General features: G+C 58.7%; 56 protein-coding genes, 1 tRNA gene and 4 pseudogenes (1 of these 61 running past the window's edge). 21 read left to right on the top strand and 40 right to left on the bottom strand.

The features are described 5' to 3' along the window. The 4 genes and pseudogenes from istB to G1E_RS09630 all read right to left on the bottom strand — a co-directional run. Positions 1-209, bottom strand: partial view of an IS21-like element ISPst3 family helper ATPase IstB gene (istB, locus tag G1E_RS09645; protein WP_009686136.1) — the beginning only. 595 nt of this gene lie to the left of the window's left edge; only the first 209 of its 804 coding nucleotides appear in the window; the start codon lies at positions 207-209; its stop codon lies off the left edge, out of view. Further along, a pseudogene (locus G1E_RS09640) lies at positions 202-468 on the bottom strand (IS21 family transposase); the annotation flags it as partial. The pseudogene G1E_RS09640 and the gene istB, both read right to left, overlap by 8 nt. A gap of 130 nt (positions 469-598) precedes the next feature. Continuing rightward, positions 599-1,975, bottom strand: coding sequence for a heavy metal sensor histidine kinase (locus G1E_RS09635; RefSeq protein ID WP_012018612.1), 1,377 nt, complete (start codon positions 1,973-1,975; stop codon positions 599-601). Positions 1,976-1,977: 2 nt separating this feature from the next. Further along, on the bottom strand, positions 1,978-2,655 hold the full coding sequence (locus tag G1E_RS09630; RefSeq protein ID WP_004577572.1) for a heavy metal response regulator transcription factor: 678 nt from the start codon (positions 2,653-2,655) through the stop codon (positions 1,978-1,980). A 207-nt stretch (positions 2,656-2,862) separates the two neighbouring features. On the opposite strand from G1E_RS09630, the gene G1E_RS09625 reads away from it, so the two are divergent. The 7 genes from G1E_RS09625 to G1E_RS09595 all read left to right on the top strand — a co-directional run bounded on the left by G1E_RS09625 (position 2,863) and on the right by G1E_RS09595 (position 10,263). Beyond that, positions 2,863-3,222 (top strand): co-regulatory protein PtrA N-terminal domain-containing protein, encoded by a 360-nt coding sequence (locus G1E_RS09625; protein WP_009686140.1) that lies wholly within the window; start codon positions 2,863-2,865, stop codon positions 3,220-3,222. A gap of 166 nt (positions 3,223-3,388) precedes the next feature. Then, entirely contained in the window at positions 3,389-3,931 is a 543-nt protein-coding gene (locus tag G1E_RS09620; RefSeq protein WP_009686141.1) for a plastocyanin/azurin family copper-binding protein, read from the top strand. A gap of 79 nt (positions 3,932-4,010) precedes the next feature. Continuing rightward, entirely contained in the window at positions 4,011-4,259 is a 249-nt protein-coding gene (locus G1E_RS09615) for a DUF2933 domain-containing protein (protein ID WP_009686142.1), read from the top strand. A 5-nt stretch (positions 4,260-4,264) separates the two neighbouring features. Beyond that, a complete protein-coding gene (locus G1E_RS09610; protein WP_082438042.1) occupies positions 4,265-6,634 on the top strand; it encodes a heavy metal translocating P-type ATPase in 2,370 nt (789 codons plus the stop codon). A gap of 186 nt (positions 6,635-6,820) precedes the next feature. Further along, positions 6,821-8,548 carry an ATP-dependent endonuclease gene (locus tag G1E_RS09605; protein WP_009686144.1) on the top strand — a complete coding sequence of 576 codons (1,728 nt, stop codon included), beginning with the start codon at positions 6,821-6,823 and terminating at the stop codon, positions 8,546-8,548. Further along, the gene (locus G1E_RS09600) at positions 8,538-9,965 is read left to right on the top strand and encodes a UvrD-helicase domain-containing protein (protein WP_009686145.1); all 1,428 of its coding nucleotides are present in this window, start codon (positions 8,538-8,540) and stop codon (positions 9,963-9,965) included. Before G1E_RS09605 ends, G1E_RS09600 begins: the two co-directional genes overlap by 11 nt. Before the next feature lie 97 nt (positions 9,966-10,062). Continuing rightward, positions 10,063-10,263 carry a heavy-metal-associated domain-containing protein gene (locus G1E_RS09595; protein ID WP_003246756.1) on the top strand — a complete coding sequence of 67 codons (201 nt, stop codon included), beginning with the start codon at positions 10,063-10,065 and terminating at the stop codon, positions 10,261-10,263. A gap of 19 nt (positions 10,264-10,282) precedes the next feature. Here the strand turns inward: G1E_RS09595 and G1E_RS09590 are convergent, their stop codons facing one another. The 4 genes from G1E_RS09590 to G1E_RS09575 form a co-directional block, all read right to left on the bottom strand. Next, positions 10,283-10,534: a hypothetical protein gene (locus G1E_RS09590; protein WP_009686146.1), complete on the bottom strand. Its 252-nt coding sequence runs from the start codon at positions 10,532-10,534 to the stop codon at positions 10,283-10,285. Positions 10,535-10,648: 114 nt separating this feature from the next. After that, the gene (locus tag G1E_RS09585) at positions 10,649-11,443 is read right to left on the bottom strand and encodes a DNA-binding domain-containing protein (RefSeq protein WP_009686147.1); all 795 of its coding nucleotides are present in this window, start codon (positions 11,441-11,443) and stop codon (positions 10,649-10,651) included. After that, on the bottom strand, positions 11,440-12,276 hold the full coding sequence (locus G1E_RS09580; RefSeq protein WP_009686148.1) for a DUF692 domain-containing protein: 837 nt from the start codon (positions 12,274-12,276) through the stop codon (positions 11,440-11,442). Before G1E_RS09580 ends, G1E_RS09585 begins: the two co-directional genes overlap by 4 nt. Before the next feature lie 44 nt (positions 12,277-12,320). Continuing rightward, positions 12,321-12,581 (bottom strand): membrane protein, encoded by a 261-nt coding sequence (locus G1E_RS09575; protein ID WP_004577564.1) that lies wholly within the window; start codon positions 12,579-12,581, stop codon positions 12,321-12,323. 290 nt (positions 12,582-12,871) lie between these two features. On the opposite strand from G1E_RS09575, the gene G1E_RS09570 reads away from it, so the two are divergent. The 6 genes from G1E_RS09570 to G1E_RS09545 all read left to right on the top strand — a co-directional run bounded on the left by G1E_RS09570 (position 12,872) and on the right by G1E_RS09545 (position 17,878). Beyond that, the gene (locus tag G1E_RS09570; RefSeq protein ID WP_003139535.1) at positions 12,872-13,078 is read left to right on the top strand and encodes a co-regulatory protein PtrA N-terminal domain-containing protein; all 207 of its coding nucleotides are present in this window, start codon (positions 12,872-12,874) and stop codon (positions 13,076-13,078) included. A gap of 193 nt (positions 13,079-13,271) precedes the next feature. Further along, the gene (locus G1E_RS09565) at positions 13,272-15,077 is read left to right on the top strand and encodes a copper resistance system multicopper oxidase (RefSeq protein WP_009686149.1); all 1,806 of its coding nucleotides are present in this window, start codon (positions 13,272-13,274) and stop codon (positions 15,075-15,077) included. Between the two features lie 12 nt (positions 15,078-15,089). Beyond that, positions 15,090-15,404, top strand: a complete 315-nt coding sequence (locus G1E_RS09560) for a hypothetical protein (RefSeq protein WP_009686150.1) — start codon at positions 15,090-15,092, stop codon at positions 15,402-15,404. Then, complete coding sequence (locus G1E_RS09555) at positions 15,394-16,593, top strand: copper resistance protein B (protein WP_047149788.1); 1,200 nt, start codon at positions 15,394-15,396, stop codon at positions 16,591-16,593. The genes G1E_RS09560 and G1E_RS09555 overlap by 11 nt, the downstream gene beginning before the upstream one ends. Positions 16,594-16,602: 9 nt before the next feature. Next, positions 16,603-17,445 (top strand): cytochrome c, encoded by an 843-nt coding sequence (locus tag G1E_RS09550; protein WP_003139525.1) that lies wholly within the window; start codon positions 16,603-16,605, stop codon positions 17,443-17,445. Next, positions 17,435-17,878: a DUF411 domain-containing protein gene (locus G1E_RS09545; RefSeq protein ID WP_009686151.1), complete on the top strand. Its 444-nt coding sequence runs from the start codon at positions 17,435-17,437 to the stop codon at positions 17,876-17,878. Before G1E_RS09550 ends, G1E_RS09545 begins: the two co-directional genes overlap by 11 nt. Positions 17,879-18,055: 177 nt before the next feature. Here the strand turns inward: G1E_RS09545 and G1E_RS09540 are convergent, their stop codons facing one another. From G1E_RS09540 to G1E_RS09465, 16 genes and pseudogenes are all read right to left on the bottom strand, one after another. After that, a complete protein-coding gene (locus tag G1E_RS09540; protein WP_033691058.1) occupies positions 18,056-19,381 on the bottom strand; it encodes an OprD family porin in 1,326 nt (441 codons plus the stop codon). Between the two features lie 156 nt (positions 19,382-19,537). Next, positions 19,538-19,870: a DUF2790 domain-containing protein gene (locus G1E_RS09535; protein ID WP_003452302.1), complete on the bottom strand. Its 333-nt coding sequence runs from the start codon at positions 19,868-19,870 to the stop codon at positions 19,538-19,540. A 145-nt stretch (positions 19,871-20,015) separates the two neighbouring features. Further along, positions 20,016-23,165, bottom strand: a complete 3,150-nt coding sequence (locus G1E_RS09530; RefSeq protein WP_003452300.1) for an efflux RND transporter permease subunit — start codon at positions 23,163-23,165, stop codon at positions 20,016-20,018. Continuing rightward, positions 23,162-24,622 (bottom strand): efflux RND transporter periplasmic adaptor subunit, encoded by a 1,461-nt coding sequence (locus G1E_RS09525; protein WP_003452298.1) that lies wholly within the window; start codon positions 24,620-24,622, stop codon positions 23,162-23,164. Before G1E_RS09525 ends, G1E_RS09530 begins: the two co-directional genes overlap by 4 nt. Next, positions 24,619-25,881 carry a TolC family protein gene (locus G1E_RS09520; RefSeq protein ID WP_003139513.1) on the bottom strand — a complete coding sequence of 421 codons (1,263 nt, stop codon included), beginning with the start codon at positions 25,879-25,881 and terminating at the stop codon, positions 24,619-24,621. The genes G1E_RS09525 and G1E_RS09520 overlap by 4 nt, the downstream gene beginning before the upstream one ends. A 696-nt stretch (positions 25,882-26,577) precedes the next feature. Further along, positions 26,578-27,195: pseudogene (locus tag G1E_RS09510) on the bottom strand (IS5-like element ISPpu18 family transposase); the annotation flags it as partial. A gap of 148 nt (positions 27,196-27,343) precedes the next feature. Continuing rightward, complete coding sequence (locus G1E_RS28655) at positions 27,344-27,517, bottom strand: hypothetical protein (protein WP_009686156.1); 174 nt, start codon at positions 27,515-27,517, stop codon at positions 27,344-27,346. 10 nt (positions 27,518-27,527) lie between these two features. Beyond that, entirely contained in the window at positions 27,528-28,025 is a 498-nt protein-coding gene (gene radC, locus G1E_RS09505) for a DNA repair protein RadC (protein WP_009686157.1), read from the bottom strand. Continuing rightward, positions 27,997-28,947 carry a hypothetical protein gene (locus tag G1E_RS09500; RefSeq protein WP_009686158.1) on the bottom strand — a complete coding sequence of 317 codons (951 nt, stop codon included), beginning with the start codon at positions 28,945-28,947 and terminating at the stop codon, positions 27,997-27,999. The genes radC and G1E_RS09500 overlap by 29 nt, the downstream gene beginning before the upstream one ends. A gap of 90 nt (positions 28,948-29,037) precedes the next feature. Further along, positions 29,038-30,042 carry a YqaJ viral recombinase family protein gene (locus G1E_RS09495; protein WP_009686159.1) on the bottom strand — a complete coding sequence of 335 codons (1,005 nt, stop codon included), beginning with the start codon at positions 30,040-30,042 and terminating at the stop codon, positions 29,038-29,040. Positions 30,043-30,116: 74 nt separating this feature from the next. Continuing rightward, positions 30,117-31,085 carry a DUF932 domain-containing protein gene (locus G1E_RS09490; protein ID WP_009686160.1) on the bottom strand — a complete coding sequence of 323 codons (969 nt, stop codon included), beginning with the start codon at positions 31,083-31,085 and terminating at the stop codon, positions 30,117-30,119. An 86-nt stretch (positions 31,086-31,171) separates the two neighbouring features. Then, a complete protein-coding gene (locus G1E_RS27465; RefSeq protein ID WP_082437898.1) occupies positions 31,172-31,501 on the bottom strand; it encodes a hypothetical protein in 330 nt (109 codons plus the stop codon). Between the two features lie 370 nt (positions 31,502-31,871). Beyond that, complete coding sequence (locus G1E_RS09480; protein ID WP_009686162.1) at positions 31,872-32,432, bottom strand: hypothetical protein; 561 nt, start codon at positions 32,430-32,432, stop codon at positions 31,872-31,874. 224 nt (positions 32,433-32,656) lie between these two features. Beyond that, positions 32,657-33,115, bottom strand: coding sequence for a hypothetical protein (locus G1E_RS09475; RefSeq protein WP_009686163.1), 459 nt, complete (start codon positions 33,113-33,115; stop codon positions 32,657-32,659). Positions 33,116-33,123: 8 nt separating this feature from the next. Next, entirely contained in the window at positions 33,124-33,486 is a 363-nt protein-coding gene (locus G1E_RS09470; RefSeq protein WP_009686164.1) for a DUF3703 domain-containing protein, read from the bottom strand. A 16-nt stretch (positions 33,487-33,502) separates the two neighbouring features. Beyond that, positions 33,503-35,785, bottom strand: coding sequence for a heavy metal translocating P-type ATPase (locus G1E_RS09465; protein WP_047149787.1), 2,283 nt, complete (start codon positions 35,783-35,785; stop codon positions 33,503-33,505). A 235-nt stretch (positions 35,786-36,020) separates the two neighbouring features. On the opposite strand from G1E_RS09465, the gene cadR (G1E_RS09460) reads away from it, so the two are divergent. Further along, a complete protein-coding gene (gene cadR / locus G1E_RS09460) occupies positions 36,021-36,473 on the top strand; it encodes a Cd(II)/Pb(II)-responsive transcriptional regulator (RefSeq protein WP_009686167.1) in 453 nt (150 codons plus the stop codon). An 81-nt stretch (positions 36,474-36,554) separates the two neighbouring features. Here the strand turns inward: cadR (G1E_RS09460) and G1E_RS09455 are convergent, their stop codons facing one another. From G1E_RS09455 to G1E_RS09445, 3 genes are read right to left on the bottom strand one after another with little or no spacing between them, the layout of a single operon-like run. After that, a complete protein-coding gene (locus tag G1E_RS09455) occupies positions 36,555-37,199 on the bottom strand; it encodes a thioredoxin domain-containing protein (protein WP_009686168.1) in 645 nt (214 codons plus the stop codon). Next, positions 37,196-37,639: a disulfide bond formation protein B gene (locus G1E_RS09450; RefSeq protein WP_081430179.1), complete on the bottom strand. Its 444-nt coding sequence runs from the start codon at positions 37,637-37,639 to the stop codon at positions 37,196-37,198. The genes G1E_RS09455 and G1E_RS09450 overlap by 4 nt, the downstream gene beginning before the upstream one ends. Continuing rightward, on the bottom strand, positions 37,636-37,833 hold the full coding sequence (locus G1E_RS09445; protein WP_009686170.1) for a hypothetical protein: 198 nt from the start codon (positions 37,831-37,833) through the stop codon (positions 37,636-37,638). The genes G1E_RS09450 and G1E_RS09445 overlap by 4 nt, the downstream gene beginning before the upstream one ends. 644 nt (positions 37,834-38,477) lie before the next feature. On the opposite strand from G1E_RS09445, the gene G1E_RS09430 reads away from it, so the two are divergent. After that, a protein-coding gene (locus G1E_RS09430) for an IS3 family transposase (RefSeq protein WP_132475516.1) occupies positions 38,478-39,640 on the top strand; the annotation gives its coding sequence in 2 pieces (ribosomal slippage) (positions 38,478-38,733 and positions 38,733-39,640; 1,164 coding nt in all). Between the two features lie 106 nt (positions 39,641-39,746). Here G1E_RS09430 and cadR (G1E_RS09425) read toward each other — a convergent pair. Next, positions 39,747-40,154 (bottom strand): Cd(II)/Pb(II)-responsive transcriptional regulator, encoded by a 408-nt coding sequence (gene cadR / locus G1E_RS09425; protein WP_009686174.1) that lies wholly within the window; start codon positions 40,152-40,154, stop codon positions 39,747-39,749. Positions 40,155-40,252: 98 nt separating this feature from the next. Between cadR (G1E_RS09425) and G1E_RS09420 the strand changes: the two genes are divergently transcribed. The 5 genes and pseudogenes from G1E_RS09420 to G1E_RS27460 all read left to right on the top strand — a co-directional run. After that, positions 40,253-41,149 carry a cation transporter gene (locus G1E_RS09420; protein WP_008928737.1) on the top strand — a complete coding sequence of 299 codons (897 nt, stop codon included), beginning with the start codon at positions 40,253-40,255 and terminating at the stop codon, positions 41,147-41,149. A 142-nt stretch (positions 41,150-41,291) separates the two neighbouring features. Next, positions 41,292-42,053 carry a ZIP family metal transporter gene (locus G1E_RS09415; protein ID WP_009686175.1) on the top strand — a complete coding sequence of 254 codons (762 nt, stop codon included), beginning with the start codon at positions 41,292-41,294 and terminating at the stop codon, positions 42,051-42,053. A 294-nt stretch (positions 42,054-42,347) separates the two neighbouring features. Continuing rightward, positions 42,348-43,787 carry an apolipoprotein N-acyltransferase gene (gene lnt, locus G1E_RS09410; protein ID WP_009686176.1) on the top strand — a complete coding sequence of 480 codons (1,440 nt, stop codon included), beginning with the start codon at positions 42,348-42,350 and terminating at the stop codon, positions 43,785-43,787. Between the two features lie 53 nt (positions 43,788-43,840). Beyond that, on the top strand, positions 43,841-44,362 hold the full coding sequence (lspA, locus tag G1E_RS09405; protein WP_008930575.1) for a signal peptidase II: 522 nt from the start codon (positions 43,841-43,843) through the stop codon (positions 44,360-44,362). Positions 44,363-44,490: 128 nt separating this feature from the next. Further along, positions 44,491-45,301 (top strand): annotated as a pseudogene (locus tag G1E_RS27460) (ISL3 family transposase); the annotation flags it as partial. Between the two features lie 97 nt (positions 45,302-45,398). On the opposite strand, the pseudogene G1E_RS29360 reads toward G1E_RS27460, so the two are convergent. After that, a pseudogene (locus G1E_RS29360) lies at positions 45,399-45,521 on the bottom strand (integrase); the annotation flags it as partial. A 58-nt stretch (positions 45,522-45,579) separates the two neighbouring features. Here G1E_RS29360 and G1E_RS09390 point away from each other — a divergent pair. After that, positions 45,580-45,870, top strand: coding sequence for a hypothetical protein (locus G1E_RS09390; RefSeq protein ID WP_009686180.1), 291 nt, complete (start codon positions 45,580-45,582; stop codon positions 45,868-45,870). Here G1E_RS09390 and G1E_RS09385 read toward each other — a convergent pair. From G1E_RS09385 to G1E_RS09335, 11 genes are all read right to left on the bottom strand, one after another. Beyond that, positions 45,867-47,111 (bottom strand): tyrosine-type recombinase/integrase, encoded by a 1,245-nt coding sequence (locus G1E_RS09385; RefSeq protein ID WP_009686181.1) that lies wholly within the window; start codon positions 47,109-47,111, stop codon positions 45,867-45,869. The genes G1E_RS09390 and G1E_RS09385 overlap by 4 nt on opposite strands. A 187-nt stretch (positions 47,112-47,298) precedes the next feature. Then, on the bottom strand, positions 47,299-48,399 hold the full coding sequence (ychF, locus tag G1E_RS09380; RefSeq protein ID WP_009686182.1) for a redox-regulated ATPase YchF: 1,101 nt from the start codon (positions 48,397-48,399) through the stop codon (positions 47,299-47,301). Between the two features lie 24 nt (positions 48,400-48,423). Continuing rightward, positions 48,424-49,008, bottom strand: coding sequence for an aminoacyl-tRNA hydrolase (gene pth, locus G1E_RS09375; protein WP_009686183.1), 585 nt, complete (start codon positions 49,006-49,008; stop codon positions 48,424-48,426). 79 nt (positions 49,009-49,087) lie between these two features. Beyond that, the gene (locus G1E_RS09370; protein WP_009686184.1) at positions 49,088-49,687 is read right to left on the bottom strand and encodes a 50S ribosomal protein L25/general stress protein Ctc; all 600 of its coding nucleotides are present in this window, start codon (positions 49,685-49,687) and stop codon (positions 49,088-49,090) included. A gap of 120 nt (positions 49,688-49,807) precedes the next feature. Further along, a complete protein-coding gene (locus G1E_RS09365; RefSeq protein ID WP_003247410.1) occupies positions 49,808-50,749 on the bottom strand; it encodes a ribose-phosphate pyrophosphokinase in 942 nt (313 codons plus the stop codon). 48 nt (positions 50,750-50,797) lie between these two features. Further along, positions 50,798-50,872, bottom strand: a tRNA-Gln gene (locus G1E_RS09360). A gap of 21 nt (positions 50,873-50,893) precedes the next feature. Next, the gene (gene ispE, locus G1E_RS09355) at positions 50,894-51,754 is read right to left on the bottom strand and encodes a 4-(cytidine 5'-diphospho)-2-C-methyl-D-erythritol kinase (RefSeq protein WP_047149786.1); all 861 of its coding nucleotides are present in this window, start codon (positions 51,752-51,754) and stop codon (positions 50,894-50,896) included. 4 nt (positions 51,755-51,758) lie between these two features. Further along, positions 51,759-52,376, bottom strand: a complete 618-nt coding sequence (lolB, locus tag G1E_RS09350) for a lipoprotein insertase outer membrane protein LolB (protein ID WP_047149785.1) — start codon at positions 52,374-52,376, stop codon at positions 51,759-51,761. 4 nt (positions 52,377-52,380) lie between these two features. Continuing rightward, the gene (locus G1E_RS09345; protein ID WP_009686189.1) at positions 52,381-54,102 is read right to left on the bottom strand and encodes a tetratricopeptide repeat protein; all 1,722 of its coding nucleotides are present in this window, start codon (positions 54,100-54,102) and stop codon (positions 52,381-52,383) included. Positions 54,103-54,387: 285 nt separating this feature from the next. Beyond that, positions 54,388-54,774 carry a hypothetical protein gene (locus G1E_RS09340; protein ID WP_009686190.1) on the bottom strand — a complete coding sequence of 129 codons (387 nt, stop codon included), beginning with the start codon at positions 54,772-54,774 and terminating at the stop codon, positions 54,388-54,390. A gap of 348 nt (positions 54,775-55,122) precedes the next feature. Beyond that, a complete protein-coding gene (locus tag G1E_RS09335) occupies positions 55,123-55,482 on the bottom strand; it encodes a hypothetical protein (RefSeq protein ID WP_009686191.1) in 360 nt (119 codons plus the stop codon). Between the last annotated feature and the right edge of the window lie 296 nt (positions 55,483-55,778).

Raw genomic sequence — 55,778 nt, 5'->3', positions numbered from 1 at the left:
GCCAGATCGCGGTGCATCGGCAGCTTGGCCATGTTCATCTGGTGGCTCACCGAGCGCATGGCGCGATCTGTGTGCTCTTGTTTCAGCAGGTGTTCGAGCAGCCACTTGGACGAGGCTGTGTTCGACTCACCCTGTGCAGTTAACTCCGCCCAGGCCGTGGCCATGCCGTGCAGGCGCAGCTCCTTGAGTTCCGCCATCAAATCACGCATGACCGACCCCCTCGGCCTGGCCACGCAGGCGGTCGTAGCGCGCCGTGTTAGCGACGGGGGCTTCCTCGAGCGACAAGTGGGTTTCGACGCTGGGTGGTGGTTCGGATGCTGTCAGCCGTGCCACGACATTGAGGATGTGTTCGGCGCTCAGGCTGCCGCTCTCCAGTACCAGCTCAACGGCTACCAGCACGGCATCGAGTCCGGCGACCGGTACGGCAGCCAGGACTTGCGCCATGATCCGGTCACCGCCGGCATGACGCTTTGTCAGCTCACCGCTCGTTACCTATCTGGATGGCGAATGCAATCTGCGCTCAGTCGAGTTGCACCTGCACCCACCCTGTCAAGTTGGGCTAGCGGTTAGCTGTAGCCTACTTACCGCCAGACCGGCATTATCTGGGATGGGGCAATTCGATGTGAAAGCCCGTGAGGCTAGCCGCTGAGGTGCACCAGATGCGGCCTTTGTGAGCCTCAATGATGGATCGGGTGATTGCAAGCCCGAGCCCGGCGTTGCTCGGGCTGCCCTCCCGCCGAGCGGGGTCAACCCGGTAAAAACGGTCGAAGAGCTTCTCTAGATGCTCTGAGCTGATTGTGTCCCCTGGGTTCTCGATACTGAAGGTAGTGGAGTCCTCTGTCTCGCGGATCAGAACCGAAATTGTCTGTCCCGCCGGCGTGTAGCGCAGCGCATTGGACAGCAAGTTGGATAGCGCGCGATCAAGCATCAGCCGATCTCCCAGCACTTGGCCTTTGCCTGTGAGCGATAGCTCAATGCCGCGCTCTTCGGCCAGAAGGTGGTAGTAGTCAAACAGCTTGAAGACTACGTCAGCCAGTTCGATCCTGGCCTGCTCGGGGATGATCAGGCCATTATCAGCCTTGGCCAAGAACAGCATGTCATCAATCATCCGAGACATGCGCTTCAAGTCCTCCAGGTTGGAGTACAGATTCTCCTCATAGGCATTGATATCGCGTTTTTTACTCAGCACGACCTCGGTGTGGGTCATCAGATTGCTGACTGGAGTTCGTAGCTCGTGGGCAATGTCGGCCGAAAAATTGGAGAGCCTAACGAAGGCATCCTCTAGCCGAGCCAACATCGCATTGAAGGAGAGAACCAGTTGCTGAAGTTCCCGCGGCACTGGTTCGAGAGGGATTCGCTCCTGTAACGAGCGAGCGGACATCCCGGAGGCCACATGAGTGACTTGCCGCAGAGGCCTAAGGCCGCTGCGAGCAACCACCCAGCCGAGTGCGGCACTGAACAGGGCGCTGATGACCAATCCAATCCAAAACCATCGTTGCAGCGTGTCGAAAAAGTGTGTGTGATTGGTGACGTCAAGAATCAGCAACGCAGTGAGCGGCTCAGCCTGATCGGCTACCGAGATTTGCTCCGTCATGCCACGGTACATGTGTTGGCCGTTCTGCCACTCCCACATGCTCTGCTCATTTGCACGTCTGAAACGCTCAGGTACTTCGACTGCTCTGGGGTCGGAAAACAGTACAGAACCGTCACTGGCCAGGATAGTGGCGGCCAGATCCTGATGGGCTCCCAGCAAAGCTCGCAACTGCGGTAATTCTTCCGAAAGGCTCGCTTCACCGCGAGCATTGTTGAGGATATGTTTGGCGGATTCGAGTTTCTCCACCAGGGCCTGCCGATCCAGCATCTTGAAGTGGTGCTGGCTGAGCATATTGAAACTCAGCCCTGCTACCGTCAGGACTGCAATTACCGCGGACATGAACATCAGGCTCATGCGTGCGGTCAGCGAAAGGTGCTTCATATTCACTCCGGAGCATCCATCATGTATCCCATGCCGCGGGCGGTATGAATCAGCTTGAGATCGAAATCGTCATCGATTTTTGCGCGTAGCCGGCGTACCGCAACCTCAATGACATTGGTGTCGCTGTCGAAATTCATGTCCCAAACCTGAGAGGCAATCAGCGACTTCGGGAGCACCTCGCCGCGCCGGCGCAGTAGCAGTTCCAGCAGTGAAAACTCCTTCGCGGTCAGGTCAATTCGTTTACCGCCGCGGATGGCGCGACGCTTCATCAGATCGACTTCCAAATCGGCAATTTTCATCGTTGTTTGCGTGGGTGAGCCATTGCCTCTACGCAGCAGCGTTCTGACCCTGGCCAGAAGTTCTGAGAAAGCAAATGGCTTGATCAGGTAGTCGTCCGCGCCCAGCTCCAACCCTTTAACGCGGTCCTCCACACCATCGCGTGCCGTCAAGAACAATACGGGGACGTCTTTTCCTGCGGCGCGCACCATGCGCAGCACTTCCCACCCGTCCAGCCCAGGCATCATCACATCCAGGATCAGGAGGTCATAGGACTCACTCAGAGCGTGCTGTAGAGCATCTGTACCGGTCATAACCCGGTCGACATTGAAGCCCGCTTCACTGAGGCCTTGCTGCAGGTATGCACCGGTTTTGGGTTCATCTTCAGCTACCAGTAGTTTCATGCGAGCAGACTCCAAATATCGGGTGGCCTGAGTTTGCAGGCAAACCGCGGCCCCAACCAGAAGCTTACGAAAATGTAATTCTGGCTTCAGCTCGCTGACAGGGTGGCTTGTCTAAGGTGCAAGCATGAGCACTAGGTTGTGCTCTCGGCCCTCGACAGACCAAAAGCAGAGGTGCCGGCCATAGTTTGCACTGATGGAGACTGTCCCATGAAATCGCTGAAACCTTTGCTTCTGGTTGGCTCGCTACTGCTCTCTTCTATGGCTTGGGCCGAGGGGGGCAGCGACCGTGTATTCGAGCGCATCCAGCAGATGCGCGACAAAGCAGAAGTCGTGCTGAACCAGGCGGAGAAGGCCCCGGTCGGCGAGCGGCATGTGCACATGAAGGCGCATATGAACATGCTCGAAGACATCATGAGCCAGCTGCACAACGAGCATCCCGCGCCGAACATGTCTGCCGAAGAGCATCTGGCCTGGATGGAAAAGCATGACAAGTTGGTAGACGACGTGCTGGGTCAAATGATTCGAGAGCACAAGTTGATGATGGCCGATAAGGAATGCCATCAGTAAAGATTTCCCCCATCTTCCAGGCCTTTCGTGATTGCTCCTTTGGCCTAGCGGCGCCTCTATGGCGCCGTGCTTTTTCCCAGCTGACGCAGTTGTAGATTTGGGGGCAGCGGCCTGGCAGCAAGCGAGTAATAGCATGAGATTTCCAGCATCCCAGCGAGGTCTAACCATGAAACGCCTACCCCTCAAATCCCTTTCTTTGATCACCACCGTGGGTTTGCTATTCAGCGCAGCCAACGCGATGGCCAGCCCGGGCCACAACAAAGACAGCATCGGCCAGTCGGGAGATAGTCAGGCAGTAGATCGCACCATCGAGGTACGGATGGGGGACATCTTCTTTGAACCCAAGGCAATGGAAATCAAGGCGGGCGAGACGGTTCGCTTCGTACTGCTGAACGAGGGAGCCCTGCTGCACGAGTTCAACCTTGGCAAAGCGGCATCCCATGCTGCGCATCAGAAAGAGATGGCTGCGATGTTTCAGAACGGCACGCTGTCCCCGACTGCAGCGCATGACATGAGCAAAATGGACCACGCCATGGGCGGCATGAAGATGGTCGGCATGGAGCACGACGATCCCAACAGCGTTCTGGTCGAGCCAGGTGCACGCGAAGAGCTGATCTGGACCTTCTCCGACGCTACTGATCTGGAGTTCGCCTGCAATGTTCCTGGACATTATCAGTCGGGAATGGTCGGTAAGGTGACCGTACGCTGAACTCCATTGATACGCGTCAACTCTGCCTGGCCAGAGCAACCTATGCTGATTCTATGGTCATTGAACCGAGGCTATTGTCATGGATCACACGCACCACACTGGCACTACGGAACCACCTTTTTGGAAGAGCAAGATTGGCATCGCACTGATCATGCTGGCCGTAATCGGCATCTTCTATGTCGCGCGCGAGCATTACGGTCATCTTTCGCAGGCTTTGCCATACCTCATCCTGCTGCTATGCCCGCTGATGCATCTGTTTGGCCACAATCATGGCGGGCACTCCCACTCCAGCGGAGCCGCAGTTTCCAAGGACGAGGATAGGAAGTAACTCGAATGCAAAAGACCTCCTGCCATCATGACCAGGGCCATGCACATCACTCGCACGGCCATCCAGAGAGCCCACGCGATCCGGTGTGTGGCATGGAGGTCAAATCTGATAGTCCTTACCAGGAGAACTTTGAGGGAAGGGCCTATCGGTTCTGCAGTACAAAATGCCAGGAGAAGTTCCAGGCAGCCCCTCATCAGTACATGAGCCATCAATCGCATGCCGGGCACCACCAGCATGCCGCTCCGCCAGAGTACTCAACTCAGGCAGGACTGGGGGCTGAATACACCTGCCCGATGCATCCCGAGATTCGCCAACCGAGCCCTGGCAACTGCCCGATCTGTGGGATGACGCTCGAACCCGTCATTCCAGAGCTGGAGGACGAAGAAAATCCGGAGCTGAAAGACTTTTCGCGACGGTTCTGGTGGACTCTGCCATTGACCGTCATCGTGACCGTGCTGGCGATGGCTGGTCATTCCTTGCAGCTGTTCCATGGAACATCCCAGAACTGGGTTGAGCTGGTTCTGGCAACGCCCGTGACGCTTTGGGGTGGCTGGGTATTTTTCACTCGCGGAATAGACTCCATCCGGCAACGCAGCCCTAATATGTGGACCCTGATCGGATTAGGAACTGCAGCCGCCTACCTCTACAGCGTGGCAGCCACCCTGGTGCCGCAGTGGTTCCCGGCGGCCTTCGTTCAGGATGGACGCATCGGCGTCTACTTCGAGGCCGCCGCGGTGATCATCTCGCTCACGCTGTTGGGCCAGATGCTCGAACTCAAAGCCCGCTCGCAGACCTCTGCCGCCATTAAGTCACTGCTGGGATTGGCCCCCAAGACTGCCCGGCGCATCAGGCCTGACGGCCAGGAAGAAGATATTCCGCTGACCCACGTCCATCTGGGTGACCACTTGCGTGTCCGGCCGGGCGAAAAAGTCCCGGTGGATGGCACCGTGCTGGAGGGCGAGAGCGCTGTCGACGAGTCGATGCTCACCGGCGAGCCGGTGCCCGTCACCAAGCGGGCAGGGGATACCCTCATCGGTGCCACCCTGAACACCCACGGCAGCCTGGTGATGGAAGCGCAGAAGGTGGGCGCCGAAACCATGTTGTCGCAGATCGTCCAGATGGTGGCTAAGGCCCAGCGTTCCAAGGCGCCCATGCAGCGTATGGCCGATGCCGTGGCAGGGTATTTCGTGGTGGGGGTGATCCTGATCGCGATCCTGACATTTTTTGGCTGGGGGGTGTTCGGGCCGGAATCAGGTTGGGTATTTGGCCTGATCAACGCTGTGGCCGTACTGATCATTGCCTGCCCATGCGCCCTGGGCTTGGCAACGCCGATGTCGGTCATGGTCGCGACCGGCAAGGCCGCCAGCAGCGGTGTGTTGTTCCGCGATGCCAGCGCTATCGAGAACCTCTGCAAAATCGACACCTTGATCGTCGACAAGACCGGGACACTGACGCAGGGGCGGCCGGCCTTTCATAGTGCAGAGGGAACCGGGCCGTTCGACTCGGTCAAGGTTCTGCGCTTGGCCGCAAGCCTCGACCAGGGCAGCGAGCATCCGCTGGCGCATGCCATTGTCGATCATGCGCGTGAACAGGGTCTTGCCCTGGTGAAACCGGAGACCTTCGAATCTGGCTCAGGTATTGGTGTACGCGGACAGGTCGATGGCCATCAACTGCAGCTTGGGAACACAGCGTTGATGGAGGAGGCGGGCGTCGATATTACTCCGCTGCGTAACCGTGCAGAGCAACTGCGCCTGGAGGGCATCAGCATCATCTATCTGGCCGTCGATGGTCGCCTGGCGGGTCTCCTGGCCGTTTCCGATCCAATCAAACCGACCTCCCAACAGGCTGTTGCTCAACTCCAGAACGCTGACGTGAAGGTCATCATGGCCACTGGCGATGGCCTCACCACAGCAAGAGCCGTGGCGAAGCAGTTAGGCATCGAGGAGGTGCATGGCGAGGTGAAACCGCAGGACAAGGAGAAATTAGTCGCCGAACTGCAGAGCTATGGCCGGCGTGTTGCCATGGCGGGCGACGGCATCAACGATGCGCCGGCCTTGGCCAGGGCCGACGTAGGCATCGCTATGGGCACGGGCACCGACGTGGCGATGAACAGCGCCCAAGTGACCCTGGTCAAGGGAGACCTGATGGGCATCCTGCGGGCGCGCACCTTGTCGGTGGCCACGGTGAAGAACATGAGGCAGAACCTTGCCTTTGCATTCCTCTACAACGCGATGGGAATCCCGCTAGCGGCCGGGCTGCTGTATCCGCTGACAGGACATCTTCTGTCGCCCTTGATCGCTGCTCTGGCAATGAGCGTCAGTTCAGCCTCGGTGGTTTTCAATGCGCTTAGGTTGAAAGCAACGGACGTTGGCTAGTCTGCTAGACAAGACGATGTGCCTACCTGCAGGGCGATTTTTTAAATGCGCATCTGACCGGAAAATACCGTACGGTAGCTTGCAACTTGACCTATCAGTCGCATCACCTGATGACGAGGGGACGTTCTATGGATCGTTCCCGCTGCGAGTAGGAGACTGACAGTCGTTACCCCATGAGGATTCTCCGTGGCCCGCATTCGCCGACTGCAAATTAGCAACTTCCGGTCTATCCAGGCGCTCGACTGGGTGCCGGCCCCCGGAATTAACTGCCTCATTGGTCCGGGTGACAGTGGGAAGTCCAGCATCCTGGACGCGATTGACCTTTGCGTCGGCGCCCGCCGAGGCGGCACGTTCGGCGACATGGACTTCTTCGCATTAAACGTCGATGTACCCATCACCATCAGCGTGGCGCTTGGCGATCTGCCGTTATCGCTGATGGATATCGATGTCTACGGCGAGTTCTTGCGTGGATTCCATCCCGGTACGGGGGAAGTCGAAGACGAACCGCGAGCGGGGCTGGAGACCGTCATCACCTTGCGTCTGCAAGTTGGTGCCGATTTGGAGCCTGTTTGGACACTTTTCTCCGAGCGCGCGGAGCAGCAGCAACTTGAACGCACTCTTCCCTGGAAAGAACGAGCGGCACTAGCGCCCGCCCGTATCGGCAGCTTTGCGAGCTCGAACCTGTCGTGGAGTCGTGGCTCAGTGCTCAATCGACTTACCGATGAGCGCGCCGAGCTTGGTGCTGAACTGGCGCGCGCCGCTAGGCAAGCAAGAGCGAACTTTGGCAATCAAGCAGCCGAACATCTGACCCAGACGCTTGAGGTCGTGCAACGCACAGCACAGCATCTTGGCGTTTCGGTCGGGGCTATGCCTCAGGCGCTCCTTGACGCACATTCTGTGTCGATTGGCGAGGGGGCGATCGCGCTGCACAGTGAAACAGGTATTCCGCTGCGCTCCCTTGGCACGGGCTCGTCACGCTTGCTAGTGGCAGGGCTTCAAAGGGCTGCGGCCAGCGCCGCGCCAATTGCCCTGGTTGATGAGGTGGAATACGGGCTTGAACCTCATCGGCTCATGCGATTCCTGGACTCGCTGGGTGCAAAGGACGCTGCCGCTCCGTTGCAAGTGTTCATGACGACGCACTCGCCGGTCGCGCTGCGCGAGCTGTCCGGCAGCCAGTTATTCGTTGTTCGGTCAGCACCTCAGCGCCACAGTGTTATGCCAGCTGGGGAAGCCAACGAGGTACAAAGTACCCTTCGGAAGGACCCCGAAGCATTCCTCGCCAAATCCATCATCGTTTGCGAGGGGGCCAGCGAGGTTGGCTTCGCGCGTGGCCTTGACCAATGGTGGGTCAGTCTTGGCGCTACCTCATTCCTGGCCCATGGCGGCGCGTATGTGGACGCCGGCGGGGGAAGCCCCGATAACAGTCTTATCCGGGGAACAGCACTTCTGAACTTGGGTTACCGCGTGATGGTTTTTGTAGATGCCGACAAGCCTTCGACCGCGGGGCTCGCTGAAGCATTCTTGGCCGCCGGCGGGCAAATTCTTACATGGCGACCAGGCCTCACGTTGGAGGACGAGATCTTCCGCCATCTCAGTGAGCAAGCACTCGATGCACTTCTGGCGAAAGCCGAAACAATAGTGGGTGCAGAGCTGATGAACGCACACATTCAGACGAAGTCCCAAGGCCGCGTGACGCTGAACGATATCCGAGCCGAGCGACTCGTGGATGGGTACTCACCTGAGAGACGAGAGCTGCTGGGAACCGCATCCCGTATCCGCAACAGCGGCTGGTTCAAGTCGCTGACAACCTATCAGGAGGTTGCAAGGGACATCGTCGGTCCGTCTTTACAGAACGCCGAACCGGGCTTCATGGCAGTCACGAATCAGCTCTGGACGTTTACAAGTGCCCCCTGAGATTGATCTTTTCGCTATCGAGCGTGGCTCCATAACAGCCCCCGCAGGTTGTGGAAAAACGCAATTGATTGCCGAGACGCTCATCGCGCATACGCAGAGCAAACCCATCCTCGTCTTGACACATACGAACGCCGGCGTTGCGGCCTTACGGGCGCGCCTGAGACGAGCCGGTGTTCCTAACTCCGCATATCGAGTCTCCACCATTGACGGATTCTCGATGCGCCTGATCGCTAAGTTCCCAGCGCGAAGCGGCCATAACCCGCAGATCCTACAGCTGCATCAACCCAATACTGACTACCCGGCAATTCGGGAGGCCGCCATGCAGTTGTTGCAGGCCGGTCACCTCGCTCAGCCCCTTCGCGCCACCTATGCACGGTTGCTTGTCGACGAGTACCAAGACTGCAACGTCGTCCAGCACGCCATCGTGTCTGGTTTGGCCCAGGTGCTTCCGACCTGCGTGCTCGGTGACCCGATGCAAGCCATATTCAGCTTCCGTGGCAATCGACTGGTGCATTGGGCGAATGAGGTGCAACCCCTGTTTCCCGCAGCGGGAGAGTTGAGGATACCGTGGCGCTGGCGGCTGGCTGGAGCTGAGAACCTCGGGCAGTGGCTGCTCGCCATACGGCAGCAACTTCAAGTTGGCCAGCCGGTGGATCTGCGCACGGCTCCGGCAGAAGTGCGCTGGGTGCAGCTCAACGCCGGGACAGAAGTCCAGCAGCGGCTGGTGGCCGCTAGAACCGAGCCACCCAACGCTCGGGGCAGCGTCCTCATCATCGGGGACTCCATCAACGTGCAAGGTCGCCATCAGCTCACGAGCCAGACACCCGGTGCCATGGCCGTAGAAGCCGTCGACCTGAGAGATCTCGTCAACTTCGCCAGGAACTTTGACTTGCAGGGTGCCAATGCTCTGGCACAACTTGTGGAGTTTGCTTCCAGCGTAATGACGGGGGTAGGTGCAGCAAACCTGCGAACGCGCGTGGAGTCGCTGCGTGCAGGAAGGGCCCGAACGTCTCCGACCGCGGCCGAGGCTGCGGCGATCGATTTCGTAGCAGCGCCAACATTGGGGCAAGCGCTCCGTGTGATCGATACGCTCGCTGAGCAGCACGGGGCACGTGTATACCGACCGGAGGTTCTGTACTGCTGCCGGTCTGCAATGCAAGCGGTGGTGGGAGGTGCTGCCGACTTTCTGAGTGCAGCCATTCAAGCGCGAGAGCGCAATAGACACCTTGCCCGACCGATCGCAAGACGCTCTGTAGGCAGCACATTACTTCTCAAGGGGCTGGAGGCGGATGTCTCGGTTGTCCTGCATCCTGAGCTTATGACCCCCCAGAATCTATACGTCGCACTGACGAGGGGCGCAAGGCATGTCGTGGTGTGTTCACCAACCCCCATCCTTACGCCCGTGGTAAGCGGCTGATCCTTTTGTAGCGCTTACGGGCTTGACCTTGCCATCGTGTCAAGGTCGATGCTGTCCGTGCGGTAACTTGAGCCGCGGACGAAATGAGGTGAAAGACATGTTTAGTCTGAGTGTTGCGGGGATGGGCTGTGGCAGTTGCGTGAGCAAAATCACGAAGGCCATTCAAGCTCTGGATCAGGATGCACGAGTAGAAGTGGATCGAGCGGCCGGCAAGGTCACCGTTGAGAGCACAGAAAGTGCCGAATCGATCCGCGAACTCATCCAGGAGCTTGGCTATTCGGCCCAGGTCAGCGCTTGAGCGCTGACCTGCTATCCCACTAAATCTCCAGTTCTGAGAGCTCTTTTAGCCCTGGGATACTGGTGACCTCGTTGGTCATACCTTCTGAACCATCTCGGCCGCGAAGCCAGTTTGAGTGATCGCCTGGCTCGCGCATTTCCAGCGTGTCATAGGAGTACCGCTTGCGCTTGAACAGGCTTTTCAATGCAGCGAACTCGTGGCTTTTTTCGTCTTCTATGCCGACGACTTCTCCTGCAAGCCGCTCCCAGTGACCAACGCCGTCGGCCAGCATTGCCTGATAGGTCTCCGGGTCAAGCAAGGCTTTGCTGTTTGAAATGAATGATGCGGTGAGTCATAGAAGCGCTCGGAGTGGCCAAAGAGAGAGCGCTAGCCTAAAGGTTCCGGGTCATTCGTGTAATAGCTGGCCGCGCTTTAGCAAACCGTCGTTGACCCACAACTTCAACCAGGTCGCGGCTTGCAAGGGAGCTTGCTCGCCATGCGTGGCGCTCAACGACTCGCAGAGTTCAGCGAACGATCCGCCCTCGATGAGAAACTGCAATGCCGAAGCCTCCGCTGGCTCCAGGCTCCGGTACTGGCAGACGAGTTCATGACGCCAAACAAGACAGGCTAGGTTCGTTGGCAGGCGGGTAATATCAGGCAGCAAGCTGCCGGACTTGGCGGCTTTCCACAACTCCAGCGTGTTGTACTGCAGCTGCAACCACCGGGCAGATGCAGTCAGGGAAACCCTGAGTGAAATCCAGTCTTCAGCCGAAAAATCACTGATGGCCTGCAGTGAAAGCACTTCGACGTCCTGAGCATCGAAAGCCAGTGTAAAAGCCCACTCAAGCTCCGCGAGTTCGCGCATCGGCGATAGTTGGGGTTCTTCGACGTAGCTGCTAATGAACTCGGGCAGCTTCTCGCCCAGCCAGCGAATGCTGAAATGTCGTGGTGGCCAGGCGGCCAAGTAGGCCAGTGCGAGCTGCTCGAATGATTCGTTGCCGATCCAGTGAAGCAGGGCAGGGAAGTCTTCTCGCAAGACCGCAAGCAGGCGCGAACGGTAAGCGTTGTGGTAGATCTGCAGGCCTTCGAGAGCACTCAGCGCTGTGCTACCTCGGATCTGCTCCAAAAGCTCGTTGGAGGGCAGGGCACTGTCACCTGTCAGGTAAGTTTCAAATGCAGTCTGTAGGGCGATCAGGCTCAAGGGGTGGCCCCCGATATCACAGATTTGGCGATAGCACGGGCATGTGCTAATTCGGACAACAGCTCTTCCAGCGGCGGAAACTGGTCATCCCGCTCGATCAAGGTCGATGTCGGGCCCAAGTAGCTCAAAGTCTTGCTGTAGAGAGACCAAACCGGATCAGCGATGGGCTGGTCATGGGTGTCGATGAGGTACTGCCTGTAATCGCTGTGCCCGGCCAGATGAATTTGACGAATCCGCTCGTGCGGCAATTCCAAGATGAACTGCCATGGGTCGAAATCCTGATTTCGTGCGCTGACGTAGACGTTGTTCACGTCAAGGAGCAATTCGCAACCGGTCAGGAAACTCAGTTCCGAGAGAAACTGCGATTCGCTCATGCTGGACGTCTTCCACTGCACGTAAGAAGAAACGTTCTCCAGCACAATGGGACGTTCCAGAACATCCTGCACTAGACGCACCCGCGCGGCGACATGCAGCAGGCTTTCTTGGGTAAACGGCAGCGGCAGCAGGTCGTGGAGTTGATGGGCGTTGCCGCGACTCCAGCACAAGTGGTCGGAAACCCACTGGGGCTGTATCCGGTCCGCCAGTTGCTTGAGCTGTCGTAGGTAGCCCATGTCCAGGTTATGCGAACCGCCGATCGACAGCGATACTCCGTGCATCACCAACGGGTATTGCTCGCCAATCGCATCGAGAAAGTAGAGGGCCTTGCCACCGCCCACCAGGTAATTCTCGGAAATGATCTCAAACCAGTCGACCGCAGGTCGCTGTTCAAGAATCTGCTGGTAATACTCACTGCGAAGGCCAAGACCGAAACCCAGTGTTTTGCGCTTACTCATTCAAGACTCCAGCAGGGGAGTGGCAGGCACTCCCCGCAACGGCATTATTCGCTGGTCTTGCCACCGGCCTCATCGCACTTGGCCTGAGTCATCAGCTTGAAGCCCTGGCCTTTGCATTCTCCCTGGCCTTTGCAGGCATTTTTGGCGGTCATGCAGTCGTTCTGGCCCTTGCAACCGTTGACGCCGAAGCACTTCACTTCAGCTGCTTTGGTGTCCTGGGCGGCCTGGACAGGCAGGGTAGCAAACAGGCTGGCGGCCACGAGAGCCAGAGCGGCACCGGTAGCGACGTTGGATTTATTCGACATAGTGACAATCTCTCTTAATTGTTGGTGGTCTTATCCGCGGGTGCGAATGACCCTGAGTAGCTTAGGCATCGCTGCCGAGCATGCCCTCTCAAGAAATTCGCAAGGCTTTATGAGGGCATGAAAGACAGTACCGAGCCTTCTGGATGGGCTACAAGAAAGAAATAGCAACCTGACAGAACTGTAATGTTCGGCTCAGGTTGCTGACAGGCCCTCTTAGTTAACGTGACATCGAGCCTAAAGCTCGGCCTCTGCAGTTGCAGGGACCACTTAACTTACGAGGAATACCCAAAATGAAATCGATCAAAGCTCTGCTTGTAGTTACTGCTCTGAGCATCTCCAGCTTGGCAATGGCTGAAGGTGGTGCTGACCGAACCTTCGCGCGCATGGAGCAGGCACGCCAGACGTCTCTGGAGGCCTACCGGGTGGCCCAGCAGCAGAAAGTTGAGGCTCCTGTAGCCAGCAGTCCAACCGAGCAAGCAGAGCACACCAACTGCTGAAGTCATCTACCTTACAGAAATGTAATCACCCGGATGGTTGGGATATGGCAATTTCATACTGCTCATCGTCGGTAAGGCTTGTGCAATGCACCGACGTGGAAAGTTGAGGGGTAAATCCCCGACATTGAAGCAGCCATGAACCCGAGACCGGGCACACCATCACCGGCTCATTTGACGGATTGGACAAAACGGCATGCAAAGCAAAACCACAAGGCGCACCTTCGTCAAAGGCCTGGCAGCCACCGGTATTATCGGCGGACTTGGCCTGTGGCGCACGCCGGTCTGGGCGGTGAACAGCCCCGGCCAGCCCAACGTACTGACTGGTAACGAATTCGACCTATTCATCGGTGAAACCCCGGTGAACATCACCGGCGCAGCGCGCACGGCCATGACCATCAACGGCTCGCTCCCTGGGCCGATTCTTCGTTGGCGCGAAGGCGATACCGTCACATTGCGCGTGCGCAACCGCCTCAAGGAGGACACCTCCATCCATTGGCACGGCATCATCCTGCCGGCGAACATGGATGGTGTTCCTGGCCTGAGCTTCCATGGCATCGCTCCTGACGGCATGTATGAGTACAAGTTCAAGGTCAACCAGAACGGTACCTACTGGTATCACAGTCACTCGGGGCTGCAGGAGCAGGTCGGCGTATACGGCGCGCTGGTCATCGATGCCAAGGAGCCCGAGCCCTTCAGTTACGACCGTGATTACGTCGTGTTGCTGAGCGACTGGACGGATGAAAATCCAACGCGGGTACTGGCCAAGCTCAAGAAACAGTCGGACTACTACAACCAGCACAAACGCACCGTTGGTGACTTCATCGATGACGTAAGCGAGATGGGTTGGTCCGCCGCCGTAGCCGATCGCAAGATGTGGGCCGAGATGAAGATGAGCCCGACGGATCTCGCTGACGTCAGTGGCTACACCTACACCTACCTGATGAATGGCCAGGCACCCAATGGCAACTGGACCGGCATATTCAAACCAGGCGAAAAGATCCGCCTGCGCTTCATCAACGCCTCGGCGATGACCTATTTCGATGTGCGCATCCCGGGCCTGAAGATGACTGTGGTTGCGGCCGATGGTCTGCACGTCAAACCGGTCAGCGTCGACGAGTTCCGTATCGCCGTGGCCGAGACCTACGACGTGATCGTCGAACCAGACAGCGAACAGGCGTATACCGTGTTTGCACAATCCATGGATCGCACTGGCTATGCGCGCGGCACCCTTGCTGTACAGGAGGGGTTGAGTGCACCAGTACCCAGCCCCGACCCGCGTCCGCTGATTGCCATGGGCGACATGGGTATGGATCACGGCAGCATGGGCGGTATGGATCACGGGAACATGGCCGGAATGGACCACGGCAGTATGGCGGGCATGGATCATGGGAGCATGCAGGGTGGCATGGCCGGCATGGATCACAGCCAGATGGCTGGAATGGATCATTCGGGCATGGCAGGCATGGCAGGTGCCATGCAGGCACACCCAGCCTCAGAGACCAACAACCCGCTGGTCGATATGCAAACCATGACACCAACGCATAAGTTGGACGACCCAGGTATTGGTTTGCGAGACAACGGCCGACGCGTCCTCACGTACTCTGACCTGCGCAGCACCTTCCTCGACCCGGATGGTCGCGAACCAAGTCGCACCATCGAGCTGCACCTTACCGGGCACATGGAGAAATTCTCCTGGTCCTTCGATGGCATCAAGTTCTCTGACGCCGAGCCTCTGCGCCTCAAGTACGGCGAGCGTGTTCGCATCACGCTGGTCAACGACACCATGATGACTCATCCGATCCATCTTCATGGCATGTGGAGCGACCTGGAGGATGCGAACGGCAATTTCCTGGTGCGTAAACACACCATCGACATGCCGCCAGGTTCCAAGCGCAGCTATCGAGTGACTGCCGATGCGTTGGGTCGTTGGGCCTATCACTGCCACCTGTTGCTCCACATGGAAATGGGCATGTTCCGTGAAGTTCGTGTGGATGAGTAAAGGAGATTTCTGATGAGCACTTTTATGAAGCGAAATGCCCTGGCTGGCAGCGCAGTCATGTTCAGCCTATTGGCTGCCCTGCACGCACCGGTTTCGTTGGCAGGTGAGGGGCACAGTGAGCACGAACAACATGCTGCCGAGTCGGCTGTGCCCAAGACCGCCAGTGGCAATCACGCAGATCAGTCGAAGGATAAGGCGGCTGGCCAGCATATGGATCATGGCGCCATGGATCACGGAGACATGAAGCATGACGGCATGAATCACGAAAACATGATGGATAAGCATGGCGGCACCGAAGCCGAAGCAGGTTCGAACCATGACCACTAGGTTTTCACGTCCATCTCTCTTGGCGCTGGCTGTGTCGCTGAGTGCGTTCAGCGGCGGCGTTACTTTGGCTGCGGAAGAAATGGATCATTCGGCAATGGGGCACGGCACCATGTCGATGGACCATAGCCAGATGAGCCACGGCGCTACCAAAGCGCAGATGGAGGGCATGGATCACAGCAAGATGGACCATGGTGCCATGCAGGGTGCTTCGGGCAGCATGGATCATAGCCAGATGGGCCACAGCCAGAGCCAGAGCCAAGAAAAGGCTCCAGCCATGGACCACAGCAAGATGGATCACGGCGCCATGCAGGGTGCTTCGGGCAGCATGGATCATAGCCAGATGGGCCACGGCCAGAGCCAAGAGAAGGCCCAGGCTATGGATCACAGCAAGATGGGGCATGGCGCCATGCAAGGACAGATGGAGGGCATGGATCATTCAAAGATGAACCATGGCTCCGCTGAAGCCCCGAGAACCACCAGCCGTACGCCGATTCCCGTTCTGACGGATGCTGATCGCCAAGCGGCTTTCCCGCCATTACCTGGCCACAAGGTTCACGACAGCGCCATCAACAGTTTTTTCCTGCTCGATCAGCTCGAATACCAGGACGCAGATGAGGGCAGCACCCTGGCCTGGGATGCGTCGGGCTGGGTAGGCGGTGATATCAACCGGGTCTGGTTCCGCTCCGAAGGCGAGCGTACCAACGGCGTGACCGAGGATGCTGAATTACAGCTGCTGTACGGCCGCTCGATCGGCCCTTGGTGGGATGTCGTCGCGGGCGTTCGCCAGGACTTCAAACCGGAGTCGCCGCAGACTTGGGCCGCCTTCGGTATCCAGGGCATGGCGCTTTACGCCTTTGAGGCCGAAGCCACGGCCTTCGTCGGCGAGAATGGCCAAACTGCTGCCCGACTGGAGGGCGAGTACGACATTCTGCTGACCAACCGGCTGATTCTCCAGCCAACTGCCGAAATGAACTTCTACGGCAAGAACGATCCTGAGCGAGGTGTGGGGTCTGGGTTGGCCAATACCGAGCTCGGCTTGCGTCTGCGTTACGAGATTGTCAGGCAGTTTGCCCCCTATATCGGGGTTTCCTGGAGCCGCTCCTATGGCAACACGGCAGACATGGTGCGCGACGAGGGCGGTGATGTAGACGAGGCGCGTTTTGTCGCCGGTATCCGGATGTGGTTTTGAGAACCTGACATGAAAAGAACAATTAAAACTTTGGTGGCGGCCGGCGTGGTCGGTAGCACAGCTGTCCTGGCCGGCGCCTACTTTGGCGTGGTCAACGTGGGGGCCGACGATCCCCATTTTCCTGCAGTGCATGCGTTTCTCACGATGGCCCGTGACCGCTCTATCGAAGTCCGTTCGCGGGACATCGAGGTTCCCAACCTGGATGATCAAGCTCTTATTCGCGCCGGTGCGGGCAACTACAACTCCATGTGTATCGGCTGTCATTTGGCGCCAGGTGTGGCGGAGACCGAGCTAAGCCAATCGCTTTATCCTGCGCCCCCCAACCTCGCCAAGATCGGTGTCGATGGCAATCCGTCAGCAGCGTTCTGGGTGATCAAGCATGGCATCAAGGCAACGGGTATGCCTGCGTGGGGCAAGAGCATGGGAGACGAGTACATCTGGGGCATGGTTGCCTTCCTCAACCAACTGCCGACGATGGATGCCAAGCAATACCAAACACTCGTCGCATCCAGTGGCGGCCATCAGCACGGTGGTGGGGAAACGCAGATGCATAACCATGAAGGACAGCACGGCGACAACAAGCCTGGCCATCATGACAATAGTGGCGGTGGCGATGACCATCATGGATCAGGTGATGCTGGAGAGCCTGGTCATCACGATGCCGCGGCTACGGATAGCGAGGGTGGCTCCGCACCTAAGGCAGGTCACCATTCGGATATGAGTGGCGATGACCACCATGCTGGGGATGAGGCGTCGTCCAACGGAGGTGATCATCACGCCGAGCAGGCTCCGAACGCCTCGCCCAAGACCCACACCCACGCCGATGGCAAAGAGCACGTGCATGAAAGCTAAATATCTGGCCTTGCTGGCCGCTCTCTCCGTCACATCTGCAGTTCAAGCAGCTGATGCCCTGACGATTGATGTCCATCGTGATGCCAATTGCGGATGTTGCAAGAAGTGGATTTCACACCTCGAAGCGAATGGCTTCAAAGTCGTCGACCATGTCGAAAGCAACATGTCGGCAGTGAAGCAAAGTCTGGGCGTTGCGCCGCGGTTGGCGTCTTGTCACACCGCGGTGATTGACGGCAAGTTCGTCGAAGGTCATGTGCCGGCGGCTCAGGTCATCGAGCTCACCAAGCGCGATGATCTCGTGGGCATCGCTGTTCCCGGGATGCCGGCGGGCTCCCCCGGTATGGAAGTCGATGGCGTACAGCATGCCTACCAGGTCATTGGCTTGACCAAGGCGGGGTCTGATCAGGTCGTTGCAGAATATCCCGCTCAGTAGTACTGCCTGCCAGCACGGCCGCTTGTGTGTAGTGGCCGACTCTTTTTCATACGCCCTTTAACCTAAGTAAAAAAGGCGCCCGAGGGCGCCAAGGGCTGTCTCCAAACCAAAGGAGCACTACGAGGGGACAGCAGGACCAAGGCGCGAGCGGGCAATCAACCCGCCCGCTTGCCAGGGTTAGAGAACTTCCAGCGGGTACTCGACAATCAGGCGGACTTCATCCAGATCCGACTCGTAATCGGTCGCGCGAGTGGTCATTTGGCGAACACGGAAAGACATATCCTTCAGTGATCCAGTCTGCACAACGTACTTGGCCTCAATGTCCCGCTCCCAGCGCTTCTGGTTGGTCAACGGATCGCCGTTGTCATCACGGCGCATATAGACTTCGTTGGCGTTGCTGTAGTCGGCATCCCAGCCCTGGGCATATCGAGTCATGAAGCTCAATCCAGGCACACCGAAAGGCTCCATATCCAGGTCATAGCGCACTTGCCATGACTTCTCCTTCGGCGAGTTGAAGTCGCTGTACTGGATGGAGTTGTCGAGGTAGATGGAGTCCGATTGGCGCAAGTAGTCGAAGTCATCATCGCCATTGTTGCGCTGGAGACCCACCAGCACTGTATGAGCGCCGAATTGGATGCCGACCTTGCCGCTCCAGATGTTGTTATCGAAGCTCCCGAGGAGCTGCCTCCCTTCATCGACCGCCTTGTAGTAGTTCAGCCCGCCGATCAAGGCGACATCGTCCGCAAGCGGGTAGCTCAGCGTGGTGCCCGCGTAATATTGATTCCAGGCATCCTTGAGGCGGCTGGTGTAGAGACTAAAGCCGATGTTGTCATTAAGCGTGTAATCACCACCGAAATAGGCGATCCATGGCGAGTCCACTTCGCCCGCGTAGAAGGTAGCGAAGCCGTCGCGCATGCTGCTGGTATTGGGTTGGCTCATCGAGTGGAGGCGACCGCCCTGAAGCGACAGTCCTTCCACGCTGCTGTTGACCACGGTGACACCTCGGAAACTCTCCGGTAAAAGCCGTGCATCACCGTATTGGACGACCGGGCTGACGGGAAAGACGTCGCCTACCTTGATCTCGGTATCCATGAACCGAGTTTTCACCGCGCCCCCCAGTTTGGAGTAGTTGTCCTCAGCCTGCCCGAGGCTGTTGTAAGGCATCACGTCGACTGAGCCGCCTGCTCCAGAACGGCCGTCGCCGGTGTCAAGCTTGAGCCCTAGCATGGCAAAGGCATCGACACCAAAGCCTATGGTGCCCTCGGTGAAACCAGACTCGAATCTGCCTATCACGCCATGCGCCCACTCTTCCGAATAGCCATTACCCGAGCTGCTGGACTGGCCTTTGCGGAAGTCACGGTTGAAGTAGAGATTTCGATTGAGGATGGTCAGGCTGCTGCCTTCGATAAATCCCTCGCCTTTCTCGTCGGCGGCCATTGCAGCTTGCCCGGTACTGATGCTCAGAGCGAGTAGAGAAAGTCCTAACAGGGTTCTGTTATTCATAAATGCTCCTGATGTTATTGGCAGTTGTCATTGTGTGGTCGCATATATGTGCCAAGCGCGCCGGGCATAACCAGGCGCGCCTTGGACATATTTCCACATGCCAAATAACGTCAGGGTGACTTGAAAATTACTTTTCAGTCAGCGCGATGTCATTTATTAGTTTTGGTTCCGGCAACCTGTTCCGGCTGCACGGTATTCAAGAATATTCAGATCGCCGTTGGAGTCCTCGTAGGTCATCTGGGCTGGCATCACATTGCAGCTAGAGTCCGTTGAGGTAGTGGCCACGACCCTGGCGATATCGAGCTTCATGCCGTAGCGGTAATGAATAACTTCAGGCGGATTCTTTCCGTTAGCGGCAGCATACTCTTGCATGGCCTGCTCATTGGCCTGAATCATCCGACCATAAACACGATCAGCGCCGCCTTCTGCCAGAGTGGCAGAGGAAACAACCATAGCGGCAAGGGCTGCAATAACTTTGAGGCTTTTCATGTTTAATCACTCCTTCAAGGTGGTGATTAAAATATATCCGCTCAACCTGTCATAAAAATGAAGTCAAAGTTACATCGCCGTAATGCTTCCTGCCGCGTTACCCGGGCGAGTCAGCTTGGCGCGTGGCTTGCCCGGGTTTGTAAAGCTATAGCTCCTGCGGTGCGCGAACCTTCTGTGTACGCTGCCTTCGCATCAGCCAGTACGCGGCCGGCAAAACCAACATGGACATCAGCGGCGCGGTAATCATGCCGCCGACCATGGGCGCGGCGATGCGCTTCATCACTTCAGATCCGGCACCTCCGCCCCAGAGGATTGGCAACAGGCCGGCGATGATCACGGCCACCGTCATCACCTTGGGCCGCACGCGCAGCACTGCGCCTTCACGAATTGCCTCCAGTAGTGCCGGGTCACCGCTGCGCCCGGCATCCATACGTGCATGCCAGGCATTCTTCAGGTACAGCAGCATGATCACCCCAAATTCCGCCGAGACGCCGGCCAAGGCGATAAAGCCGACCCCAGTGGCAACCGACAGGTTGAAGCCGAACCAGTAGAGCAGCCAGATGCCGCCCGATAGGGCGAAGGGCAGGGTTGCCATGATCAGTAGGGCCTCACCGAAGCGGCTGAAGGTCAGGTAAAGCAGCACGAAGATGATCAACAAGGTCGCCGGTACCACCCAGGCCAGCCGTGCATTGGCGCGCTCCAGGAACTCGAACTGACCGGAGTAGGAGACGGTCATGCCAGCATCGAGTTGTACCTGCTCAGCTACGCGTTGCTGCAACTCGCGCACGGTCGATGCCAGGTCGCGCCCACGGACATCGACATAGACCCAACCGGACAGACGCCCGTTCTCGCTGCGCAGCATTGGCGGCCCTTCGGTCAGACTAACCTGGGCGACGGTGCCCAAGGTGATCTGCTGGCCGGCTTGCGTGAGGATCGGCATACGCCGTAGTGCCTGCGGACTGTCTCGCCACTCCTTGGGATAGCGCAGGTTGATCGGGAAGCGGGCCAGTCCTTCAACCGTCTCACCAATATTGCTGCCGCCGATGGCGCCCGATACCACCGCCTGCACATCGGCGATGCTCAGGCCATAGCGCGCCGCGGCCAGTCGATCGATCTGGATGTCCACGTAACGGCCGCCAGTAAGGCGTTCTGCCAAGGCCGAACTCACCCCAGGCACCTCTTTGGCCACGGCCTCGATATCGCGCGTTATGCGCTCGATGTCGACCAAGGAGGTTCCGGATACTTTCACCCCAATGGGGCTCTTGATCCCCGTCGCCAGCATGTCGATGCGGTTGCGGATGGGCGGCACCCAGATATTGGACAGCCCCGGAACTTTTACCGCGCGATCCAGTTCCTCGATCAGCTTTTCGGGTGTCATCCCCGCGCGCCATTGATCGCGTGGTTTGAACTGCACCGTGGTCTCGAACATTTCCAGCGGTGCTGGATCGGTGGCGGTCTCTGCTCGCCCGGCCTTGCCGAATACCCGTGCCACTTCGGGCACCGTGAGGATCATCCGGTTGGTTTGCTGCAGCAGCTGGGTGGCCTTGCTGGCCGGCAAGCCGGGCAGGGCTGATGGCATGTACAACAAGTCGCCCTCGTCCATCGGCGGTAGAAACTCTCCTCCGAGTCTGCTGAGGGGCCAGAGACTGGACAAAAACACTAGCAAGGCCAGCGCTAGGGTCACCTTAGGCCAAGCCAGCACCCACTCCAGCACCGGCCGGTATGCACCGATCAGCCAACGATTCAAGGGGTTCTGTTGTTCGCTGGGGATATGCCCACGAATCCAATAGCCCATCAGCACCGGTACCAAGGTGATCGAGAGGCCAGCAGCGGCAGCCATGGCATAGGTCTTGGTGAATGCCAGCGGGCCAAACAGGCGACCCTCCTGGGCCTCCAGGGTGAAGACCGGGAGGAAAGACAGGGTGATGATCAAAAGGCTGAAGAACAGCGCCGGCCCGACCTCGGCCGCAGCTTCGCCGATCACCCGCCAGTGCGCCTCGCCCTGAAGCGGTTCACCGGGGTGTCGAGCCTTCCAGGCCTCGATGTGCTTGTGCGCGTTCTCGATCATCACCACGGCGGCATCGACCATGGCGCCGATGGCGATTGCGATCCCGCCGAGCGACATGATGTTGGCATTGACGCCCTGGTAGCGCATGACGATGAAGGCCATCAGGATGCCCAGGGGCAGGGTGATGATCGCGACCAGCGACGAGCGCAGGTGCCAGAGGAAGATCAGGCAAACCAGGGCAACCACCGCGAACTCTTCCAGCAGCTTGTAGCTGAGGTTATCGATGGCGCGGTCGATCAATTGCGAACGGTCATAGGTGGTGACCACCTCGACGCCGGCCGGCAAGCTGCCCTTCAGGCTGTCCAGCTTGGTCTTCACCGCGGCGATGGTATCGCGGGCATTCTTTCCGGAGCGCAAGATGACCACGCCGCCTACCACTTCACCCTGGCCATCCAGCTCGGCAATGCCACGACGCATCTCTGGCCCCAGCTGAATGGTGGCCACCTGACCCAGCAGCACCGGAACTCCGCTGGCCGAAGCCCGCAGCGGCACATTGCGGAAATCCGCCAGGCTCTCTAGATAGCCTGAAGCCCGCACCATGTACTCGCGCTCTGCCAGCTCCAGGATGGCGCCGCCGGTTTCCTGATTGGCGCTCTTCAGCGCCGCTTCGACCTCCTGCTGAGTTACCCCATAAGCCACCAGCTTCTGCGGATCGAGCAGCACTTGGTATTGCTTGACCATGCCGCCGAGGGTGGCCACTTCGGCTACGTTGGGCAGGCTCTTGAGTTCGTACTTGAGGAACCAGTCCTGCAGTGCCCGCAGCTGGGCAAGATCATGCTGGCCGCTGCGGTCGACCAAGGCGTACTGGTAGATCCAGCCCACGCCGGTGGCATCCGGCCCAAGGGTGGTGGTAACACCCTCGGGCAGGCGTTCCTGCGCCTGGTTGAGGTACTCCAGCACCCGCGAGCGCGCCCAGTAGAGGTCGGTGTCGTCCTCGAACAGCACGTAGACGAAGGAGTCGCCGAAGAACGAGTAGCCGCGCACCGTCTTCGCCCCCGGTACCGAGAGCATGGTTGTGGCCAGTGGGTAGGTCACCTGGTTCTCGACGATCTGCGGTGCCTGTCCGGGAAAGCTGGTTCTGATGATGACCTGGGTGTCAGATAGGTCCGGCAGTGCATCCAACGGCGTGTTGCGCAGCGACCAGAGGCCCAGGGCGGTGATGAACAGGGTGGCCAGCAGTACCAGGAAGCGGTTGCCGATCGACCAATGGATCAGGCGCGCGATCATGGCTGGTCTCCTTCCTTGCGGAGCTGCTCGATCAGCAGGCCGGAGTTTGTCTGACGTGCGGCGATGCGTACGTGATCTCCTGGCTTAAGTCCCACAGCTACTTCGGAGCTGACCAGAGGAAAAGCCATGGTCATACCTGGCATATTCAGGCTCTCGAAGGGGCCATGCTCCAGGGTGACTTGTTTCCCGTCCAGTGCGCGAATAACGCCGTGAGACACATGCAGCCCCTCCGTGCTGTCCTGTTCTGCATTGCCGGCCAGGATGCCCTGCAGGCTGGCTTCCGAATCGATGAGGAACTGGCCGGAGGTAACGACCGCCTGACCTTCCTCAAGACCGGAAAACACCTCCAGACGCCCATCGGCCTCGCGGCCCAAGGTGATTTCCTGGGGACGGTAGCGTCCGTCGCCTTCGGCCAGCATCACCAATGCACGCTTCCCGGTGCGAATCACGGCTTCACTCGGCACAAGAAGCGTGGATTGTTCGACGGCACTGTTCAGGCGTACGGCGGCGAACATGCCGGGGCGCAACTTACCGGCAGGGTTGGGTAGCTCGCTGCGTACCGTGAGCGTGCGCGTTTGCGGATCGGCACTCGGCAGCAAGGCTATGACGCGGCCCAGCAGCGGTCGATCAGGAAAGGCCGTCAGGTTGGCGCGGATCTCGTCCCCGACCTGGATACTTCCGGCCATGGCCTCGGGTATCGCCGCATCGAGCCAGACACTGGACAGCCCGTTGATCAACGCCAGATCCTGCCCGGCTTCAACGGTCATCCCGGCGCGTACCTGCAAGGCTTGGAGCTCGCCGCTGATAGGTGTGGTGAGGGTTTGCACTGCCCGCGGTTTGCCGCTGCGGCGAACCTGCTCTATCAACGCTTGTGGCATGCCGAGCAGGCGGAGGCGCTCTTGGGCCGCAGTGATCAAGCGGGCGTCACCGGTACGCAGTACCGCGAGGAACTCCAACTGCGCGGCGGACCACTCGGGAATCAGCAGGTCGACCAGGGGTGTTCCAGCTGGCAGTACATCGCCAGGGGCACGCCCGTAAACCCGCTCGACGAATCCGCCAGCGCGGGCCTGGAGGTTCGCTACCTCTCGCTGGTTATAGGCCAGGGAGCCGACCACCTCGATATCCGAGGGCAGTACACCGCGGATCACCGTCGAGGTCCGCATTCCGAGGTTCTGCACGGCTTGAGCGGGGACGCTCAGGACAGACGGATCTTGCTCGGATCCTGCGTATTTAGGGACAAGCTCCATATCCATGAAAGGTGACTTGCCCGGTTTATCGAAGCGCTGCTCAGGCTGCATCGGGTCGTACCAATAGAGCACCTTGCGCTCGTCCGTCGGTGCGGAGCTAGGCAGTAGCTCGTGTTTGGCTTGCCGCTGGGCCAGCCAGTAGCCACCGCCCGCCGCGCCAATGCCCACGGTCAGCACGGCGACCGCAAAACCAAATGTCGATATCTTCATTTCAGGCCCTCCACATAGGCGTAGTACAGGCTTGCGGAGAGCTGGCTCAACTTGCGCTGTTGTTCAATCTGCCGCAGTTGCGCATCAATCAGGTCGCGCTGGGCAGTAATAACGGATGTGAGCTGGCTGTTACCGGCTTGGTAGGCGGCCAGTTCGAGATCGGCACGTTTGCTTGCAAGCGGGATCAAGGTTTTTTCGGTGCGTGACAAGGTCCTGCGCAGTTGCTCAAGCTCGGCAATACCGCCTTCCAGCTCAGCCTGATGGGCGCGCAGTAATGCTTCCTGCTCGGCTTCCATCTGCGACACGCTTTGTTGTCTGGCGTTGATCTTGGGCCCCTGACGTGTGCCTACGAACAACGGCAGGTCGAAGGTAAATTGCACCATCACCATATCGCCGAACTGGTTGTCGCGATTGTTGTAGGCAAACTCAACACCCCAGTCGGGGGTCTTCTCGGCGATGGCCTCGTTCAGCTCGGCGCTAGCCTCGCCGACTCGGGCGGAGGCAGCGCGCAACTCAGGGTGTGAGGCAATGCGTTGCTGCAGGTGCGGTGCCACCAGGTTCAGACTGGGAACACCTCCTTGCAAAGGCTGGTCAGCCTCGTTGCCTATCCAGCGGCGCAGCTTGGCACGAGCTACTGCCACATCGCGATTCAGTTCATCTCGCCGATCTTGTAACGCCAAAGCTTCCTGGTCGGCCTGCAACAGCTCGCCAGGCTGAGCACTACCGCCGGCAATCAGCGATTGCACGGTCGAGCGGAGCATCTCGATCTGACGGTCCAGTTGATCGAAGAGGCCAACACTGCGTTCGGCGTAGTACACATCTAGCCAGCTCACTGCCGTCTGGCGCTTGATCTCCAACTGCATGGCACGCTGCTCGGCCTCGGCTCGGCCTACTGAAGCCTCGGCCAACTGGCGCCGAGCCTGACGCTTGTCACTGTTGGGGACTTCCTGCATGAACCCAATGCGGCGCATGGTCATGGAGTCACGATTAAGCGTGTAACGGTCAGGGCCTTCGATCGGCAGGTTGTCGATGCCTAGAATCAGCTTGGGATCGGGCAGGGCGTCTGCGGGCTCGACAGCCTGCTGTGCCGATGCCACCTGCGCCTGGCGCGCGAGGTTCTCAGGGGCACTCTGCTCGGCCAGAGCTTGGGCTCGTTCGAAAGTTAGGGGCTGCGCCTGCGCGGCAAGCCAGGGAGCTGCCCAGAATGCGGCAGCCAACACACCGAGAAAGCCACGGCGTGGAAAAAGGAAAGCGGACATGCTTTCGCCTCCAATGCGATTGATCGAAGTCGCGACTACGAAACGTGACCGCGACGATGCGCCTGACTGTAAGGCGCGGGATGATCACTGCATTAGACGAAACGAGGAGGGCGCCAGAGTCCTGCGGGCTCTCGCTTAATCACCGACTGGGTCAGCAATATCTCGGGGCGTGAGGGGAGAGGGGATATGCTCTTGATCACGGTGGTCTGGAGAAGTCCTCCGGTCTTGCATTCCTGGCCGGGTTTGCAAGGGGACTTCTTGGCCACCCCATCAGACTTGTCCATTTGCTCGCAGCACGGAGCATCGGCCATTGCATGGCCCTGATGATCGGCGCTCTGCATCGGGCAAGGTTGTGCCGGCATGCTGAAAGCCACACCGCCGAAGGTCGGCAGCACGAGGCTAGCAATCATTAGCAGGATCAATCCAATCCGACGCACAGCAATTCACCAGGCGGGGCAATAGGCCGACGATAGCAGATTGCCCCCGAGCCATGAATGCTCCTTTTGACGATAACAGCACTTCGTTGATTTGGATCAAATAGAGTGTCTAGGGAAGGTCTGAAGTAACCCTGTATTTCCGGTCGACTTCAGCCCTCGCTGCTTTTGAAAGCGGGCCGTCGATCAAAATCGACCAGGTAACCCGCTCAGTTCTTCGTTTTTGGCCGCCGCGAGCACCTCGCAGCAGCCATTTTCCGCATTACAGGTGCACCTTTCCTGCGGTAGTCAGCAAATGTCGGCGCGCCATCCATAGGTTCGACAGCGCGAACAGCGTCACCAGCTGAGCGGTGTTCTTGGCCAGGCCACGGAAGCGCACCTTCACGTAACCGAACTGGCGCTTGATCACTCGAAACGGGTGCTCGACCTTCGCTCGCACTTGTGACTTGGCCTTCTCGATCTTGCGCTTGGCTTTGTACAGGGCGCTGCGTTTATCGAGCTTCTTGTAGGTGCTGCGGCGTGCTGCGACCTGCCAGATCACTTCGCGGCCAGCATGTTCGGGGCGCTTTTCGACGCCGGTGTAGCCGGCATCGGCGCAGACGACGTTCTCGTCACCGTGCAGCAGTTTGTCGACCTGGGTGATATCCGCCACGTTGGCTGCCGTGCCTACCACGCTGTGTACCAGCCCCGACTCATCATCTACGCCGATGTGCGCCTTCATGCCAAAGTAATACTGGTTCCCTTTCTTGCTCTGGTGCATTTCCGGGTCGCGCTTGCCGTCCTGGTTCTTGGTCGAGCTGGGCGCGTGGATCAGTGTGGCATCGACGATAGTGCCCTGGCGCAGCGACAGGCCGCGATCCCCCAGGTAGCCATTGATGATGATCGGGTGGTTGTGATTGTGGTCGCAGTGGGCAAGCGTGAACGAAGTGCAGCTTACAAGGCAGCAGGTAAGCGTTAGCTACCAGGGAAAAAGAAAAAAGAGGGAGCCATTGCAGGCAGTCTTTCGACTACCCACGCTGGCTCACTGTTCAAGGGTTCATTCTTACTTTCTGCTTCCGGTAGATCCAGCACGCCAACACCACGGCAATCAGCAATGGTGGAAAGCGCACCATCAGAATCATCAGCAGCAATATCGCCAGACAACCGGCCAAGATCCCGGCAAACATGAATGCCGAGGCAACAGTCCGTAGCAGCAGTTTCATTGGCACCTCCTTACAGGTAGCCGCGCTCAGCCAACGACACACAATCCTCCTGGCCTACCACAACGTGATCGAGCGTTCTGACTCCGACCAGATTCAGTGCGTCCTGCAGTTTCGTGGTGAGATTGCGATCCGCCTGGCTGGGCTCGGGATCACCTGAGGGGTGGTTGTGTACCAGGATGATTGCCGCTGCGTTGTGTTCCAAGGCGATCTTCACGATTTCCCGTGGGTAGACGCTGGCTCCATCCAGGGTTCCGCGAAACACTTCCTCGAACGCAATCACCCGGTGTCGGCTGTCGAGCATGAGCAGTGCAAAAACCTCGTGCTCATAATCAGCCAGCAGCGTCTGCAGGTGACTGAACGCCTCCTTAGGCGAGGTCAGTGCACGTCCCTTGCGCAGGCGCAGACTGGCCAGTTGCCTGGCCATCAGCAGGATGTCGTTTTCCGTCACCGGCGACTCGACCAGGTAGGTGCCGGTCGTGTCACTGGCTTTCAGCTTGTGCAGGCGCATGGCGGCCTCCTTGGTCTCGGTCTGTGGGTGGGGTTTGACGAGCAGCTTGTGCATCGAGCTTTTCAGTCAGGCTGGGTTTGGTGGGGTTGAGTTGCGAAATTGTTGCTGCAGCAGGGGCTTCACCCTCGGGGTAGAACTCTTCCACGATGGCGCTGACATCCTCCTCGCTGTCTTCGAATGCTCCGTTGCCAAAGCCGCGTCGTGCTGCCTCATCCAAGGCGGCTTGATCGAAGCCTGCAGCTTGCCGCCGCGAATCGAGTTCACTGGCGGTCACCAGCGCTTCAGCCATGTCCATGCCACCGCGTACTGTCAGGTCGGCGTAGAAGATCGGCGTGCCATGGCTCTGGCGAGTGGACTTGCCACGCAGGCGCAGTTCCAGCGGTAGGCATGCCAGGCGGTTGCCCGAAATGGCCTGGAAGTAGTGCAAGCGAGCGGCCAGGGTGCGGATGCTGTTGAAGCCGGTGGTGCGGAAGACAAAGCTGCCCAGCGGATCCTCATCGCCAATGACTACATTCAGCCGGCCATAGGGCTTGCAGGCACTACCTTTCGCCAGTGGGCAGGCATCCGGCGACGGGCAAGGCAACGACTGCATACCATCCTGAGTGACCCGCTTGCAGGTCTCGCCATTGCCGACGCAGACGGGGCGTCCGGATTGTCGGTCGAACAGCGTGTAGTCGGCTCGGAAATTCAGCTCCGGCTCGTTGAACAGCAGGCGTACCGGAATGCTGCGCAGCTTGTCGTCCTTGCCCTGACGCAGTTCGTCATTGAGCGGGTGCAGCAGCCAGCCATCCTTGCCTTGCACCTGGGACGTGATAGTGAACTGGTCATCTTTCTCCGGCAGGCGCTTGCCGTTCTTCTCGATGACCTTGCCGATGGAAATCCGCCCGAGTACCGGCGGGGTGATAGCCAGACCTTTGAGCATGGTGAGTCTCCTGGAAATGAAAAAAGGCCAGCCACGCAGTGCGAACTGCATGGTCTGGCCAAGGGAGGGAAGGGATGGAAGTGTTGGGTTTCAGCCGACCAGGAAGCGCCGTGCACCCGGTTTCAGCAGTGGGTACTTGGCCTGCAGGTAGGGCTTGTCTTGGAGCAACTGCACGACATCGAGACCGATGCTGTCCTTGGCCTTGCGCCAGGAGACGTAGCCGCTGGAGAACTCCGCCCGACTAGCATCGCCCATGGCTTGCTGCAGGATCTGCTTCAGTTCAGCCTCGCGCTTCTCTTTGTCGGCAATCGACTGACGCACGGCTTTCAGCTCGATGTACGCAGCAGAAAGCCCCGCATGCTGGCTGAAGTCGACGACCTGGCCGTTGTCCTCCGGGTAGAGGCAGCGCAGCGCCGACTCGGCCGAAGCCGTGCCGTCAGCCGGCGGTGGCGTATCCGTCTCAACGTAGTGCCAGAATTTGCGCTCCAGCTCGATCAGGCGAGCGATCATCTGCTCGTCCCGTTCGATACGGTGGATCTCCAGCGTCTGGCCACCCAGCAGCACGGCCACATCCGCCGCCTGCTTGCCGGTGACGGCGAGCTGGTGCATCACCTGCAACTGCACATACTCAGGCACGCCCTCTTTCCAGAGGCGTGCCCCGTTTATGCCGGCTGTCTTGCATTCGAGGATCTGTACATCGTCAGCCCCGATCACCTCGCGGTCGATGTTGGCCAGCATCCAGGGCAGCTCCGGATCCGCGTGCTGCAGCACGGCGTTGATGCGCCGTACCTTATTCCTAGTGCGCTTGCTGTAATGCCAGGCCACGATAGGCTCCAGCACATTGCCCCAGTACATCGGGCTTTCCTCATCCTGAGGATCAGCCTTCGGCATGCCGGCATCACGCCCCGTCTTTTCCATCCACAGCTCCAGTTGCGACTTGTACGGGTTCAGACCGACTGCTGCCGCAGCGTCCGAACTACCGATACCTTGCTTGCGGATCTGCAGCCAGTCCTCGCGCGGCAGCTCCTTGGTGCTGACCAGGCGCAGAGCCGGACGGGTTTTGCTGGTGCTGCGATTCAATGAAGTGGCTTTCATAGCGTTCACCTTGCAGAAATAGAAACGCCCGACCTGCAACGAAGCGGGTCGGGCGTTATGGGGGGGGTAAATGGTCAGGCGACCAGTTGCAGAGCTGTATCCAGGGCGCGTTGCTTGATCTGTGCGCCCTGGCCGAACCAGGCGGAGTCGAGGCGATACTCCGTGCTGCGTGCCCGGCGCTCGTGATCGACGTACTCGGTCACGGCATTGAGCAGGCCCCAGGCCGTGCCGCGTGCCGAGTCCAGCTGGCTGCCGCGACCTCGGCCTTCGTACAGCTCCTGTACCTTGCGCAGTGCGCGCTCGTTGGGCAGTTGCTCCGGCAGTGCGCCGGTCGGGCTGGTGTCGCACATCACGTTCATGAAAAAGCCCAAGGCCTCATGCCACTGCACTTTGCGTTCAGCCAGGTGGCGCATGCGGTACATGAAGTCGTCCCATTGCGAGACGGCGATGCCAAGCTGCTTCTTCACCAGGTCGCCGTCGAAGCGGGTGCTGTGCGGCACCTTGATCGCACGGCTGGTGCCGTCCATGGCGATGGTCAGCGTGTTGTTGCAGACTACGCGGATGGTGGTAGGCGTTGCTGTAGTGGCCAGGGTGCCGTCGCAGGAAGTGGCCAGCAGCAAATAGCCATTCACCTGGTCGTTACCCTTGAGTGCAGCGCCCTGTCCGGTACGCGCCAGCGCCCAGAACTTGCGCCCGCCCTTGAGCACGCCAGCGGTTTCCAGCTCGTAGCCGGAGACCTCGGTCAGATCCCGGTAAAACTCCAGCACATCCTTGGGCTGAACGGTGTGGTAGCGCTGCGAGACCACCGACAGCGGTGCCTTGCTGTCCGAGCGGTAGAGCACTTTCTGCTCCGGGAACGAATGGATCGCGCCCAGATGGCCGATGGCGTCCGACTTGAAGTGCACGGGGCTTTCCAGAATCTGCCAGTCCATGCCGGCTTCGCGTTGCCAGACTTCGATGGGTTGTTTCTGCGGCAGGTTGTTGCCCAGGCCGTGCCACGGAGTAGCGCCAACGTAGGCCATTTGTTCGATTTGATGAGCCATGACGAATTTCCTTTGAGTGCAGGCCGGCATAAAGCGCCGCGCAGAGCGCAGCACCGGCAATCAATGAGAGATAAGGAAGGGCCGGATCAGGCCGGTAGGTTGAAGCGGTGACCGCAGAGCAGGCAGAGGTTGTGGGCCAGTACATGGCGGTCGAGCGACTCGCCGAGCTGCGCGCCAATCGCACAACCACCGACGCCTCCGGCCAGACCGCCGAGAATGGCGCCGGAGACCGAACCGAGGGTGATGCCGACAGGGCCGGCGATTACGCCAAGCGCTGCGCCGGCCTTGCCGCCTGCCAGAGCAGCACTGATGCCTCGTGCGAGACCACCGACAGCGCCGATGGCCGCGCCAGCTTTCATGGCGTGATGGAAAGAAGCGACTTTGGGGGAGTGACAGCGGGGGCACTGCAATGACATGGGGCGAACCTCCTTGGTGCTGATGTCATTGCGGTAATGTGTTGCTGAGATTTTTTTGAATCGAATGGCTGCTTTTCAGCAGCGCTAACTGAGTGCGAACTGGCTGGAGTCGGCCAAAAGCAGCCATTAGCCAGCCAGACATGTAGGTGTCCGCTGATACAGAGTTGACGTATTCGTGCCCCCTATTGGTTGATGCGTCGACGGAGCGCACAAAAAAGTCACCATTCACAGGAGCTTTAGCGCTGAATCTTCAGGTGAGCCAAAAATTGAATCGGGGGAGCCCAACGCCCCTAGCGTGAGTTGGGCTGGCGCATGAGAGTATTCATACCGTACGGGAACAGCATGCTGCCCGTGGAATAAGTGTGAAGTCTCAGCGCTGTGGCATGCCCATATGCTGCTGATGCTGCATCATCTGATCCATCATCATCTGTTGCATGCCCATGTACCTGTCCATCATGTATTGATGCTGCTTCATCTGCTCAGGCGTCATCTGGGAGTAGTGGCTGCCCATTTGATCCCAGCCCATCATGTGGCCCCCACCCATCATCTTACCGTTACCCATCATGTGGCCCCCGCCCATCATCTGACCGTCACCCATCATATGGCCGCCCTGCATGCCCCCTCCGCAGCACCCCATCATTCCGCCGCCACGCATTCCGTTCATCATGTGCATTCCTTGCTGCATCATGGTTTGGTGCTCTTGCATCAGTTTCTGACGCTGTGCAGGGTCGCTTGCTTTCTGAATTTGGCTCATTTGCTCCTGCATTCTCTTCAGGTTTTCTTGTGCCTTCGCCATCTCTTGATCAAATTGCTCAACGCTCATTGGCTGCTGTTGAGCCTGGCTGGTGGTACTGGAGTCCTGCTGCGCAAAGGTTAAGGCCGGAAAAAGCGCAGCCGCCAAAGCGAAGGTGGCGAGTTTTGGTGCTTTCATTGCTCAGTTCCTTGCAGGTGAAAGTGGGTCGTGGGGTGAGTCACCAGTAGTCAATATAGACCTCGAAGACGGGTGTAGCCTGATGCAGGTCAAAAGTTGATCCCGTACCTGCTACAGGTTGTATTGAAGCTGCTCCGACCAAGGAGGTTGCCTGCGTGAGCGAATTTTCAGTGGCCAAGATGGACTGCCTTCTGGATGAGCAGCCTGCCTGGGCATGTCGTGCTTCAGTAGTTAAAGCCATTTGCCGCCAGGACTGCCCAGCGGCGCTGACGATGGGCGTAAAACAGGCGCGCAAAAAGCCACACGAACGGGGTGAGGATGCCGGCATCGATAGTCACGCGATCTCGGTAAAGCGTTCCGCCACTCACTTCTTGTGCCGTAATCAGGTGATCCCACTTATTGATCAGCGGGCTGTAGCCGTTGTCTCTGAGCATGAAGGCCTGAGCGTTTTCCGTCTGCGGGTAGGTAGTCACAATTGCCTGACGGCCAATGGGAAGTACGCCGAATAGCTTCAGCTTGACCCAGTAGGTGCCCTCGCTCCAGGTATCAGGAAACTCAGCCGGATCCAGCGGGCTGAAACTCAATAAGGGTGAAGCAACCTGACGCAACAGGCGTGGTTTGCGCACCTGGGCGATCACCTTTGCGAGTGGGCACGGCAGCTGGGTGGCGAGATCGACTTGCATGGGCGCAATTACCGACTGGACAGGTTTTGCTCGTCACTCGCAAGCAAGGTCTGGAGTTCTTCAGGAACCGGCATGGGCTTGAACGCACTGATTCTGGAGCGGCCTGTATTGCCGAGGGGCACCCAGATTTTGGAGAACAACAAGGCCGCGAAAATGCGCGGTATTTGCCCGGCCACCTCGCGATAATCGCCAATTTGCCAGCCGAGCGTGAGCATCAGCCAGTGTGACCTGGCATGCAGCAAAGGTTGGCGCTGAGTCAGGATGTGCGCGCGCTCCAGCCATTGAAAGGCATCTGTACTGCGCTGTTCCTGCATGGCCTGCCGGGCCTGCTGAAAGGCTTGTTCAATTGCGAGTTGCAATGCTGCTTTCATCTTCAATCCTCCAACCCTACTTTTTAAGCAGGCGCAGGCCGTTGAACACCACCAGCAGACTGACTCCCATGTCTGCAAAGACGGCCATCCACATCGTCGCCTGCCCCGTTAAGGTAATGGCGAGAAACAGGGCCTTGATCCCTAACGCCAGCACGATGTTCTGCTTGAGGATGGCGGCGGTCTGTTGAGACAGGCGGATGAAGGCCGGGATCTTGCGCAGGTCGTCATCCATCAAGGCCACATCCGCAGTTTCGATGGCAGTGTCTGTGCCTGCGGCGGCCATGGCGAAACCGATTTCAGACTTCGCCAGCGCCGGCGCATCGTTGATGCCATCGCCGACCATCCCAACAACGTAGCCGCGCGCTTGCAATGCTTCAACGGCCTGCAATTTGTCGACTGGCAGGAGATTGCCGCGTGCCTCGTCGATGCCTACCTGCTGTGCAATCGCATCTGCGGTGTGCGGGTTATCGCCGGTCAGCATTGTGGTCTTCACGCCAAGCGCGTGAAGTTCCTCAATTGCCTGGCGGCTGGAGTCCTTGACGGTATCGGCAACGGCGAACAGGGCAATGGCACGCTGCGGATTGCACAGCACCACCACTGTTTTACCTTGGCGTTCGAGACGCTCCAGCGTCGCTTCCAGCTCGGGTGAGCAGAGGCCAAGCTCTTCCACCAGACGGTGGTTACCCAGGTGGAAATCTATGCCTTCGATGGTGCCTCGAACACCTCGACCCAGTAGGGCTTCGAATCCCTCAACGGCAGCAAACGTCAGGCCATTCTCAGTGGCATGCTTGGCTATTGCCTGCGAAACCGGGTGGTCAGAGCGACTGGCGAGACTGGCAGCATGAGTACGGTAGAGTTCTGAGTCCTGTTCAACCAACGGCATGTAATCGGTCTGTACCGGCTTGCCATGAGTAATGGTTCCGGTTTTGTCGAGTGCCAGGACGCCAAGCTTGCCACCGATTTCCAGATAGACGCCGCCTTTGACCAAAATGCCTTTACGCGCCGCCGCTGCCAGGCCACTGACAATGGTGACGGGCGTCGAGATGACCAAGGCGCAAGGGCAAGCGACCACCAGCAGCACCAAGGCACGGTAGATCCAGTCGTACCAGGGCTCGGCCATGAAGAGTGGCGGCACAATGGCGATAGCCAGGGCGAATAGGAATACGACAGGGGTGTATACCTTGGCGAACTGATCGACAAAGCGCTGGGTCGGCGCACGTGAACCCTGCGCCTCTTCGACCGCGTGAATGATACGTGCCAGCGTGGTGTTGGCTGCGGCGGCCAGGACGCGGTATTCCAAGGAGCCGGCTTCGTTGATGGTTCCTGCAAAAACCGGATCGCCGATGGTTTTCTCTACAGGCAGGCTTTCCCCTGTGATGGGCGCTTGGTTGATGGTGGAATTCCCGGAAGTTACCTCGCCATCGAGACCGATTCGTTCGCCCGGTCTTACCCTGACCAATGCGCCTACGGCGATGGTTTTAACGTCAACTTCAAGCCATGTGCCATCGATCTGCTGCACCGTGGCGCGCTCCGGCGTCAGATCCATCAGGCCGCGTATGGCATTGCGCGCCCGATCCAGCGACTTCGCTTCGATCAACTCGGCGACAGAAAAGAGGAACATGACCATGGCCGCTTCTGGCCATTGTCCAATCAGCACCGCACCGGTCACCGCGATACTCATCAGCGCATTGATGTTCAGGTTACGGTTCTTCAGCGCGATCCAGCCCTTTTTATAGGTCGTCAGGCCGCACAGCAGAATGGCGAGCAGCGCCATGCCAGCCACAGCCCAATCTGGCGCAAGCTCGGCAAAGTGGATCACTTCCGCCGATACGGCGGCCACGCCCGATAGCGCCAAGGGCCACCAGGCCTTCTTGCGCGGGGTGCTTTGCGTTTCTTCTTTTGCTGTTGCGGAACCCTCAACCACTGGCGTGAAACCAAGCTCGCGAATAGCTGCCAGTGCTGCTGGCAGTGCTTCTGCTGAGTGGCTGAGCGTCAGTACGCGCTGAAGCAGGTTGAACTCCAACGCACTGATGCCGGGTAGCGAGGTCAGCTTGTCGCGGATTAGCTTTTCTTCCGTTGGGCAGTCCATCTGTTCGATTTTGATGCGGGCTTGCCCTTCAGCAGATAGCGGCTCTGCTTGCATACCCAGGGACGAGATTGCCGCTTCGATAGGCGCGGTCGACGGCAAGCTGTGCCATACCCCAAGAATCCGATTGATCAGGTTGAAGTCGAGCTTATCTATGCCTGCGAGCTTGCTCAGTTTGTCCTGAATCAGCGTCTGCTCAGTAGGGCAGTCCATTTGCGCAATGCGGAAGCTGCTGAGCCTGGAGCCGGTTACGGCATTTACTGCTGTAGCCGCTGTGGCAGAGCACTTGCTTGCTTCGTTGGAGTCACAGCAGACATCCTTTGAAACCGCTTCAGGTTTGTATTCGTCACCGCAGCAGCCAGCCATGAAGGTATCCTCGTTGAACAGTTGTGCAGAGTGAACACCCTGAAGCCACTACAGGGTCAAGCGTTTGCTGAAGAGGTAACTCATGAAGATTGGAGAGCTGGCCAAGCTTGCCGATTGCCAAGTTGAAACGGTTCGCTATTACGAGCGCGAGGGGCTGTTGCCCGCTCCGGCCCGCAGCGAGGGTAATTACCGCCTGTACAGCAGTGAGCACCTTGAGCGACTTACGTTCATCCGTAACTGCCGAACACTGGACATGACCCTGGACGAGATCAGAAGCTTGTTGGCGCTGATGGATCGGCCAGAGGGGAACTGTGAGGGTGTGAATAGCTTAGTGGATGAGCACATTGAGCATGTGCAAGCGCGCGTGACCAGCCTGCTGGCCCTGCAACAACAGCTGGTTGAGTTACGACACCGTTGCGCCTCTGAGCGCGGCGTAGACGAGTGTGGAATCCTCCAGCGCCTGAACACCACTGGCGGTGTCAGTGCGCTTCCGGATGATGGCCACACTCATGTTGGGAAAAGCCACCGCCACTAAACATGCGCCACCACCTGCCATGCGAGGCACGCTACATGGCAGGTGGTGAGTCTGGCTCAGCTGTATGCAGACGGTTAGCGCTTATTTGCTTTGTTCGACTTCAGCTTTGACCAGATCAATCAGTGGCTGCGCGCCGAAACTCAATAGCGGCTTGCCATTCACAAAGAACGTGGGCGTCTGGCGCACGCCAGCAGCCTGGGCATCCTGAGAGTCCCTTTTCAGGGCCTCGGTGATATCGCCAGCCATCATCTCCGCACGGGCCTTTTCCACATCCAAGCCTGCCGCTTCAGCAGCTTCCCAGGCCTTCTGCACCAGTGGGTCACTGTGCCATTGCGGTTGCGCCACCATGAGTGCTTCCAGAACAGGCTCGAAGACCCCCTGCTTGCGTGCAGTTTCGAGGATTCTTGCTGCTGTTTCAGAGCCTTCATGGAAGAGGACGTAACGCAGCACCAGGCGCACATCATTCGGGTTGTCAGCCAGGATCTGTTTCACTACTGGAAAGAAGGCGCGGCAGGCCTCGCAGGACGGATCGAAGAACTCAACGATGGTTACGGGCGCATTGGCGGTGCCGATAACGGGCGAATGGAAGCGCACCAACGAGCTAGCCACTGGAGCAACTGGCGGGGTCTCTTCACTTACCGAATATCGATCATAAAAGAATGCCGCAGCAGTGAAGCCGAGCGCAGTAAGAATGCTGATGACGAGGACGATTGCACGTCTGCTCATAGGGAAGACCTCCGACGGATGAGAACAAGAAGAACAGCGATAAGGGTGAATGCGACCAGCGAAAGCAGTGGCAGAGGGACGCTGCCGAAAATCGTCATGTCAGCGCTGGAGCAGGACGGGCCTGCCCCGCAGGGCTTGATGCTCTCCGGTATGGCCCCAAAGTAGAGCAGGCTGTGGTAGAGCGCGATGAGCCAGCCCACGACGGTAACCGGCAACGCATAACGCCAGACCCCGAAATCCGAGGTGTAGCAACCAACGGCCAGAATCACGACCAGTGGAAACATGAATGCGCGCTGGAACCAGCAGAGCACGCAGGGCGTTTTGCCCATGACCTCGCCGATGAACAAGGCGGCTAAGGTCGAAACCAACGCAATACCCCAGGCCATAAGCAACAGGCTCCAGGGGCTGGGAAAGCGAGTGTTTGTCTCTGTTTCCATCATGGTTGATATCTACCCTCTACAGAGGTGGGTGGCACGGGAACTACCGTCGACGCGATATCGTTCGTGGTGACGTCTTGAGCCAGTGCATCTGCCATGCCCATGAGCATCAGCACGATAGCGAGCAGTAATAAGCGCATCGGGCGGCGCAGGTGCGCAAACAACGCCCCTGGCTCGCGCGGAGAAAGCGATTGCATAAGTTGATCCTGGATTGCAGTGGTCTTTAGCCGCAGTGCGGCTGTGCTTAGATCACGCGGCTGGATCGCGGAGGGCGCTCAATCAAGTAGACCAGGCGAGTTGGTGCGGCTTCATCCGGCAGGGTAGTCAGGATGTTGCTTTCTGCCTGTGCTGGCAGGATAAGCAGCGGCCCAAGGTAAGGGGTCTCGTGCACATGGTCGGCAGTCATCGGCGAGTGCTGGTGACCTGCACAAAAGACGCAAGAGGGGGCTGCCTCTGTGAGCAAGCTACTGTGCGCGGCTTCGCTCTTGAATCCCGCTTGCGGCTCTGCACCAACCAACAGGGAAGACATATGCCAACCCATGACCAGCAGCAATGCCAGGCTCAGTGTAAGCACTACTTGGATTGTGACCTTACGCCTGGGCATCGGGATGATGTCGATATGTATAGAGGTGAGAGGTATTTGCTCCGACCCTCATGGGTATGAAGATACGGTCGCCGTACGAATTCTCCGCAATGAGACCATTCTCGGGGAGTAGGCACAAGCACCATGGCGATACCTGTGCGGCTTAGGTGGGGCGGGCTAGGATGCATGATGGTGTAGTGGTCTACTAATCCCGGACACCCATTTAGGGCGAGAATGCTCGCCATAGAGAGGTGTCTGATGACCAAGCAACGTCGTTCTTTTACGTCCGAGTTCAAACGAGAGGCCGCTGGTCTGGTGCTCGATCAGGGCTACAGCCATATCGATGCAGCCCGCTCGCTGGGGCTGGTTGAATCGGCGCTTCGTCGCTGGGTGAAACAGCTCCAAGAGGAGCGCCAGGGCGTTACCCCGAAGAGCAAAGCATTGACTCCCGAACAGCAGAAAATCCAGGAGCTGGAAGCCAGGATCGACCGACTGGAACGGGAGAAAGCGATCCTAAAAAAGGCTACCGCTCTCTTGATGTCGGACGAGTTCAATCGTACGCGCTGATAGACCAGTTGAGTGAGCGGGAGTCGGTGGAAGTGGTCTGTTCAGCGTTCGACGTGGTGCGGTCTTGCTACTACGCCTATCGCCTACGGCGCTGCCGTGTTGATGCGCGCCGCGTTGCACTGCGCAGCCAGGTCAACCAGCTGTTCAACCAGAGTCGAGGATCGGCTGGTAGCCGAAGCATTCTGGGCATGCTGCGTGAAGATGGCGTAAGCATTGGCCGCTTTCGCGTGCGTCGGTTGATGCGCGAGTTGGGCTTGGTCAGCAAACAACCAGGCTCGCACGCGTACAAGCAGGCCACGGTTGAACGACCAGATATCCCGAACCGGCTGAACCGCGAGTTCACCACTGAGCGCCCCAATCAGGTGTGGTGCGGCGACATCACCTACATCTGGGCGCAAGGCCGCTGGAATTACTTAGCGGTGGTGCTGGATCTGCATGCACGACGAGTAATTGGCTGGGCATTCTCCGCCAAGCCGGATACGGAGCTGGTCATCAAGGCGCTGGATATGGCCTACGAGCAACGAGGCAAACCGCAGCAGGTGCTGTTTCATTCAGATCAGGGTAGTCAGTACGCCAGCCGCCTGTTTCGACAGCGGTTGTGGCGATATCGGATGGAACAGAGCATGAGCCGTCGAGGTAACTGCTGGGACAATTCGCCAATGGAACGGTTATTCCGCAGTCTGAAGTCGGAGTGGGTTCCGCCGACCGGTTACCTGAAAGCCCAGGAGGCGCAACGGGACATCAGTCACTATCTGATGCATCGTTACAACTGGGTCAGGCCGCATCAATTCAACGACGGGCTGCCGCCCGCCGTTGCCGAAGAAAAACTTAACCCACTGTCCGGGATGGGTTGACCACTACATGGAAAAATCAGGGTAAGCGGATTAAATGGTTGATCTTACCTTTGCATGAGAGTGAGACAGACCGGCATCTCATCGGATTATCTGGTTGATGCTTCACCTACTGCTGGTGCATGTTTCCTTCGCTAATTCCAGCAAGAACCCCACACGCCTCAACTTCCCGGTCATCGTTGCAACTCGCTCTCAGTGAAACGAGTTGTTTCTCAAGCGCTTGCAGAGCGGTTATCTGCGACCGCACATGAGAGATGTGATCATCGAGCAAGGCGTTGACGGCGGTACAAGGCTGATGAGGGTCGTCCTCATAGCTCTGTAGTTCGTGAATCTCAGCCAGTGACAGGCCCAGGATTCTGCAGCGACGGATGAAGGCCAGCCCCTCACCATGCTTCTCGGTATAGACACGGTAACCGTTGTCCTGCCGATCAGGCGGCGGCAACAGGCCCTGCTGCTCATAGAAGCGGATCGTCTGCGTGTCGATACCCGCTATCTGGGCTAACTGACCAATGCGCATCAGGCTTACTCCTCAACGGATCATCTGTCCCATTGACCTTATAGTAGCTATATAGTTTTTAATACTAGCAATCTATGTTGGTTAACTGGAGCCGTATCGTGAGTAAAGCCTGTGGTGGCCCATGTAGCTGCGATGCAACGCCTGCAGCGGATACCGATATGCCGGTCTCCTCCGAAGCGTCAGGGGAATGGGTCAGCGTGTATGCTGTGCCGAAGATGGATTGTCCCTCAGAAGAACGGATGATCCGCTTGGCGCTGAACGGCTTTGATGAGATTCGAACGCTGTCCTTCGACTTGTCGAACCGCCGATTGGAGGTCGTGCATGACGGCGAGGCTGAGCCCATTACCGCGAAACTGGCGACCTTGGGGCTAGGCGCCTCTCTTCAGGAAACCGTCATTGCCGACCCAGAGACGATCAAGGCCGCTGAGAGCTCGGCAGTCTCTGCTACGCAGGAGTCAGGCACTCTGCGCGTGTTGCTCGGTATCAATGCGATCATGTTCGTGGTGGAAATGACTGCTGGCCTGATCGCCCAGTCTACCGGCCTGATCGCTGATTCCCTGGATATGTTTGCCGATGCAGCCGTCTATGGCCTGGCTCTCTATGCCGTAGGGCGCAGTGCGAAAATGCAGGTACGTGCCGCGCATCTGGCAGGGGTACTGCAACTGATTTTGGCTATCGGCGTACTCGTCGAGGTGGTGCGACGCTTTGTTTTCGGTAGTGAGCCTGAATCGCTGATGATGATGGCGATCGCCTTCGTCGCGTTGATCGCCAATACCGGTTGCCTGCTGTTGATATCCAAGCACCGCGAAGGCGGCGCGCATATGAAGGCAAGCTGGATATTCTCGGCCAATGATGTGGTGATCAACATGGGCGTCATCGCCGCCGGTGCCTTGGTCGCCTGGACGGGGTCCAGCTACCCTGACCTGATTATCGGTACCATCGTGGGCCTGATCGTCCTCAACGGCGCTCGGCGCATCCTGGCGCTCAAGGGGTGAGGCTGCACGGTACGCAGCTATCGATGCCTGGGACACTTGATCGAAGTGGCTGTACAAGCGCGCTAGGCCTGAACGACAGCATATAGCGCGAAGGCTCGGAGCCAGCAAGGTAGCGTATCTAGGAATCAACCAAGGAAGGAAGATGATGGATAGTATCTGGCTGGTACTCGGCCTGGCGCTGTTGCCCGCCTTAGGCAATTTTAGTGGTGGGCTCGCTGCGGAGGCCTCCCGAACTACCGGGCGCCGTCTCAATTACGCCCTTCACGGCGCTGCCGGCCTCGTCATTGCGGTGGTGGCGGTTGAAATCATGCCGCGCGTGCTAGAGAACCTCTCAGCCTGGGTAATCGCCCTCGCTTTCGCGCTGGGCGGCATTGCTTACGTAGGTATCGAGAAGCTCGTTGAGAGTCTCCAGAAGCGACAAGGCCAGCAGGGAGAAGGCGGTCAGACGAGTGTCTGGATGATCTATATCGCCGTATCCATCGACCTGTTCAGCGATGGCCTCCTGATCGGGGCGGGGTCGGCGGTCTCACCGTCGGTCGCGATAATCCTGGCGGCGGGTCAGGTTCTCGCCGATGTTCCTGAGGGCTTTGCGACGATCGCCACCATGAAAGATAAAGGAATCCCTCGTAGCAAGCGGATACTGCTCTCTGCTTCCTTCGCGATTCCTGTGCTCTCGGCAGCCGTCTTTGCTTACTTCGTACTCAGGAACCAGCCGGAGGCATTTAAGCTAGCGGCACTGACGTTCACGGCAGGCCTTCTCACGGTCGCTGCCATCGAAGATATGGTCTCCGAGGCTCACGAGAGCGGTGACGATACGCACATCTCACCGCTGGCTTTCATAGGCGGCTTCGTCCTGTTCGTTCTGGTATCAGCGGGCTTGGAAGGGGTGGTATCGCAAAGCTAACGTACTGCTCCCCAACACAGCCACTGTCGTGCTGGCCGAATACGAAGCAGCTCCCAGCTTACGGCGCACCTAGTCGAGTCCAGAAACATTCACTTTGCCACCCTGGCCAGCCGGCCGAATGAATTGACGCAGCTTGATTAAGCGGAGCAAGAAAGCATGAGCCACAGGGTTGATCCTGGATTCGGAGGCGAGAGAGCATTGGGTGATAAGTGCGCGCTACCCTCTAGCCTATACACGGGCGTGCGCTATAAGCCGCTTCTGACAGGGGGGATGGCTCTACTTGCTGGAGGCGCCATGCCGCTTGCCTTTGCCCCTGTGGGCTGGGCATGGCTTGCGGTGATCGCTCTGGCAACATTTTTTGTCCTGACCGCGCAGTCTTCAAGGCGTCAGGCGCTGTGGTCGGCCTACCTCTTTGGCCTTGGCTACTTCGGCGTGGGTGTCTCCTGGGTCTTTATCAGCATTAGCCAGTACGGCAATGGCCCCGTGGTGGCGGTGTTAGTCACGGCGGCCTTTGTCTCGCTGCTCGCCCTCTTTCCATGGGGCGTCGCGTACCTCGTGCGCTGCCTGCGCCCTGAGATGGATGCAATGGCACTCTGGCTAGGGCTACCTGCGGCATGGGTGCTGAGTGAATGGATGCGCACCTGGTTCTTGACCGGCTTTCCCTGGCTCTTCATTGGCTACAGCCAGACCGACACCACACTTGCCACTATCGCTCCCGTCTTTGGCGTGCTTGGCGTGAGTTTACTGGTGGCACTTCTCGCTGGCGGGCTTGCCTGGGTTGTCCAGGGGCCAAGCCTGCGCCGTGCTGCGGTAGTCGGTGCCGTGTTAGTCGCTACCCTCGCCGGCTTGCAACTGCTGGATCGTGAATGGACGCAGCCAGCCGCTGACCCGATCGATGTCGTCCTCTTGCAAGGAAACATCGCGCAAGACAAGAAATGGGACCCGAGATACCGGGACATCACACTTGAGCGCTATCAGGCGCTTACCGCGCAGCATCTCGGAGCCGATATCGTGATCTGGCCAGAAGCGGCAATCCCGATGTGGCATGACCAGGCCAAAGCATATCTTGCTGAGCTTGAGGCGTTAGCCGATCAGGCAGGCACATCGTTAATGATTGGCGTCCCGGTACGCGAGGCGGAGGGCCGTACCTACAACGCCGTGGTAAGCCTCTCCGATCCCTCAGGCTTCTACTACAAACGCCACCTGGTGCCCTTCGGTGAATATGTTCCGTTTCGGGATCTTTTGGGGTCGGCCCTCGACGTGCTCGGGGCGCCCATGTCCGACTTCACACCGGGACGGGAAGCGCACGTCCTGAATGCAGCAGGGGTGCCCGTAGGGGCACTCATCTGCTACGAGGCGGTCTTTGGTGCCGAAGTCACTGAGCTTCTGCCCGAAGCGCAGTTACTGGTGAATGTCAGCAACGATGCCTGGTTCGGCAGCTCGCTCGGCCCCCTCCAGCATTTCCAGATGGCACGCATGCGTGCCATCGAAACCGGACGTGACCTTCTTCGAGCCACGAACACCGGTATCACAGCAGCCATCAATCATGAGGGCAAAGTGCTCAAGCGTGCTCCGCAGTTCGAAGTGGCCACCCTCAGCGCCGAAGTGACACCGCGAACTGGCGCGCCCCCTTATGTGCGCTGGCGGGATTGGCCTGTCCTTGGCCTGACCGCACTCGGACTCGGCCTGCTCCTGCTCCGTCGAATTCGTCGGCATCATCGGTTGGGTACATGACGCTTGTTATTTAGCAGCGAGCAAATTCTAGATTGGGTCAGGAGGAAGGGGATATGTCTACTTATGGCAGTCGGCTCGCAGAGAAAGCCCACGAGCCGGGAAAGGCGATGCGCTGGCTGTGGCTCTCGCTCCTGTTACTGTTTGTCGATCAGGCGAGCAAGTACCTTGCCAGCACCATGCTAGCGCATGGTGAAAGCGTGCCTGCCGCACCCTTCTTCAATTGGGTCCACCGCCACAATACGGGGGCGGCCTTCAGCTTTCTCGCGGATGTCGGCGGTTGGCAGCAGCCGCTTTTCATCGGACTGGCCCTGGTTATCTCGATATTACTGGTGTACTGGCTTTGGCGTTCACCACGCGTACTGAGTTATCGGCTCGCCCTCAGTGCGATCCTCGGCGGCGCGTTGGGCAATGTCGCAGATCGCTTGCGGTTAGGCTACGTAGAGGATTTTCTCGATTTTCACTATGCCCAGTGGCACTGGCCATCGTTCAACCTAGCGGACGTATGGATCTTCCTCGGTGTCGCCCTCTTTATTTGGGCGGAAATACGACATCAACCAGGCAGCCGCCGCCGCTGAATCGCCTAGCGTCTTCGCTATCGCATGCTTGACTTCCGGAATAGGCGCGTCCTGGGCCTTGATAAGGCGGCACGCCTTCATGAGCCAGCTGTACGTTCCTGATGCACGACTGCTGCCAAGGGCTCTGCTGCATCCTAACCAATCTGGAAGAGCGCACCCTGCTGGACCTGCTACCCGGTCGTCAGCAAGAGAGGGTGACAAGACGCCTCATGAGCATGGCCAACCGCCACCAGGTCGAGATCGTCAGCATGGACATGTGGAAGCCCTACCGCCGCGCCTTCCAGACGGTGCTGCCACAGGCCCGTATCGTGGTCGATAAGTTCCACGTCGTGCGCATGGCCAACGAGGCCTTAGAGAAGATCCGCAAAGGCCTAAGGAAGGAGTTGAAGCCCAATCAGCGCCGGACCCTCAAAGGTGACCGGAAAATCCTGCTGAAGCGCGCTCACGACGTTTCAGACCGCGAACGGCTCATCATGGAGACCTGGACAGGAGCATTCCCCCCAGCTCTTGGCGGCTTACGAGCGCAAGGAGCGCTTCTACCATATCTGGGACTGTACCAATCGGCGTGGTGCCGAACAGGCTCTCGCCACCTGGATTGACAACATCCCTCAGGGGCAGAAGGAGGTTTGGAAGGATCTCGTCAGCGCCGTCAGTGGCTGGCGTGAAGAGATGCTGACCTACTTTGAGACCGACATCCCGATCACCAACGCTTTCACGTAGTCGATAAACCGCCTAGCCAAGGACAAAAACCGTGATGGCCGGGGCTATTCGTTCGAGGTAATGCGAGCCCGGATGCTCTATACCACCAAGCACAAGAAGAAGGCGCCACAAGTCAAGGAATCCCCGTTTCTGGGCAGAGCCACCATGACCTACAACATGGGACTCCCCGAGCCTGAGAAGAACTTCGGTGTCGATCTATCAACCTTCTGGAAGGACTAAGGGTTGGATGGGGCTGGAAGGCCCATCAACCACTTAATCCGGATACCCGATTTTATGTCTGGGCGGTTATGCGCTCTGGTCGGCAGCAGACCATCCATCAGTGTATCGAAACGACCTTTCTGTCCCGCTTTTCCTTGATAGCCGACATCGCAAGGTTGCCGGCAGCTGCTTGCTGGATGTGCTCGCTCCACCCGGCCATCATCGGGCGTCTGCGCTCAACTCAGTAGTGCCTGTTAAGCGGCTCGTTTATAGTCCTCTGCTTCGACATGGGAGGAAATATGCAAGTTAAGCCAGTAGGTCAGCTCGTTTTTGAGGTAAACCGCGTTCCGCATCAAATTTCTGCCAGCAAACTGTCCCAGGGGGATCAGAAAAAGCAATCAGGCCTGAAAAATAAAGATGGCTCGGAGGAGTGGTCAGTAACCTTCACAGCTGAGTCGGAGTTCGGCCAGTTTGTTTGGGTTGTGTCCTTTACCTTAGGCAATGAGGGGCTCGATGTTGATGATTCTGATATGGTTAAAAAGCCCGAAGGTGTAAAAGTGGTCACGGACGTGTCTTTCAAGTCAGTCTAAGGGTTTTCCTTTTTCCAGCTGTCCAGCATGTCCGCCCATCTCTGCATCATCATGGCTCGATCACTCAAATACTCGGCATGGTTGTAGGTGCGGCGGACAGCGTTTTGCTCGGTATGGGCGAGCTGTCTTTCGATCCAGTCTGCTGAATAGCCCATCTCATTGAGTCTGGTGCTGCCCGTTGTCCTCGTGGCATGCGGGCTGTATTTACCTCCCCAGCCTAGTGTGTTGAGCATCTGGCGGAATGAGGCCGCAACCATTGGGCGGGTGCGTACGTCGCGGTGAGGAAATACGTGGGTGTATTTTCCTGTTATGGAATGCAGGCCTCGCAGTATTTCGACTGCCTGTCGCGGCAGTGGCACTGTGTGATCTTTGCGCTTTTTCATCCGTTCGGCGGGAATGCGCCAAAGCGCCTTCTCCAGGTCAAACTCTGCCCATTGAGCCTCTACAGCTTCATTGGGGCGGCAAAGAGTCAGCCACATGAGCTGGAAAGCGCAGAGGGTCTCATGGCGCCCGCCGTGAGATTCGACATCGCGTAACAGTTGGCCAATTTCTTCGGTGGAGAGAGGGCGTTTGTGCTGAGTCTTGTTAGCTGGCAGGGCTTTTCGAACGGGGTGTACCGGGTCGGTGCTGGCTCGCAGCGTGGAAATTGCCAGCTCGAAAACTCCGGACATGCTCCGCTTGGCTTCCTGGGCAACAGATGGGCCATTGTCTTGAGTAGCTGCTCTGAGCACTTCCAGAATGTGCACGGGGGTGATGGCCTTAATCGGCAGATCGCCTATTTTGGGAAAAACGACGCGTTCAAGCATGTTGAGTCGTCTGGACTTGGTGATCTCCTCCCAGTCCTTCAGTGAAAGCCACTCTTTGGCGACGGCTTCAAACGTAATGGCCTTCTCGTGGTCGCGCTTCACCCGCTCCTGTTGCCGGTGGTGCGCGGGATTGATGCCCTGTATGACTAGGGCGCGGGCTTTCACGCGCTCATCGCGTGCCTCCGCAAGAGTGAAGCGGCGCCCTTTGCGGCGCTCTTCGGCGTGCTCGGGTGATTCCCCTTTGGGCGCGATTACATAGCCCCCAATCGCGAACACGCTTTCCTTCCTGCCGGTTCCGTCGTTCAGCTCGAACCGATAGCGCCATGCCTTAACCCCGTTAGGCTTCACCTCAAGGTAAAGGCCATTGCCATCTGTGAGCTTGTAGGGCTTTTCCTTGGGCTTGGCGGTACGGCACTCGGTATCGGTAAGCGGCATGGCTGCTCAATCCTGTTATACCCGGTTATATGGGTGGGTGAATTTTTCGATACCCGGTAGCGTACCCGGTAAATATGTGGATCGTATAGATTCTTGTCGGACCTTTTCGGAAAAGAAAAACCCCTTGAGGCTTCATTCCTCAAGGGGTTCTGTGTCCGGTAAGGTCCGGTGAAATACAAGTTGCTGTTTAGACGTTGAAGCGGAAGTGCATCACGTCGCCATCTTTGACGATGTAGTCCTTGCCTTCCAGGCGCCACTTACCGGCTTCCTTGGCGCCGCTTTCACCCTTGAACTGGATGAAGTCGTCATAGGCCACGACTTCAGCGCGGATGAAGCCTTTTTCGAAGTCGGTGTGGATAACCCCGGCCGCCTGGGGTGCGGTGGCGCCCACGCGTACGGTCCAGGCGCGAACTTCCTGCACGCCAGCAGTGAAGTAGGTCTGCAGGTTGAGCAGTTCGTAACCGGCGCGGATCACGCGGTTCAGGCCTGGCTCTTCCAGACCCAGGGCCTCGAGGAACATGTCTTTCTCTTCGCCATCGTCGAGCTCGGCGATTTCTGCTTCGATCTTGTTGCACACCGGCACCACGACCGCGCCTTCTTCCTCGGCAATGGCCTTGACCACGTCCAGGTGCGGGTTGTTGTCGAAGCCGTCTTCGGCGACGTTGGCGATGTACATCACCGGCTTGCTGGTCAGCAGGTGGAAGCCGCGGATGACCGCCTTGTCTTCGGCGCCCATGTTCTTCATCAGGCTGCGTGCCGGCTTGCCTTCGGTGAAGTGCGGGATCAGCTGCTCGAGGATGGCCTTCTGTGCCAGCGCCTCTTTGTCACCGCCCTTGGCATTGCGCGCAACCTTCTGCAGTTGCTTCTCGCAGCTGTCCAGGTCAGCGAAGATCAGTTCGAGGTCGATGATCTCGATGTCACGCTTGGGGTCCACACTGTTGGAAACGTGGATCACGTTCTCGTCTTCGAAGCAGCGGACCACATGGGCAATGGCGTCGGTCTCGCGGATGTTGGCGAGGAACTTGTTGCCCAGGCCTTCGCCTTTCGATGCACCGGCCACCAGGCCGGCAATGTCGACGAACTCCATGGTGGTCGGCAGGATGCGGTTCGGCTTGACGATTTCAGCCAGCGCAGCCAGGCGCGCGTCGGGCATCGGCACGATGCCGCTGTTCGGCTCGATAGTGCAGAAAGGGAAGTTCTCCGCCGCGATGCCAGATTTGGTCAAGGCGTTGAACAGGGTGGACTTGCCGACGTTGGGCAGGCCGACGATGCCGCAATTGAAACCCATGGGTATTCCCCTCTCTAAAGGAAATCAGGCCTTCTGGCTGTGCAGTTCGCGCATCGCCTTGGCGAAATCGCCGGCAAGCACGTCCGGCAGCACGCCGAGGGCAAAATCGATGCTGGCGTCGAGCTTCTCCTGCTCGGCGCGCGGCGCGCGGCCCAGGACGAAGTTGGAGACCAGTTTGGCGTCGCCCGGGTGGCCGATGCCAAGCCGCAGGCGGTGGAAGTCGTTCTGGTTGCCGAGCTGCGCGATGATGTCGCGCAGGCCGTTGTGCCCCCCATGACCGCCGCCGCGCTTGAGCTTGGCAACGCCCGGGGGCAGGTCGAGTTCGTCGTGCGCCACCAGGATCGCTTCCGGCTTGATGCGGAAGAAATTGGCCAAGGCCGCCACGGCCTGACCGCTACGGTTCATGTAGGTGGTGGGGATCAACAAACGAACGTCGTTGCCCTGATGGCTGAACTTAGCCGTCAGGCCGAAATATTTTTTGTCAGCGGTCAGCGAAACACGCTGGGCGCTGGCAATGCGTTCAACGAAAAGAGCCCCTGCGTTATGCCGGGTCTGTTCGTATTCGGGGCCGGGGTTACCCAGGCCGACGATCAACTGGATGGCGGTCACGTCAGGGGCTCTTCCTTGGAGTTGGTGGGCTACAGTGCGCGCGGCACTGTAACCCGATCAACGCCGGCGTGCGAGTGGATTACTCGGCAGCGCCTTCTTCAGCAGCTTCGGCGGAAACGCGCGGAGCGTGAACGTTGGCAACAGCTTTGTCATCACCGTGGGCCAGAGCGACGAACTCTACGCCTTTCGGAGCTTTCAGGTCCGACAGGTGGATGATGGTGCCGATTTCAGCGTTGGCCAGGTCGACTTCGATGAACTCTGGCAGGTCTTTGGCTTCGCAGGAAACTTCGATCTGCGATTCAACGTGCGAAACTTCGCCGCCTTTCTTGACCGGTGCTTCTTCGTTGATGAAGTGCACTGGAACAACAGCGGTCAGCTTCTGGCCAGCTACGACGCGAACGAAGTCGGCGTGCATGATAAAGCCTTTGGCTGGGTGACGCTGCATGGCCTTGACCACGACGTTCTGCTTGGCGCCGTCGACGTTCAGTTCGATAACGTGGCTGAAGGCAGCTTCGTTTTCGAACAGTTTGGCGATTTCCTTGGCCACGATGGTCAGGGACTGGGCTTCTTTATCGCCACCGTAAACTACGGCAGGGATGCTGGCGGAGTGACGCAGGCGGCGGCTCGCACCTTTCCCCAGGTCAGTACGCGCTTGGGCGTTCAGGATGAAATCGGTCATTTTACTTCTCCAAAATAGCCTCCCGAATGGCGTTTGCGACCAGCGCCAGACGGGGATGGCAAAAAAGCCCCGCCCCAACACAGGTTGGGGCGGGGCGCTTCATATCAACACGGGTTCCGCTTAGCGGAACATCGCGCTGATCGATTCTTCGTTGCTGATACGGCGTACCGCTTCAGCGACAACCGGTGCGATATCCAGCTGGCGGATACGGTCACAGGCTTGAGCAGCGGCGGACAGCGGTACGGTGTTGGTCACCACCAGCTCGTCCAGTACCGACTTCTCGATGTTCTCGATCGCGCGGCCCGACAGGACAGGGTGCGTGCAATAGGCATAAACCTTGGCAGCGCCGTGTTCTTTCAGAGCTTTGGCCGCGTGGCACAGGGTGCCGGCGGTGTCGACCATGTCGTCTACCAGGATGCAGGTGCGCCCTTCGACGTCGCCGATGATGTGCATGACCTCGGAGTGGTTAGCCTTTTCACGGCGTTTGTCGATGATACCCAGGTCGACACCCAGGGACTTGGCGACGGCGCGTGCGCGCACAACACCACCGATGTCCGGGGATACGATCATGAGGTTCTCGAAACGCTGGTCTTCGATGTCGTCTACCAGTACGGGCGAGCCGTAGATGTTGTCGACGGGAATATCGAAGAAGCCTTGGATCTGGTCAGCGTGCAGGTCGACAGTGAGTACACGGTCGATACCGACGACAGTGAGCATGTCAGCGACGACTTTGGCGCTGATGGCTACACGTGCCGAACGCGGACGGCGGTCCTGGCGGGCATATCCGAAGTAAGGAATCACGGCGGTGATTCGGGATGCTGAGGAGCGGCGGAAGGCGTCGGCCATCACTACCAGTTCCATCAGGTTATCGTTGGTCGGGGCACAGGTCGGCTGAATAATGAAAACGTCTTTACCGCGAACATTTTCATTGATCTCAGTGCTGATCTCGCCGTCGGAGAATTTACCGACAGAGACGTCACCGAGAGGGATATGCAGCTGACGTACTACACGCCGAGCCAGATCGGGGTTAGCGTTCCCCGTAAAGACCATCATCTTGGACACGCGCAGTACCTGGAGGCTGAGGGTATACCTGGATGAGTATAAGGAAAATGGCAGGGGCGGCTGGATTCGAACCAACGCATGGCAGGATCAAAACCTGCTGCCTTACCGCTTGGCGACGCCCCTGTATCTGTTGCTTGCGAACGCTTATGCGCCCGACTTCTTGACCAGACTTTGCAGCTTGCGATGCAACACCGAAACATTGCTTCCTTTCGCCACAAACCCTGTTTGGGTCGCTGAAAGAAGGGCCAGAACTTTATCAGCTTCGGCTTTGCTTGGGAAGGCCCCAAACACACAGCTTCCAGTGCCGGTTAATCGAGCTTCGGTGAATTTTCCCAGTGAATTCAATGCGTTTCGAACTTCTGGGTAATTCTGCTCTACCACCGGTTGGCAGTCATTTCGACTGTTTCCCTTGGGAACGGGGCGCATCTTAAGGGGCAGTGAATCACGTGTCAACTGCGGATGTGAAAAAATTTCTGCTGTGCTGACAGACACTTGCGGCACCAGCACGACATACCAGGGTTCTTCCGGGTCGACCGGGGTCAGCTGTTCGCCCACGCCCTGGGCGAAGGCTGCATGGCCGCGCACGAATACCGGTACATCCGCCCCCAGGCTCAGGCCAAGGGCGGCCAGGCGGTCTTCGTCCCAATCCAGCTGCCACAGGTGGGCGAGGGCCAGCAGGGTGGTGGCAGCATCCGAACTGCCGCCGCCGATACCGCCACCCATGGGCAGGACCTTGGTCAGCCAGATGTCCGCACCCAATGGGGTACCTGATTGCGCTTGTAGCTTGCGCGCAGCACGCACGATCAGGTTGCTGTCGTGCGGCACCGCCTCGATAGGGGTATGCAACTGAATCACGCCGTCATCGCGTAGGGCGAAGCGCAGTTCGTCGCCGTGGTCGAGAAACTGAAACACCGTTTCCAGCTCATGGTAGCCGTCGGCGCGGCGGCCAACGATGTGCAGCCACAGGTTGAGCTTGGCCGGTGCCGGCAGGGTCAGGGTGTGCATGGGCTCACTGCCCCAGCTGGCGCGGCTGCCAGTCCTTGATCACCAGGGTCACGTCCAGGTCCTGGCCGTGCAGCTTCAGGCGCTCGGGCAGCCAGTAGCCGTTCTGCTCGGTGTAGCTCAGGTACTGCACCTGCCAGCCATCCTGGTCGAGGGTGGCCAGGCGGCTGTCGCCGTCAAGGCTCAGTGTGCTCTTGCTGTCAGGGGCGGGCAGGCCGCGTACCCACCACACCAGGTGCGAGACCGGCAATCGCCAGCCCAGTTGCTCTTCCAGCAGGGCTTCGGGGCTGGGGGCTTCGTAGCGGCCCTGGTTGGCCACTTCCAGCACCACGCCGCCGGGGCGACCGGTGAGGCGGGCGGCACCTCGGCCCAGCGGGCCGGCCAGGCGAATGTCGTAGTAATCCTGGCGTTGCAGCCAGAACAGCGTGCCGCTGCCGGAGTCGCGTGGTGCGCGGATGCCGACCTTGCCGTTGATCTGCCAGCCGTCGAGGCTGCTCAGTTGCTCTTTATGGGCGCGCCACTGCTGTGGGTCGCCATGGCCCTGCAGGGCCTCGCGGCTTCCAAAGCCGGCGCAGCCGGCGAGCAGGGCGATCAGGGTGAAGGTAATGCAATGGCGCAGAAACATGGCGTTAAAGGGTCTCGGATCCGGTCAGGCGCAGAAGGGTCTTGCGCAGGAGGGGGCTGTCGGGCTGGGCATCGAAGCCCTTGGCCCAGACCTGGCGGGCTTCGCGGCGTTTGCCGTTGGCCCACAGCACTTCGCCCAGGTGGGCGGCCACTTCGTGGTCGGGGAAGTTGGCAAACGCCTGGCGCAGGTAGGTTTCAGCCACGTCGAGGTTGCCCAGGCGGTAATTCACCCAGCCCAGGCTGTCGAGCACTGCCGGGTCGTCGGGGGTCAGCTGGTGGGCCTTTTCGATCAGCGTCCGGGCCTCGGCGTAGCGGGTTGTGCGGTCGGCCAGGGTGTAGCCCAGGGCATTCAGGGCCATGGCGTTTTCCGGCTCGCGGGCGATGATCGCGCGCAGGTCTTGTTCCATCTGCGCCAGGTCGTCGCGTTTTTCGGCCAGCATGGCGCGGGTGTAAAGCAGGTTGAGGTCGTCCGGGTAGCGCTGTATGGCCTGTTGCAGCACCTGGTTGGCCTGGGCGTCCTTGTTGTTGTTGCTGTAGCTTTCCGATTCGATCAGGTACAGCTGGAGGGCGTAGTCCGGCTGCGCTTCGCGGGCCTCGGCAAGCAGGCGCGAGGCCTCGCTGCCACGGCCGTTGGCGATCAGAATGTCGGCCTGGCGCAGTTGCGCCGGCAGGTAGTCGGGGCCCGGGCCGACCAGGGCGTATTCACGCAGGGCGCCTGCGGGGTCGTGGCGCTCTTCGCGGATACGGCCCAGGTTGAGGCGCGCGGCGTCGACGTTGCTGTCGCGTTCGACCAGTTCCTGCAGGTAGCCCTCGGCCTCGTCCCAGTCTTTGTTCTCCAGGCATACCAGGGCCAGGGAGTAGCGCAGTTCGTCGTCGTCGGGGTATTGCTGGACCAGGCTGAGGAATTCGCCCTTGGCATCGGCGATACGGTCCTGCTCGACCAGGGTGCGGGCGTAGGTCAGGCGCAGGCGTTTGTCGTCCGGGTTGTCGCGAATGGCCCCGCGCAGCAGGGGCAGGGCCTCGGGGCCGCGGTCCAGTGCCTGAAGCAGGCGGGCGCGCAGCAGGATCGGGGCAATTTCGCCATTTTGCGGGGGGTGTGACTCGAGCAGTTCCAACGCCTCTTCGGGCTTGTTGTCCTGGTTTAGCAGCAGGGCCTTGCCGAACACCAGTTGGCTGTTGTCCGGGTACTTGACCAGCAGGCGGTCGAAGCTTTGCAGCAGGCCGTCGCGGGTGCTCTGGTCAGTCTCGGCTGCCGACAGGGCGAGGAAATCGAAGTGGGTGTCGCCTTGGCCCTGCAGCACCTTTTCCATGTACGTCATGGAATCGTCGTAGCGGCCGGCGCGGGCTAGTTGGATGGCGGCGGCGCGCAGGGCGTCGAGGTTCTGCGGGTCGTTGCGCGCCCAGACCAGTGCGTTGTCCAGGGCCGGCTCGTCGGCGCCGAGGTACTCGGCGATGCGATAGGCGCGTTCGGAAACCCCTGGGTCCTGGGTTTTCTCGGCCTGGTCGGTGTAGTTGGCCAGGGCGATGTCGAAGCGGTTGCGCTGGCCGGCCAGTTCCGCCACCAGCAGGCTGTAGAGCGTGTCTTGTTTGAACGATCCATACACCACGGGCTTCTCGGCCTCAGCCTTGGCGGCATCGGCAACGGGAGGCTCGGCCTTTTGCGGGGCCAGGCTCTGGCAGCCCTGGAGCAGGGCGAAGGCAAGCAGCAATGCGTATGGTTTGTTCATAGAAGGCTTAATAGGAGGACTCACCGGCGGTCGCAGCATGATGACACAAGCGCGGGGGCAAACCCACCTGTGTGGTGTCTGGTTAACTGCGACCTTTGTGGTGGGAGAGGGTTCCGTGATGTGGTGGCTGTGCCGGGTGTTTGGCTTGGGTTTTTTGGCGGTTTATGAGATCGAGCGCAGATGGTGTAAAGGCGGACACCCGCGAAGCGCACCACTGCGTGGCGTTTACCCCAGAGCAGATGGTAGACGCCCTGCTGTAGCTGTCCGGCTGACGTTATTCTCTCGCTACCAACTGCGGCTTGGGTCCAGGGTATGCAGCCAAATGCGGAATAGAATAAGTGCTCCGATAAGTGTTGGGTGCATAGCCCCTAAGACGATCAGGGTGCGCTTCATGCCTATAGGGAAGCTCGTGACCTCATCAAGGTCAACTAAGCCTTTCCGTGCATATATCTTTGGTACTGTTAGCAGTATTGATATTGAGAGTGTGCGCATTACCTTGCCAATAAGGCCTGCTTGTGAAAAGGTTTTCTTATTTCCGCTTACGAATGCGCTATTCGGTAGTAGTGATTCGATCCTGCCAAGATGATAGGTTGATATGTAGAGGGATGCGCAAAGCGTGATGATCATGGCGGCCAAAATTATAAATGCAACAATGCCCACAGCAGTGCTCATTGGGTGCCTACCTTTTCATACAGTACTTCGCCGAGCGCTTCCCCTACAGCACCGCCAAGCATGTTTCCTCCCGTGGCTCCCGCAGCCCCACCAATAACAGCGCAGAGGAGTGCGCCTGTACCGGCTGTTGGCACGCCAAGAGCGAGACAAGTACTAGTGGCAATATTTCCACCGTAGCTTGCTGCTATCCCTCCCCCGGCGACACTGCCTGTCAAGGAAGATCCATGGACGTATTTAGCTCTTCTACACTCATTATCGCGGCCAGCGGTACAGGTTTTTGTAGGAAATTTCCCCTCGTTAAGTTGCCACGTCAGGTTTCGATTCGGGGCAAGTCGTATCGGCATGAAGTCATAGATAATGCGACAGCATCAAGGCAATGAACAAGGTGATGTGAATAATCCATAGGATTAACAAAATGCGCTTTTCGCGGAGGGGGGAGTTTTTTACTTCCTCAATTTCAGCGTAACCCCTGTAAATGAAGATTTTGGGTATAGCCAACAGTGTTGCAATCTGGCCGGTTCTTATTGTTTTGCCCAAGAGTCCGGCGTGCTGGTAATTTTTGATGTTGTCAGATACGAGGCGAGAGGTGGGGAGGAAAGATTCAAAATGCTCGGTGTATTTGTGTGAAATAATAATTTGCGCGCTAGCGGCAATTAACATTGCTGTAATCAGGATCAGCGCGATCAGTCCTGGCTCTATGTTAGTCATTTTGAGAACTCGTGATACAAAAAGTCACCTAATACCTCGCCTTTTTTTCTGCGAAATCACCGGCTAACTTCGCCCCGGCAGTGCCACCGATGACCGCGCAGGTGAGTGCCCTAGTCCGGCAGTCCCTACTCCTAGTGCCGGATACTGCGGGTGCAACAATATTCCCTCCTAGATAACCGCCTACAGCGCTACCAGCCAGGCCTCCAGCTAAGGATGCTCCGATCAACTTGTCGTGCAGCCGCGGCAAGTTGCAATTTTCCAGGCACCTACAGCGTTATTGGACGAAAAGTGACCGA

The organism is Pseudomonas sp. TJI-51 (assembly GCF_000190455.2).
GTDB classification, from domain to species: domain Bacteria; phylum Pseudomonadota; class Gammaproteobacteria; order Pseudomonadales; family Pseudomonadaceae; genus Aquipseudomonas; species Aquipseudomonas juntendi.
The sequence above is the reverse complement of the archived record's forward strand: the minus strand, read 5'-3'. Positions and strand labels throughout refer to the sequence as shown.

Excerpts from the sequence above, each read along its gene's own strand:
- cadR (WP_009686174.1), bottom strand. The coding sequence starts at position 40,154 with ATGCGCATTGGTCAGTTAGCCCAGATAGCGGGTATCGACACGCAGACG.
- G1E_RS09610 (WP_082438042.1), top strand. The coding sequence starts at position 4,265 with ATGCAAAAGACCTCCTGCCATCATGACCAGGGCCATGCACATCACTCG.
- G1E_RS28655 (WP_009686156.1), bottom strand. The coding sequence starts at position 27,517 with ATGAAACTGCTGCTACGGACTGTTGCCTCGGCATTCATGTTTGCCGGG.
- G1E_RS09480 (WP_009686162.1), bottom strand. The coding sequence starts at position 32,432 with ATGAAAGCACCAAAACTCGCCACCTTCGCTTTGGCGGCTGCGCTTTTT.
- ispE (WP_047149786.1), bottom strand. The coding sequence starts at position 51,754 with ATGCACACCCTGACCCTGCCGGCACCGGCCAAGCTCAACCTGTGGCTG.
- G1E_RS09620 (WP_009686141.1), top strand. The coding sequence starts at position 3,389 with ATGAAACGCCTACCCCTCAAATCCCTTTCTTTGATCACCACCGTGGGT.
- G1E_RS09570 (WP_003139535.1), top strand. The coding sequence starts at position 12,872 with ATGAAATCGATCAAAGCTCTGCTTGTAGTTACTGCTCTGAGCATCTCC.
- G1E_RS27465 (WP_082437898.1), bottom strand. The coding sequence starts at position 31,501 with ATGTCATTGCAGTGCCCCCGCTGTCACTCCCCCAAAGTCGCTTCTTTC.
- radC (WP_009686157.1), bottom strand. The coding sequence starts at position 28,025 with ATGCGCCTGCACAAGCTGAAAGCCAGTGACACGACCGGCACCTACCTG.
- G1E_RS09345 (WP_009686189.1), bottom strand. The coding sequence starts at position 54,102 with ATGAACAAACCATACGCATTGCTGCTTGCCTTCGCCCTGCTCCAGGGC.
- lspA (WP_008930575.1), top strand. The coding sequence starts at position 43,841 with ATGTCTACTTATGGCAGTCGGCTCGCAGAGAAAGCCCACGAGCCGGGA.
- G1E_RS09550 (WP_003139525.1), top strand. The coding sequence starts at position 16,603 with ATGAAAAGAACAATTAAAACTTTGGTGGCGGCCGGCGTGGTCGGTAGC.
- G1E_RS09560 (WP_009686150.1), top strand. The coding sequence starts at position 15,090 with ATGAGCACTTTTATGAAGCGAAATGCCCTGGCTGGCAGCGCAGTCATG.
- G1E_RS09540 (WP_033691058.1), bottom strand. The coding sequence starts at position 19,381 with ATGAATAACAGAACCCTGTTAGGACTTTCTCTACTCGCTCTGAGCATC.
- G1E_RS09385 (WP_009686181.1), bottom strand. The coding sequence starts at position 47,111 with ATGCCGCTTACCGATACCGAGTGCCGTACCGCCAAGCCCAAGGAAAAG.
- G1E_RS09340 (WP_009686190.1), bottom strand. The coding sequence starts at position 54,774 with ATGAGCACTGCTGTGGGCATTGTTGCATTTATAATTTTGGCCGCCATG.
- G1E_RS09455 (WP_009686168.1), bottom strand. The coding sequence starts at position 37,199 with ATGAGCAGACGTGCAATCGTCCTCGTCATCAGCATTCTTACTGCGCTC.
- ychF (WP_009686182.1), bottom strand. The coding sequence starts at position 48,399 with ATGGGTTTCAATTGCGGCATCGTCGGCCTGCCCAACGTCGGCAAGTCC.
- G1E_RS09525 (WP_003452298.1), bottom strand. The coding sequence starts at position 24,622 with ATGAAGATATCGACATTTGGTTTTGCGGTCGCCGTGCTGACCGTGGGC.
- cadR (WP_009686167.1), top strand. The coding sequence starts at position 36,021 with ATGAAGATTGGAGAGCTGGCCAAGCTTGCCGATTGCCAAGTTGAAACG.
- G1E_RS09580 (WP_009686148.1), bottom strand. The coding sequence starts at position 12,276 with ATGAGTAAGCGCAAAACACTGGGTTTCGGTCTTGGCCTTCGCAGTGAG.
- G1E_RS09390 (WP_009686180.1), top strand. The coding sequence starts at position 45,580 with ATGCAAGTTAAGCCAGTAGGTCAGCTCGTTTTTGAGGTAAACCGCGTT.
- G1E_RS09445 (WP_009686170.1), bottom strand. The coding sequence starts at position 37,833 with ATGCAATCGCTTTCTCCGCGCGAGCCAGGGGCGTTGTTTGCGCACCTG.
- G1E_RS09370 (WP_009686184.1), bottom strand. The coding sequence starts at position 49,687 with ATGACCGATTTCATCCTGAACGCCCAAGCGCGTACTGACCTGGGGAAA.
- G1E_RS09450 (WP_081430179.1), bottom strand. The coding sequence starts at position 37,639 with ATGATGGAAACAGAGACAAACACTCGCTTTCCCAGCCCCTGGAGCCTG.
- G1E_RS09625 (WP_009686140.1), top strand. The coding sequence starts at position 2,863 with ATGAAATCGCTGAAACCTTTGCTTCTGGTTGGCTCGCTACTGCTCTCT.
- G1E_RS09415 (WP_009686175.1), top strand. The coding sequence starts at position 41,292 with ATGATGGATAGTATCTGGCTGGTACTCGGCCTGGCGCTGTTGCCCGCC.
- G1E_RS09335 (WP_009686191.1), bottom strand. The coding sequence starts at position 55,482 with ATGACTAACATAGAGCCAGGACTGATCGCGCTGATCCTGATTACAGCA.
- G1E_RS09630 (WP_004577572.1), bottom strand. The coding sequence starts at position 2,655 with ATGAAACTACTGGTAGCTGAAGATGAACCCAAAACCGGTGCATACCTG.
- G1E_RS09590 (WP_009686146.1), bottom strand. The coding sequence starts at position 10,534 with ATGCTGGCCGACGGCGTTGGTCACTGGGAGCGGCTTGCAGGAGAAGTC.
- G1E_RS09615 (WP_009686142.1), top strand. The coding sequence starts at position 4,011 with ATGGATCACACGCACCACACTGGCACTACGGAACCACCTTTTTGGAAG.
- G1E_RS09475 (WP_009686163.1), bottom strand. The coding sequence starts at position 33,115 with ATGCAAGTCGATCTCGCCACCCAGCTGCCGTGCCCACTCGCAAAGGTG.
- G1E_RS09635 (WP_012018612.1), bottom strand. The coding sequence starts at position 1,975 with ATGAAGCACCTTTCGCTGACCGCACGCATGAGCCTGATGTTCATGTCC.
- G1E_RS09575 (WP_004577564.1), bottom strand. The coding sequence starts at position 12,581 with ATGTCGAATAAATCCAACGTCGCTACCGGTGCCGCTCTGGCTCTCGTG.
- G1E_RS09470 (WP_009686164.1), bottom strand. The coding sequence starts at position 33,486 with ATGAAAGCAGCATTGCAACTCGCAATTGAACAAGCCTTTCAGCAGGCC.
- G1E_RS09545 (WP_009686151.1), top strand. The coding sequence starts at position 17,435 with ATGAAAGCTAAATATCTGGCCTTGCTGGCCGCTCTCTCCGTCACATCT.
- G1E_RS09500 (WP_009686158.1), bottom strand. The coding sequence starts at position 28,947 with ATGCTCAAAGGTCTGGCTATCACCCCGCCGGTACTCGGGCGGATTTCC.
- G1E_RS09595 (WP_003246756.1), top strand. The coding sequence starts at position 10,063 with ATGTTTAGTCTGAGTGTTGCGGGGATGGGCTGTGGCAGTTGCGTGAGC.
- G1E_RS09535 (WP_003452302.1), bottom strand. The coding sequence starts at position 19,870 with ATGAAAAGCCTCAAAGTTATTGCAGCCCTTGCCGCTATGGTTGTTTCC.
- G1E_RS09465 (WP_047149787.1), bottom strand. The coding sequence starts at position 35,785 with ATGGACTGCCCTACTGAGCAGACGCTGATTCAGGACAAACTGAGCAAG.
- lolB (WP_047149785.1), bottom strand. The coding sequence starts at position 52,376 with ATGTTTCTGCGCCATTGCATTACCTTCACCCTGATCGCCCTGCTCGCC.
- G1E_RS09555 (WP_047149788.1), top strand. The coding sequence starts at position 15,394 with ATGACCACTAGGTTTTCACGTCCATCTCTCTTGGCGCTGGCTGTGTCG.
- lnt (WP_009686176.1), top strand. The coding sequence starts at position 42,348 with ATGCCGCTTGCCTTTGCCCCTGTGGGCTGGGCATGGCTTGCGGTGATC.
- G1E_RS09530 (WP_003452300.1), bottom strand. The coding sequence starts at position 23,165 with ATGATCGCGCGCCTGATCCATTGGTCGATCGGCAACCGCTTCCTGGTA.
- G1E_RS09520 (WP_003139513.1), bottom strand. The coding sequence starts at position 25,881 with ATGTCCGCTTTCCTTTTTCCACGCCGTGGCTTTCTCGGTGTGTTGGCT.
- G1E_RS09495 (WP_009686159.1), bottom strand. The coding sequence starts at position 30,042 with ATGAAAGCCACTTCATTGAATCGCAGCACCAGCAAAACCCGTCCGGCT.
- G1E_RS09490 (WP_009686160.1), bottom strand. The coding sequence starts at position 31,085 with ATGGCTCATCAAATCGAACAAATGGCCTACGTTGGCGCTACTCCGTGG.
- G1E_RS09565 (WP_009686149.1), top strand. The coding sequence starts at position 13,272 with ATGCAAAGCAAAACCACAAGGCGCACCTTCGTCAAAGGCCTGGCAGCC.